Origin of the sequence: Centipeda noxia ATCC 43541 (genome assembly GCF_000160555.1) — a bacterium.
Classification (GTDB): Bacteria; Bacillota; Negativicutes; order Selenomonadales; family Selenomonadaceae; genus Centipeda; species Centipeda noxia.
Genome location: NZ_GG749281.1, coordinates 220729 through 276794, shown reverse-complemented (window position 1 = coordinate 276794; position 56066 = coordinate 220729). Strand labels below are relative to the sequence as shown.

Annotated in this window: 57 protein-coding genes and 1 tRNA gene (2 of these 58 only partly in view); 30 read left to right on the top strand and 28 right to left on the bottom strand. The window is 60.2% G+C overall.

What is annotated here, in order from left to right; genetic code table 11:
* Window positions 1-819: the start of an O-linked N-acetylglucosamine transferase, SPINDLY family protein gene (locus HMPREF7545_RS08235; RefSeq protein WP_428829625.1), read on the bottom strand. It extends 885 nt beyond the left edge of the window; 819 of the gene's 1704 nt are visible here — the first part of the coding sequence; its start codon is at window positions 817-819; its stop codon lies beyond the left edge, outside the window.
* A gap of 297 nt (window positions 820-1116) precedes the next feature.
* On the opposite strand from HMPREF7545_RS08235, the gene gyrA reads away from it, so the two are divergent.
* Window positions 1117-3564 (top strand): DNA gyrase subunit A, encoded by a 2448-nt coding sequence (gene gyrA, locus HMPREF7545_RS08230; RefSeq protein WP_006695267.1) that lies wholly within the window; start codon window positions 1117-1119, stop codon window positions 3562-3564.
* A 65-nt stretch (window positions 3565-3629) separates the two neighbouring features.
* Here gyrA and HMPREF7545_RS08225 read toward each other — a convergent pair whose 3' ends face one another.
* The 13 genes from HMPREF7545_RS08225 to dnaA all read right to left on the bottom strand — a co-directional run bounded on the left by HMPREF7545_RS08225 (window position 3630) and on the right by dnaA (window position 15430).
* Entirely contained in the window at window positions 3630-4082 is a 453-nt protein-coding gene (locus HMPREF7545_RS08225) for a NanQ anomerase/TabA/YiaL family protein (RefSeq protein WP_040571324.1), read from the bottom strand.
* Between the two features lie 225 nt (window positions 4083-4307).
* A complete protein-coding gene (locus HMPREF7545_RS08220) occupies window positions 4308-5198 on the bottom strand; it encodes an SIR2 family NAD-dependent protein deacylase (protein ID WP_006695264.1) in 891 nt (296 codons plus the stop codon).
* A complete protein-coding gene (locus HMPREF7545_RS08215; protein WP_006695263.1) occupies window positions 5195-5977 on the bottom strand; it encodes a protein-ADP-ribose hydrolase in 783 nt (260 codons plus the stop codon). The genes HMPREF7545_RS08220 and HMPREF7545_RS08215 overlap by 4 nt, the downstream gene beginning before the upstream one ends.
* A 33-nt stretch (window positions 5978-6010) precedes the next feature.
* Window positions 6011-6640, bottom strand: a complete 630-nt coding sequence (locus HMPREF7545_RS08210) for an NAD(P)-dependent oxidoreductase (RefSeq protein ID WP_040571323.1) — start codon at window positions 6638-6640, stop codon at window positions 6011-6013.
* Between the two features lie 147 nt (window positions 6641-6787).
* Window positions 6788-7480 carry a DUF6882 domain-containing protein gene (locus HMPREF7545_RS08205; RefSeq protein WP_155812220.1) on the bottom strand — a complete coding sequence of 231 codons (693 nt, stop codon included), beginning with the start codon at window positions 7478-7480 and terminating at the stop codon, window positions 6788-6790.
* A gap of 53 nt (window positions 7481-7533) precedes the next feature.
* On the bottom strand, window positions 7534-9588 hold the full coding sequence (gyrB, locus tag HMPREF7545_RS08200; protein ID WP_040571322.1) for a DNA topoisomerase (ATP-hydrolyzing) subunit B: 2055 nt from the start codon (window positions 9586-9588) through the stop codon (window positions 7534-7536).
* Complete coding sequence (locus HMPREF7545_RS08195; protein WP_050752693.1) at window positions 9588-10001, bottom strand: HepT-like ribonuclease domain-containing protein; 414 nt, start codon at window positions 9999-10001, stop codon at window positions 9588-9590. The genes gyrB and HMPREF7545_RS08195 overlap by 1 nt, the downstream gene beginning before the upstream one ends.
* Window positions 9946-10287, bottom strand: coding sequence for a nucleotidyltransferase family protein (locus HMPREF7545_RS08190; protein ID WP_006695256.1), 342 nt, complete (start codon window positions 10285-10287; stop codon window positions 9946-9948). Before HMPREF7545_RS08190 ends, HMPREF7545_RS08195 begins: the two co-directional genes overlap by 56 nt.
* A gap of 17 nt (window positions 10288-10304) precedes the next feature.
* On the bottom strand, window positions 10305-11219 hold the full coding sequence (locus HMPREF7545_RS08185) for a DciA family protein (RefSeq protein WP_006695255.1): 915 nt from the start codon (window positions 11217-11219) through the stop codon (window positions 10305-10307).
* An 11-nt stretch (window positions 11220-11230) separates the two neighbouring features.
* Window positions 11231-12352: a DNA replication/repair protein RecF gene (recF, locus tag HMPREF7545_RS08180; protein ID WP_006695254.1), complete on the bottom strand. Its 1122-nt coding sequence runs from the start codon at window positions 12350-12352 to the stop codon at window positions 11231-11233.
* A gap of 3 nt (window positions 12353-12355) precedes the next feature.
* Entirely contained in the window at window positions 12356-12571 is a 216-nt protein-coding gene (locus HMPREF7545_RS08175) for an RNA-binding S4 domain-containing protein (protein ID WP_006695253.1), read from the bottom strand.
* A 1-nt stretch (window position 12572) separates the two neighbouring features.
* Complete coding sequence (gene dnaN, locus HMPREF7545_RS08170) at window positions 12573-13715, bottom strand: DNA polymerase III subunit beta (RefSeq protein ID WP_006695252.1); 1143 nt, start codon at window positions 13713-13715, stop codon at window positions 12573-12575.
* A 278-nt stretch (window positions 13716-13993) separates the two neighbouring features.
* Complete coding sequence (gene dnaA / locus HMPREF7545_RS08165) at window positions 13994-15430, bottom strand: chromosomal replication initiator protein DnaA (protein WP_006695251.1); 1437 nt, start codon at window positions 15428-15430, stop codon at window positions 13994-13996.
* Window positions 15431-15794: 364 nt separating this feature from the next.
* On the opposite strand from dnaA, the gene rpmH reads away from it, so the two are divergent.
* From rpmH to HMPREF7545_RS08115, 10 genes are all read left to right on the top strand, one after another.
* On the top strand, window positions 15795-15929 hold the full coding sequence (gene rpmH, locus HMPREF7545_RS08160; protein ID WP_006305399.1) for a 50S ribosomal protein L34: 135 nt from the start codon (window positions 15795-15797) through the stop codon (window positions 15927-15929).
* A gap of 53 nt (window positions 15930-15982) precedes the next feature.
* Entirely contained in the window at window positions 15983-16375 is a 393-nt protein-coding gene (rnpA, locus tag HMPREF7545_RS08155; RefSeq protein WP_006695249.1) for a ribonuclease P protein component, read from the top strand.
* A complete protein-coding gene (gene yidD / locus HMPREF7545_RS08150) occupies window positions 16372-16581 on the top strand; it encodes a membrane protein insertion efficiency factor YidD (protein ID WP_006695248.1) in 210 nt (69 codons plus the stop codon). Before rnpA ends, yidD begins: the two co-directional genes overlap by 4 nt.
* A gap of 95 nt (window positions 16582-16676) precedes the next feature.
* Window positions 16677-17351: a YidC/Oxa1 family membrane protein insertase gene (locus tag HMPREF7545_RS08145; RefSeq protein WP_006695247.1), complete on the top strand. Its 675-nt coding sequence runs from the start codon at window positions 16677-16679 to the stop codon at window positions 17349-17351.
* Entirely contained in the window at window positions 17352-18332 is a 981-nt protein-coding gene (jag, locus tag HMPREF7545_RS08140; protein ID WP_006695246.1) for an RNA-binding cell elongation regulator Jag/EloR, read from the top strand.
* A gap of 74 nt (window positions 18333-18406) precedes the next feature.
* The gene (mnmE, locus tag HMPREF7545_RS08135; RefSeq protein ID WP_006695245.1) at window positions 18407-19783 is read left to right on the top strand and encodes a tRNA uridine-5-carboxymethylaminomethyl(34) synthesis GTPase MnmE; all 1377 of its coding nucleotides are present in this window, start codon (window positions 18407-18409) and stop codon (window positions 19781-19783) included.
* Between the two features lie 54 nt (window positions 19784-19837).
* A complete protein-coding gene (gene mnmG / locus HMPREF7545_RS08130) occupies window positions 19838-21718 on the top strand; it encodes a tRNA uridine-5-carboxymethylaminomethyl(34) synthesis enzyme MnmG (RefSeq protein WP_006695244.1) in 1881 nt (626 codons plus the stop codon).
* Window positions 21719-21915: 197 nt separating this feature from the next.
* The gene (locus HMPREF7545_RS08125) at window positions 21916-22908 is read left to right on the top strand and encodes an HlyD family secretion protein (RefSeq protein WP_248681303.1); all 993 of its coding nucleotides are present in this window, start codon (window positions 21916-21918) and stop codon (window positions 22906-22908) included.
* Entirely contained in the window at window positions 22898-23827 is a 930-nt protein-coding gene (locus HMPREF7545_RS08120; protein WP_006695242.1) for an ABC transporter ATP-binding protein, read from the top strand. Before HMPREF7545_RS08125 ends, HMPREF7545_RS08120 begins: the two co-directional genes overlap by 11 nt.
* Window positions 23824-24930: an ABC transporter permease gene (locus HMPREF7545_RS08115; protein ID WP_006695241.1), complete on the top strand. Its 1107-nt coding sequence runs from the start codon at window positions 23824-23826 to the stop codon at window positions 24928-24930. Before HMPREF7545_RS08120 ends, HMPREF7545_RS08115 begins: the two co-directional genes overlap by 4 nt.
* Window positions 24931-25274: 344 nt before the next feature.
* Here the strand turns inward: HMPREF7545_RS08115 and HMPREF7545_RS08110 are convergent, their stop codons facing one another.
* Window positions 25275-26318: a threonine aldolase family protein gene (locus HMPREF7545_RS08110; protein WP_006695239.1), complete on the bottom strand. Its 1044-nt coding sequence runs from the start codon at window positions 26316-26318 to the stop codon at window positions 25275-25277.
* A 158-nt stretch (window positions 26319-26476) separates the two neighbouring features.
* On the opposite strand from HMPREF7545_RS08110, the gene HMPREF7545_RS08105 reads away from it, so the two are divergent.
* Together HMPREF7545_RS08105 and HMPREF7545_RS08100 are read left to right on the top strand one after the other, a co-directional pair.
* On the top strand, window positions 26477-26884 hold the full coding sequence (locus HMPREF7545_RS08105; protein ID WP_040571321.1) for a hypothetical protein: 408 nt from the start codon (window positions 26477-26479) through the stop codon (window positions 26882-26884).
* 185 nt (window positions 26885-27069) lie between these two features.
* Window positions 27070-27477 carry a hypothetical protein gene (locus HMPREF7545_RS08100; protein WP_006695237.1) on the top strand — a complete coding sequence of 136 codons (408 nt, stop codon included), beginning with the start codon at window positions 27070-27072 and terminating at the stop codon, window positions 27475-27477.
* 124 nt (window positions 27478-27601) lie between these two features.
* Here HMPREF7545_RS08100 and HMPREF7545_RS08095 read toward each other — a convergent pair whose 3' ends face one another.
* From HMPREF7545_RS08095 to amrA, 3 genes are all read right to left on the bottom strand, one after another.
* Window positions 27602-29110: a WG repeat-containing protein gene (locus HMPREF7545_RS08095; RefSeq protein WP_006695236.1), complete on the bottom strand. Its 1509-nt coding sequence runs from the start codon at window positions 29108-29110 to the stop codon at window positions 27602-27604.
* A gap of 95 nt (window positions 29111-29205) precedes the next feature.
* Window positions 29206-30096 carry an AmmeMemoRadiSam system radical SAM enzyme gene (gene amrS, locus HMPREF7545_RS08090; protein WP_006695235.1) on the bottom strand — a complete coding sequence of 297 codons (891 nt, stop codon included), beginning with the start codon at window positions 30094-30096 and terminating at the stop codon, window positions 29206-29208.
* Between the two features lies 1 nt (window position 30097).
* Complete coding sequence (gene amrA, locus HMPREF7545_RS08085; protein WP_006695234.1) at window positions 30098-31480, bottom strand: AmmeMemoRadiSam system protein A; 1383 nt, start codon at window positions 31478-31480, stop codon at window positions 30098-30100.
* A 217-nt stretch (window positions 31481-31697) separates the two neighbouring features.
* On the opposite strand from amrA, the gene HMPREF7545_RS08080 reads away from it, so the two are divergent.
* Window positions 31698-32903: a Fic family protein gene (locus HMPREF7545_RS08080; protein ID WP_006695232.1), complete on the top strand. Its 1206-nt coding sequence runs from the start codon at window positions 31698-31700 to the stop codon at window positions 32901-32903.
* 102 nt (window positions 32904-33005) lie between these two features.
* On the opposite strand, the gene HMPREF7545_RS08075 is transcribed toward HMPREF7545_RS08080, so the two are convergent.
* Window positions 33006-33722 (bottom strand): DUF554 domain-containing protein, encoded by a 717-nt coding sequence (locus HMPREF7545_RS08075; RefSeq protein ID WP_248681301.1) that lies wholly within the window; start codon window positions 33720-33722, stop codon window positions 33006-33008.
* A 178-nt stretch (window positions 33723-33900) separates the two neighbouring features.
* On the opposite strand from HMPREF7545_RS08075, the gene HMPREF7545_RS08070 reads away from it, so the two are divergent.
* From HMPREF7545_RS08070 to HMPREF7545_RS10055, 10 genes are all read left to right on the top strand, one after another.
* A complete protein-coding gene (locus HMPREF7545_RS08070; RefSeq protein ID WP_040571320.1) occupies window positions 33901-35244 on the top strand; it encodes an alanine/glycine:cation symporter family protein in 1344 nt (447 codons plus the stop codon).
* 96 nt (window positions 35245-35340) lie between these two features.
* The gene (locus tag HMPREF7545_RS10250; protein ID WP_006695229.1) at window positions 35341-35514 is read left to right on the top strand and encodes a hypothetical protein; all 174 of its coding nucleotides are present in this window, start codon (window positions 35341-35343) and stop codon (window positions 35512-35514) included.
* On the top strand, window positions 35511-36128 hold the full coding sequence (locus HMPREF7545_RS08060) for an N-acetylmuramoyl-L-alanine amidase (RefSeq protein WP_006695228.1): 618 nt from the start codon (window positions 35511-35513) through the stop codon (window positions 36126-36128). The genes HMPREF7545_RS10250 and HMPREF7545_RS08060 overlap by 4 nt, the downstream gene beginning before the upstream one ends.
* 145 nt (window positions 36129-36273) lie before the next feature.
* Complete coding sequence (locus HMPREF7545_RS10475) at window positions 36274-36408, top strand: hypothetical protein (protein ID WP_006695227.1); 135 nt, start codon at window positions 36274-36276, stop codon at window positions 36406-36408.
* 160 nt (window positions 36409-36568) lie between these two features.
* Entirely contained in the window at window positions 36569-36937 is a 369-nt protein-coding gene (locus HMPREF7545_RS08055) for a hypothetical protein (RefSeq protein WP_006695226.1), read from the top strand.
* A gap of 188 nt (window positions 36938-37125) precedes the next feature.
* Entirely contained in the window at window positions 37126-37401 is a 276-nt protein-coding gene (locus HMPREF7545_RS08050; protein ID WP_006695225.1) for a hypothetical protein, read from the top strand.
* An 80-nt stretch (window positions 37402-37481) separates the two neighbouring features.
* Window positions 37482-38843: a glycoside hydrolase family 26 protein gene (locus HMPREF7545_RS08045; RefSeq protein WP_006695224.1), complete on the top strand. Its 1362-nt coding sequence runs from the start codon at window positions 37482-37484 to the stop codon at window positions 38841-38843.
* Window positions 38844-39165: 322 nt separating this feature from the next.
* A complete protein-coding gene (locus HMPREF7545_RS08040; protein ID WP_006695223.1) occupies window positions 39166-40482 on the top strand; it encodes an NCS2 family permease in 1317 nt (438 codons plus the stop codon).
* Window positions 40483-40491: 9 nt separating this feature from the next.
* Window positions 40492-42201 (top strand): adenine deaminase C-terminal domain-containing protein, encoded by a 1710-nt coding sequence (locus HMPREF7545_RS08035; protein WP_006695222.1) that lies wholly within the window; start codon window positions 40492-40494, stop codon window positions 42199-42201.
* A gap of 6 nt (window positions 42202-42207) precedes the next feature.
* Window positions 42208-42423: a hypothetical protein gene (locus tag HMPREF7545_RS10055; RefSeq protein WP_071585641.1), complete on the top strand. Its 216-nt coding sequence runs from the start codon at window positions 42208-42210 to the stop codon at window positions 42421-42423.
* On the opposite strand, the gene HMPREF7545_RS08030 is transcribed toward HMPREF7545_RS10055, so the two are convergent.
* The 8 genes from HMPREF7545_RS08030 to HMPREF7545_RS07990 all read right to left on the bottom strand — a co-directional run bounded on the left by HMPREF7545_RS08030 (window position 42375) and on the right by HMPREF7545_RS07990 (window position 49460).
* On the bottom strand, window positions 42375-43562 hold the full coding sequence (locus HMPREF7545_RS08030) for an MFS transporter (RefSeq protein WP_040571319.1): 1188 nt from the start codon (window positions 43560-43562) through the stop codon (window positions 42375-42377). The genes HMPREF7545_RS10055 and HMPREF7545_RS08030 overlap by 49 nt on opposite strands.
* A gap of 524 nt (window positions 43563-44086) precedes the next feature.
* Window positions 44087-44160, bottom strand: a tRNA-Gly gene (locus tag HMPREF7545_RS08020).
* Window positions 44161-44213: 53 nt separating this feature from the next.
* Window positions 44214-44645, bottom strand: coding sequence for a hypothetical protein (locus HMPREF7545_RS08015; protein ID WP_006695218.1), 432 nt, complete (start codon window positions 44643-44645; stop codon window positions 44214-44216).
* Between the two features lie 129 nt (window positions 44646-44774).
* Window positions 44775-46907, bottom strand: coding sequence for a TonB-dependent copper receptor (locus HMPREF7545_RS08010; protein WP_006695217.1), 2133 nt, complete (start codon window positions 46905-46907; stop codon window positions 44775-44777).
* A 231-nt stretch (window positions 46908-47138) separates the two neighbouring features.
* Window positions 47139-48311 (bottom strand): phosphoribosylaminoimidazolecarboxamide formyltransferase, encoded by a 1173-nt coding sequence (locus HMPREF7545_RS08005; RefSeq protein WP_006695216.1) that lies wholly within the window; start codon window positions 48309-48311, stop codon window positions 47139-47141.
* Between the two features lie 82 nt (window positions 48312-48393).
* Window positions 48394-48651 (bottom strand): DUF2442 domain-containing protein, encoded by a 258-nt coding sequence (locus HMPREF7545_RS08000; protein ID WP_006695215.1) that lies wholly within the window; start codon window positions 48649-48651, stop codon window positions 48394-48396.
* Window positions 48652-48669: 18 nt separating this feature from the next.
* A complete protein-coding gene (locus HMPREF7545_RS07995; protein ID WP_040571317.1) occupies window positions 48670-48930 on the bottom strand; it encodes a DUF4160 domain-containing protein in 261 nt (86 codons plus the stop codon).
* Window positions 48931-49040: 110 nt separating this feature from the next.
* Window positions 49041-49460 (bottom strand): pyridoxamine 5'-phosphate oxidase family protein, encoded by a 420-nt coding sequence (locus tag HMPREF7545_RS07990; RefSeq protein ID WP_040571316.1) that lies wholly within the window; start codon window positions 49458-49460, stop codon window positions 49041-49043.
* Window positions 49461-49545: 85 nt separating this feature from the next.
* On the opposite strand from HMPREF7545_RS07990, the gene HMPREF7545_RS07985 reads away from it, so the two are divergent.
* Window positions 49546-50511, top strand: coding sequence for a helix-turn-helix transcriptional regulator (locus tag HMPREF7545_RS07985; RefSeq protein ID WP_040571315.1), 966 nt, complete (start codon window positions 49546-49548; stop codon window positions 50509-50511).
* Here the strand turns inward: HMPREF7545_RS07985 and HMPREF7545_RS07980 are convergent.
* Window positions 50493-51287, bottom strand: a complete 795-nt coding sequence (locus HMPREF7545_RS07980; RefSeq protein ID WP_006695211.1) for an SDR family NAD(P)-dependent oxidoreductase — start codon at window positions 51285-51287, stop codon at window positions 50493-50495. The genes HMPREF7545_RS07985 and HMPREF7545_RS07980 overlap by 19 nt on opposite strands.
* Window positions 51288-51467: 180 nt before the next feature.
* Between HMPREF7545_RS07980 and HMPREF7545_RS07975 the strand changes: the two genes are divergently transcribed.
* From HMPREF7545_RS07975 to HMPREF7545_RS07955, 5 genes are all read left to right on the top strand, one after another.
* Window positions 51468-52298, top strand: coding sequence for a menaquinone biosynthesis protein (locus HMPREF7545_RS07975; RefSeq protein WP_040571314.1), 831 nt, complete (start codon window positions 51468-51470; stop codon window positions 52296-52298).
* Between the two features lie 67 nt (window positions 52299-52365).
* A complete protein-coding gene (locus tag HMPREF7545_RS07970; RefSeq protein WP_006695209.1) occupies window positions 52366-53067 on the top strand; it encodes a 3D domain-containing protein in 702 nt (233 codons plus the stop codon).
* Between the two features lie 12 nt (window positions 53068-53079).
* Window positions 53080-54942 (top strand): phosphoethanolamine transferase, encoded by a 1863-nt coding sequence (locus tag HMPREF7545_RS07965; RefSeq protein ID WP_006695208.1) that lies wholly within the window; start codon window positions 53080-53082, stop codon window positions 54940-54942.
* Window positions 54943-54989: 47 nt separating this feature from the next.
* A complete protein-coding gene (locus HMPREF7545_RS07960) occupies window positions 54990-55991 on the top strand; it encodes a pyridoxal-phosphate dependent enzyme (protein WP_006695207.1) in 1002 nt (333 codons plus the stop codon).
* A 4-nt stretch (window positions 55992-55995) separates the two neighbouring features.
* A protein-coding gene (locus HMPREF7545_RS07955; protein ID WP_006695206.1) for a Ppx/GppA phosphatase family protein crosses the window boundary here: on the top strand, window positions 55996-56066 show its beginning. The gene runs 844 nt beyond the window's last position; 71 of the gene's 915 nt are visible here — the first part of the coding sequence; it begins with the start codon at window positions 55996-55998; its stop codon lies beyond the right edge, outside the window.

Here is a 56066-nt window from a genome sequence, read left to right as displayed (position 1 = left end):
CTCTGCCGTCATGCCGCGGATATTCCGCCATGCATCGGCTGCTGCGCGCAGCCGCCGGGAGGTTTCGTCCGCGGCGCAGTTCGCATAGCAGTACACCGAGAATGCCGTACGGTCAAAGAACTGCAGGAGCGGCTGCAGCAGCGTCGCCACCGGATGCGTGCGCAGATCGGGCGAGATATAGCCGATGCGGATGCGGTCGTGCCCGCGCACGACGTCCTCCGGAGAGGAGAGAGGCAGCACATCGGCGTAAAGAGCGGCATATCCGCGCGCAAGCCCCGCATACGCCGCGCGCCGATGCGCCGGCAGATAGTTTGCGGCAAAGAGCGCATTGCTGTACTCGACGGCCTTTTTTTCCCGCTCCGTCTCGAGCTGGCTGGAGGAGAGGAACGCCGCGACGGCGTCCTCGACTGCGCCCGCGCGGCTCAGCGCGGCGCCGAGGAGACTGTATGCGCTCGCGAGAAAGACCGTGCAGTAGGCGCGGCTCTCTTCCTCTGCGGCGATGCGCTCCTTCAGCCGGGCGATCAGTGCATGGAGATGCGCGATCTCCGCTTGGATCTTTCCCTCCGCGCGGTCGATGTAGATCTCCTGCCGCGCTGCTCCCGCATGCGCCGGATTTATCGTGCGGATGCGGGCAATCTCTGCACGCGCCTCCGCATAGGAGCCGCATGCAGTCAGGGCGGCCGCACGGATATAGCGCATCTCCGCATCCTCGGGCAGAGCCGCGAGCAGCTCCCGTGCTACCTCCGCCGCACGCACATATTCCTTTGCCTCGTAGAGCTCGTTTGCACGCAGCAGAATCGCCTGCCGCAGCTCCTGCATATCCTCCACATCGTCCCTCCTCTTTGGCGTTCCTCCGCTGTTTATTCGACGAGCGTACGCAGAATCCCTTTTCGCATGCCCTTCCATACGGCGCTGCACGCCCCAAGATTGTCCGAAAAAGAGCGGCTGGATGCCAACGATATTGCCTGCTGTCGACAGCAAATGAAAGAGGGCCGAAAATTTACGCCAATATTTTGTGGCAGAATGAGGCAGCCCCTCTCAAAACATAGACTTTTCCCCGCGAAAATGCTATAATTATCATGTTCTATTGTGAAATAAACACGGAGAGGTGACATTTTGGATTTGGATTTTGGACAGGGGCGCGTCGTCCCGGTCAATCTCGAACACGAGATGAAGAACTCGTACATCGACTACGCGATGAGCGTCATCGTCGCACGCGCGCTGCCCGATGTGCGCGACGGCCTGAAGCCGGTGCACCGCCGCATCCTCTACGCGATGCAGGGCTCCGGCATGACGAGCAGCAAGCCGTACAAGAAGTCGGCGCGCATCGTCGGTGAAGTGCTCGGTAAATATCACCCGCACGGCGACAGCTCCGTCTACGACGCCATCGTCCGCATGGCGCAGGATTTCTCCATGCGCTACATGCTCGCGGACGGACACGGCAACTTTGGCTCCGTTGACGGCGACTCGGCCGCGGCCATGCGCTACACCGAGGTGCGCATGTCGAAGATCGCCGAGCTCATGCTGCGCGATATTGACAAGGAGACCGTCGACTTCGTCGACAACTACGACGGCTCGGAGAAGGAGCCGTCCGTGCTCCCGGCGAAGTTCCCGCAGCTCCTCGTCAACGGCACCGCGGGCATCGCCGTCGGCATGGCGACCAACATCCCGCCGCACAACATGGTCGAGGTCATCAACGGCACGCTGATGCTCATCGACAATCCCGAGACCACCATCGAGGAACTCATGGGCGTCATCAAAGGCCCCGATTTCCCAACTGCGGGCCTCATCCTCGGCACCGAGGAGATCCGCAAGGCGTATACGACCGGCCGCGGCGTCATCAAAATGCGCGCACGCGCCCACATCGAGACGATGAGCAGCGGGAAGCCGCGCATCCTCGTCACGGAGCTCCCGTATCAGGTCAACAAGGCGCGTCTCATCGAGAAGATCGCCGAGCTCGTCCGCGACAAGCAGATCGACGGCATCACGGATCTGCGCGATGAGTCCGACCGCAGCGGCATGCGCATCGTCATCGAGCTGCGCCGCGACAGCGCGCCGAACGTCATCCTCAACCAGCTGTACAAGCACACGCAGCTGCAGGACAGCTTCGGCGTCATCATGCTCGCCCTCGTCGACGGCCAGCCCGTCATCATGAACCTCAAACAGATCCTCGGTCACTACATCAGCCACCAGGAGAACGTCATCACGCGGCGCACGCAGTACGAGCTCGCAAAGGCCGAGGCGCGCGCCCATATCCTCGAGGGACTCACCATCGCCCTCGATCATCTGGACGCTGTCATCACGACCATCCGTGAGAGCCGCACGGCAGACATTGCACGCACGGCCCTCATGGACGGCTTCAAACTCACCGAGAAACAGGCACAGGCTATTCTCGATCTGCGTCTCCAGCGCCTCACGGGCCTCGAGCGCGAAAAGATCGAGGAGGAGTACCAGGAAGTGCTGCGGATGATTGAGGAGCTGAAGGGCATCCTCGCCGACCGCATGAAAGTCCTCGCCATCATCAAGGACGAGCTCATCGAGGTGCGCGACAAGTACGGCGACGAGCGCCGCACCGAGATCACCTTCGATGCGAGCGAGATGGACATCACCGACCTCATCGCCGAGGAGGACGTCGTCGTCACCCTCACCATGAGCAACTACATCAAGCGCATTCCGCTCGACACCTACCGCCGGCAGCGGCGCGGAGGTGTCGGGGTCAAGGGCATGGGGACGAAGGAGACCGACATCGTCAGCGACCTCCTCATCACCACGACGCACCATGACATCCTCTTCTTTACCAACCGCGGGCGCGTCTTCGTCCTCAAGGCGTACGAGATCCCCGAGAGCGGCCGCCAGGCGAAGGGAACAGCCATCATCAACCTCCTCGCCGTTGAGGCGGACGAGCGCATCACTGCCGTCATCCAGGTGCGCGAATTCAAACCTGACCGCTTCCTCTTCCTCGGCACGAAGCGCGGCGTTGTGAAAAAGACCCCGCTCGCCGAATTTGCAAACATCCGCAAGAGCGGCCTGAAGGCCGTCAACCTCGACGAGGAGGACGAGCTCATCGGCGTGAAGTTCACCGACGGCGAGAACCGCATCATGCTCGGCACGCGCCTGGGCAAGGCGATCGCCTTCCCCGAGAGCGGCGTGCGCTCCATGGGACGCGTCACGCGCGGCGTACGCGGCATCATGCTCGCCGACGGAGATGAAGTCGTCGCGATGGATATTCTAAAGAGCGACTCCGAAGTGCTCACCGTCACCGAGGGCGGCTACGGCAAGCGCACCGCAGCGGGGGAATACCGTACGCAGACCCGCGGCGGCAAGGGCCTCATCAACATGAAGGTCACCGAGAAGACCGGTCCCGTCGTCGGCATCCGCGTCGTACGCGAGGATCAGGAGCTCATGCTCATCACCACCGAGGGCATCGTCATCCGCACCTCCGTCAACGAAATCTCGCGCATCAGCCGCAACACGCAGGGCGTCCGGCTCATGACCATCGCCGAGAACGACCGCGTCGCATCAATGGCGACGATGAACCGCATCGTCGACACACCGAGCGAGTAAATAAATCTGCATACAAAGCGCTCTGTTTCTCATCAGGAGAAACAGAGCGCTTTTTTGTGCAAATTTTATTCCACGCGAATTTTAAAAATCCCCTTTTTCAGCGGAGCGGGCGCGTCCGTCATCACGCCGGAGCGGTGCACATCCTCCGGAAAGCAGATGAGAAAGTCGCCGGGGCGCATCACCGCAGCGGATGCTGCGTCGCCCTCGGCGGGCGTGAAATCCCTGTCCTTCTCATAGGCGCCCGTCTGCATGCGCTCAATCGGGCTGACATCGATGCGCTCCGTTCCCTCAGCGAGAACATGGATATCGATATAGGAGCGGTGCGCCTCCCAGATCTTCTCCTCAGAGGGTCCTGTTGTATAGTGCGCGATGTTCACATAGAGCGCATCCCCGTCGATCTCATTGCGCCCCGTCGGGAGCGCTGCGAGATCGTGCGTCCGCGCGAAGGAGAGCGCCTTCTGTATGGCGGGAGGCAGGAATGCATAGGTCTTTTCGTGATGGATGCTGCCGTAGATCATTGTTTTTCTCTCCATTTCGAAGTAATTTATTTATTTTATTTTCTATTTATAATAAAATATTATTTATTTTTCCCTATTGTTTTTATTTTACGGATCAATGCACATGGAATCATCGATGCTTAGAATATAACACCATCGAGGACAAATCACAATTGTTTTCGTAAGATATTTTACAAGCAAAACTGCCATACGGACGGCTCTCCGCATGGCAGTTCCTCTTTAAAATTACAGCAGCTCCCGCAAGACCTCTTCGATATGCCCGTCCAGTGCGATGTTCCGGCCGCGAATCTCATCGGGGACATATGCCCCCAGATTGATTGCCGCAAGCGTCACATCCGCGCGCGCCGCCGTCATGCGCCAGAACGGATACTTGATGATGCCGGGCGTATTCGCCCCGACCCCGAGCTCGAGGAGGAGCATCCGCCGTCCCTCACTGCGCACGAGCCAGTCCTCATAGCGCGCAGCAGCGGCATGCCAGCCTGCATCCTCCACGAAGGATGCATCCGCGCGCAGATTCGTCGTCATCTCTGTGCCGTCGTCCGGGCAGTACGGGATGAGATACGCCGGCACCTCCATCAAAGGCACACCGTCCTCCGGCAGGAGAAGTGCTCCGTTCGGCGCAAATGTGAATCCCTGCGCCCTGAGCATCGCGCGTACCTGTTCCTCGTTGTCATACGTCCTTCCTGCCGATGCGCCCGCAGGCCTGCTGCTCTGAAAGAGCCCGAAATCTCCCTGCGTATAGAAGAGACGCTCCTTGTCAAATCCCGTGCGCTGAAAGGCATGATCGACATTCGTCGTGAGGACGAAATAATCTCGCCCCGCAGCGAGGCGGAGCAGGTTCGGATAGACATCGCTCTCCGGTATCGGCGCGTAGCGGTTGATGTAGATGCTCCGGCTCCACCAGGCCCAGAACAGTCCGCGCGTCGGGAACGGGTAGAATCCGCCCGTGTAGATGTCATTGATGCCGAAGCGCTCATGAAAATCCGAAAAATATTTTAAAAACCGCGCCCCGCCGTATTCGTAGCCGGCCGCCGCCGACAATCCTGCACCCGCGCCGATGAGAATGCATTCGGCAGAGGCGAGGGCGTTTTTCAGTTTCGCAATGCCTTCTTTCATGACAGCAGTCTTTCGTAAATCATGCGGTCCTCGTCTTTGAAGACGTTGAATACCACGCGTTCCATTGATTTATTCTGCGCGAGAAACGCCCGCACCTCGCGTACGGCGATCTCAGCCGCTTCTTTGTTTGGAAAATGAAACTCTCCGGTTGAGATGCAGCAAAAGACGATGCTCCTGAGGCCATGCTCCGCCGCGAGATGCAGGCAGGAGCGATAGCAGGAGGCAAGGAGCTCCCTGTGTTCATCCGTCAGAGCTCCGCTGACGATCGGTCCGACCGTATGGATGACGTGGCGCGCAGGGAGATTGTACCCCTGCGTGATCTTCGCCGTGCCCGTCTCCTCCGGATGTCCCTGACGCTCCATGAGCGCGGCGCATTCCGCGCGCAGCTGCAGACCCGCCGCACTGTGAATCGCGTTGTCGATGCAGCGGTGGCAGGGGATGAAGCAGCCGAGGAGAGCCGCGTTCGCCGCGTTGACAATCGCATCCGCAGAGAGGCGCGTGATGTCACCCTGCCAGAGGGTAATGCGCTCATCCGATGGGGCGGTGGACAGTGCCGTCACATCGATGACGCCGCGCTCCTCCCGCTCTGCGGCGAGCAGTTCATCCTGCAGGCGCACGAACTCCTCTGTGAGCGGCAGGGGAGGACGGACATTCATGAGCGCACGCAGCAGATTCCGCTGCGCTGCCTCCGTCTCTCCGACCCCCGCCGCCTGCCCGCGATACTCCGGCATCTCAGCGAGGAGCATCGCATTCAGCCTTTGAATGAGAGCAAGGGACATCGAACCACTTCCTTCATAGATTTTTGATCACATTTACGCCTGCACGAGAGACACGCGCTCACCGATATGAGTCCCACTCTCGATCAGGTCGGCCATCCCGAGTGCATAGTCCGCATAGCTGATGATACTCTCGCCCGCCGCGCTCAGCGTCAGCTCCTCGCCGCCGAGGATATACCTGCCCGTCTTTGCCCCGCCGGCACGGAAGTCCGCTGCGGGGCTCACAAAGACCCACTTCGCATCCGTGCGGGAGCGGAGCGCCGCCAGCTCCTCCGTCTGCGCCTTCGCCAGCGCATAGAACTCCGCCGGGAATTCCGGGGTATCGAGCAGCTGCACACGGTGCTCCGGATCGACATAGAGACTGCCCGCACCGCCGACAATATAGAGACGCGTCTTCGTACCCGCGACGAGATCCGCGAGATGCTGGCTTGTCTTTGTGTGCAGCGGCAGCATCTCCGGCGTATACGCGCCGAACCCGTCCACGACCGCATCAAATCCTGCCAGATCATCCTTCGTCAGGTCCATGATGTCCTTCTGTACGAAATTCTTTGCTGCACTTTTGTTCTCGCTGCGTGCAAATGCCGTCACCTCATGTCCGCGCGCGATCAGTTCGCTGATGACTGCACGGCTTGCCTTCCCGTTCGATGCTGCAACTGCGATTTTCATATGAAATACCTCCATAAACATTTAGTAATTATCTCGATTACAAAATGAGTATAGCATATAAAAATCATAATTTCAATAGGTACAATAATTTTTTTGAAAAAAGAAAAAGGACGCTGTCCTAAGTCAACGCCCTCAAAAGAAATGAGATTACAAACTCGAAATTGACGAAATGCGCAGATCGTCGCCCGCCTGCTCAAATGTGATGACAAGATCCTGCGTGAAGTGCGCGGTCAGCGTATTGCCGTCCCAATCGTACGGCGTGCGGTTCCACAGGAGGAACGCCTCGGCAAAGATGCGATGATCGACCTCGTACTGCTCGAGGCACTGCGTCAGAAGAGAGACGAAACGCGGAAAATCGACGGGCGCAAAGACCTCCTCCGGCACGCCGCCGACCGCAACAAAAATCGCACCTCCCTCATGCGGACAACGGTAGTAGGCAAAATGATCCGCAATCCCGCAGGCTGCAATGGAGAGGTTGTGTCCATTAAATGTATCGTTCAGATCGAACTCTGCTGCTGTCAGAGCCTCCAGATGCCATTCCTCGCCGTATGCCTTTGTCTCATTGGCAAGACGGATGATCTCGTCGGGGAAATGATTGATGTTTTCCCATCCCCAGAGCCATGTGCCGCTCGACTTGGATACACTTCCAATGAACTGAATCGGATACTCCCGCATGCCGAAGAATATAACGCCGCGCCCAAGGTCAATGTTCCAATTCTCATTCTGCACCACAAGCTCGCCGCAGGCATTCTGGACGCACATCATCTTGCCGAGGCACGCAGAAAAAACATCACGCCAGTCGCTCCGATCCACCGAAAGCCGATCAAAAAATTTCTTCATATCCATTTTTCTTCAAAAAAGGGAATCTGTTTGCATGACAGATTCCCTTATCTTTAAATATCCAGATTGCGCACGAGACGTGCATTCTCCTCGATGAACTGACGGCGCGGCTCGACCTTGTCGCCCATGAGGATGGTGAAGAGCTCGTCCGCCGCTTCCGCATCCTCCGCTCCGACCTGCAGCATGGTGCGGCCCTCGGGATTCATCGTGGTCTCCCAGAGCTGCTCGGGGTTCATCTCGCCGAGACCCTTGTAGCGCTGGATGGTCACGCCGTCGCGCCCGATCTCATCGAGCTTCTTTGCCTGCTCCTCGTCGGAGTAGGTGTAGAAATGCTTCTTGTCCTTGCGGATCTGATAGAGCGGCGGCTGCGCGATATAGACGTGTCCGTGATCGACGAGCGGCTTCATGTAGCGGTAGAAGAACGTGAGGAGCAGCGTGCGGATATGCGCGCCGTCAACGTCCGCATCCGTCATGATGATGATCTTGCTGTAACGCCGCTTCGAGAGGTCGAACTCCTCGCCGATGCCCGTGCCGAACGCCGTGATCATCGTACGGATCTCAGCGTTTGCAAAGATCTTGTCAAGGCGCGCCTTCTCGACGTTGAGAATCTTGCCGCGCAGGGGCAGGATCGCCTGGAACCTGCGGTCGCGTCCCTGCTTGGCCGAGCCGCCCGCGGAGTCGCCCTCGACGATGTATATCTCGCACTGATCGGGGTCCTTCACGGAGCAGTCGGCGAGCTTGCCCGGCAGGCTCGAGACCTCGAGTGCATTCTTGCGCCGCGTGAGCTCACGCGCCTTGCGCGCTGCCTCGCGTGCGCGCGATGCCATGAGGCCCTTTTCGAGCACCTTCTTCGTAATGGCAGGGTTTTCCTCAAAGTATTCGGTGAGTCCCTCGGTGACGATGGAGTCCACGATGCCGCGCACCTCGGAGTTGCCGAGCTTCGTCTTGGTCTGGCCCTCGAACTGCGGCTCACGCACCTTCAGGCTGATGACGCAGGTGAGACCCTCGCGCACATCCTCGCCGGAGAGGTTGCCGTCCTTGTCCTTGAGCACGCTCAGACGGCGGGCAAAGTCGTTCGCTGCGCGTGTGAGGGCGATCTTGAAGCCCGCAAGATGCGTGCCGCCTTCCTCGGTATTGATGTTGTTGACAAAGCTGTATATATTTTCCTGATAGCTGTCGTTGTACTGCATCGCGATCTCGACGACCGTATCGTCCTTGACCCCGTTGAAGTAGATCGGCTCCTCGTTGATCGTCTCCTTCTTGCGGTTGAGGTGGGAAACGAAGGAGCGGATGCCGCCCTCAAAATGGAACGTCTCACGGCGTTCCTCCTCGCCTCGCTCATCCACGAGCGTGATCGTAATGCCGTGGTTGAGGAAGGCGAGTTCGCGCAGGCGGTGTTTCAGCGTCTCAAAGCTGTACGTGGTAACGGTGAAGATCTCCGGATCCGGGACAAAATGCACGCGCGTGCCCGTGGTCTCGGATATGCCGATCTCATGCAGCTTATTCACTGTCACGCCGCGCGTAAAGGAAATCTCATAGATCTTTCCGTCACGGCGCACCTCGACCTCCATCGAGGAGGAGAGGGCGTTTACGACCGAGACGCCGACGCCGTGGAGACCGCCAGAGACCTTGTAGCCGTCGCCGCCGAATTTGCCGCCCGCATGGAGAACAGTGAGCACGACCTCGACTGCAGGCATGCCGCTCTCGTGCATATCAACGGGAATGCCGCGGCCGTTGTCCGTGACGGTGATGCTGTTGTCCTTATGGATCACAACCTCGACGTTGTCGCAGTAGCCCGCAAGCGCCTCGTCAATGGAGTTGTCAACAACTTCATAAACAAGATGATGCAGTCCGCGCTCGGAGGTCGATCCGATGTACATACCCGGGCGCTTGCGAACAGCCTCAAGGCCCTCGAGCACCTGGATCTGTCCCGCGCCGTAGTCAGCATCGACTGCAGTGACCTCGTCCCCCATCTCCTCCGTGCCGATCGCAACACCCGTGAGATCGGGGATGTCCGCCATCTCAGCGGCTTCTTTTGCCTCCTCCGGCGTGAGCGGACGAATCTCCGCCTGCTCCTCGTTTGCATTCAGGTCGATCTTCTTTGCCATCATTTCCTCCTTGGAGATGTTATTTTTTTCGCTGTCGGCTCTACGCGAATGATCTCGCAGTTATTATCTTTCAACATATCAGCGCAAAATTCTCTAAGAAATGGGATATCCTCCGTTATCATATCCCATACCTTCGAAAAATCCACCGCTGTATCATATCCATGTGCAAAGATATTGCGTTGGCCTTTGATCTGTTTCCATGGAATCTCTTTCGTCTTTTTCAAAAAATCATCCGAAAGGTGACGAGAAATCTCCCCGATCGCTTCTAAATTGATTGAGACATTCCCCTGATAAATGTGGTTGTCCATGAAAAGACTTCGATTCCCGCCAAAATACGATATGGTATCCAGAATGCGATCACAGTGCTTGACGATATGTTGGAGGATCTGTACATCCTTCTCTCTTACTGTCATAGATCAGTATCTCATCCCTTTCCACATATTTCTTGAAGATTTTATACTCCTCCGGGATTCTTGTAATCATATCGACTTCTTTGCCCAGAACTTCTTCGAGGTCTGCATAAAGACCTCCAAGTTCAAGAAACCTCATTTCCTTAGCTGTCTTGACATAAAAGTCTACATCGCTGTCCTCGCGCGCCTCACCGCGTGCATACGAGCCGAAGAGCCATACCTTTTCGACCTTGTATTTCTCGCAAATGGGGCGGATTTTATCACGGATTTCATCAATACTGAGGATCATCGGAAACGCCCCTTTCGTTATGATTTCTTCTTTGCCCTGCGCTGCTTCATTTCTTCCCAGAATTCGCGCGTGGTGATGAGCTCATTGCGCAGTTCCCAAAAGGTACTCCGGATCTTCTTCGGCGTGACCTCCTCGGGGGGAAGTCCGCGGTGCAGCATGGTGAGCATGCGTGCATTCTCGCTGTCCTGCTCTGTATATGCCGTCTCGCCAGCAATCCGGCGGATGAGGTCGGCGCGCTCGCTGCCGAGCATGAGCGCGTCGCAGGAGGGAATCCGCCGGACGATGTCCGCAAGCTTGATCCACGGCTCCCGGCGCAGAATGGCGCGCACCTCGCGCCGTACGCTGCGCTCCTCGCTGCGGCGGCAATCAAGGCAGATCCCCTGGACCAGCCGTCCGCAAATGGGGCAGGGAGTAAATCCGCGCTGCTCCTTGAGCCGCCGTGCCTTGCGCATATTTTGATAGGCACGCTGAATGGAGGAGGCTAGTTTCTCATCCTCCACAGATGCCGCCAGCGCAGAGCCATGCGCGATCTCCTCGTCCGTAAGCCCCGTCTGCACGAGAGCACGGGCATAGTCCGCAGGCATCTCCTCATCACCCCTGTCCCCGGCAGGGACGATCGGCAGACGCGCCGACCGTGCAAAGGCAATTTCACGGATCATGCGCCCGCCGGCGAAGTTGTTGACGCGCTGGACGATCTCGGGCGCGCTCATGCGCATCTCATTCTTCCAGACGGCATCGGGCGCATAGAGGTAGAGCTTACTGTCCTTGACATAGACCGCACGCACGCGGCGCGCAACCATCTCACCCATGATGTCCGCCCAGTGCGCGAGCGTCAGATGCGAAATATAACCACGCTCAAAGGAGGGACCGAGCCGATGAATCGCTGCGCGCACATCATCGTCTGCAGCCGCCGTACCAAGCGTTGTGCGCATCGCTTTCCCTCCTAATCCTCCAAAACCTGTCCCGCCTGCACATGGCGGTACGTCCCCATGCGCTCAGCGGGAAAATACGCCGCATCCGTCGCGGTGATAAACGTCTGGATGCGCTCGCACCGGATGAAATCGAGAAGCGCCCTGCGCCGATCGGCATCCAGCTCGCTCATCACATCATCGAGCAGGAGAATCGGCGCCTCGCTCGTCTTCTCCCGCAGGTAGAAGAGCTCTGCGATCTTAAGCGCCAGCGCGCCTGTGCGCTGCTGTCCCTGCGAACCGTAACTGCGGAGGCTCATACCGTCAACGCGCAGAACGAGATCATCCAAATGCGGACCCGTTCCCGTCGCGGCGCGCACAATATCGCGCGCGCGATTTTCTATAAGCATCTCATTATACCACAGTTCGAGCCGCTGCGCCATGCCCTCTTTCGCCCCTGGAACATCCTCGTCCGCGCCTGCGATCTCATAGGAGAGGGTCAGCTCCTCGCCGTCCGCGAGCACCGCCTGCACGCGCGTGGAAAGCGCACCGAGATCCGCAACCGCCGCGATGCGCCGCGTCACGATCCATGCGGCACTGCGCGCAAGCTGCGCATCCCACGGAAGGAGCGCATCCACAGGCGCGAGCCGCTCGCGGATGTCCTTCAGAACAGCGCCCCTCTGGCGCAGGATGTGCGTATAGCGCAAAAGCTCGCCGTAGTAGGCAGGACTTGCCTGCGAGAGCTCCGCATCCAGATAGCGGCGGCGCAGCGCGGGCGCTCCCTTAACGAGGAAAAGATCCTCCGGGGAGAAGAGCACCATCGGCAGAATGCCGACGAGGTCGCGCTGACGGAGATTCTCTCCGGCGTACTCGATGCGCCGCCGCGCGCCGCGCTGAAAGGTAAAAGAAAGTTCCCTCGGCACATCGTGCCGCACAAAGCGCAGACCGATATGCGCCCCGTCGTCGCCCATACGAATAAGCTCCGCATCGCTGGATGTGCGATGGGAGCGTCCGAATGCGGCGTAGTAGAGCGCCTCAATGATATTCGTCTTGCCCTGCGCGTTCGCCCCGAGAAAGATCTGTGCCCCGTCGTCAAAACCGAGCGCAAGATCCTCATAATTCCGATACGAACGCAGAGAGAGCTCTGTTATCTGCATCTGTCAAATCCGTACAACGCGGTAGACCCCGATGCCGTCCACCGCAACCACATCGCCGGACACAAGCTTGCGCCGGCGCGCCGTCTCCGGCTCTCCATTGCGCAGTATCCCCCCGCCTGAGAGAAGCTCCTTTACCATGCCGCCGCTCGGCACGGCACCGGCAAGTTTGAGAAACTGATCAAGCTGAATAAAATCCGTACGAATCTCTATATCTGTCAACTCAGTGTGTCCTCACCGGCGTTACAACGTAAATATAATTTGGATCAGCTTCCTCCCGGATCGTCATCGGAGAAAGATTCACGCCCTGCTCGTTCGATCCCTGGAGGGAAAGAATGCAGGTATCGCTGTCAAGCGACTTCAACGCATCCATGAGATAGGATGCGTTGAACGCGATCGTCACATCATCGCCTGTGACCTCCGCCGGAATCGTCTCCTCGGCCTCGCCGATCTCCGGGCTGTTCGAGGAGATGCGCATCAATCCCTGCGTAAAGGAGAGCTTTACAATATTATACTGATCCGCACGCGCAATGAGCGAAGCGCGGTCGACGGCAGATGCGAACGACGCGGCGTCGAGGGTTACCTTCGTGCGGATATTCTCCTCGCGCGGGATAACGCGGCGGTAGTCGGGGAATGTTCCCTCGATCAGGCGCGCAGTCATATAGATGCTGCCTGAGGACATGCTGACCTGATTGTAGGAGCATGTGACATGAATGTCGGCGGGAACCTCGCTGCTGATGGTGCGCGTGACTTCCTCGAGGAACTTTGCCGGGATGATGACGCGGATCTGTCCGGCATCCTCTTCGAGCTGTTCGCTTTTGACTGCAAGGCGGTGGACATTCGTCGCGGCAAAGGTGATTTCCTTCCCCTCAACCTCGAGCTGGCAGCCCGTGAAGATCGGACGGCGGTCACGCTGCTCCTCACGCAGACAGGCAAATGCAGATTTTTTGACAAGACGCGCAAGAGTACGGTCTTTAATAGTAAAGTGCAGCGTTCCGTCCATATGGTGAAGTACAGGAAAATCACTGATCTCCATTGTCCGCAGGGTGAAGCGGGCAGCGCCTGATTGGATGACGGCAAGGCCGTCGGCAGAATCCGTATCGATGGAGACTTCCTCTGCCGGCAGTTTGCGCGCGAACTCAGTGAGATACTTTCCGGGCAGCACTGCTGTGCCCGTATTGTGGATCTCGGCAGGGATGGTGAGGATAAAGCCGAGCTCATAGTTGGTAGTCTGGAGTTCGAGCTGTCCTTCTTTTGCCGTCATGTAGATGCCCGAAAGGATCGGCGTCTGCGGTTTGGTGGAGAGACCTTTGCTGACGATCTGCAGTGCAGAGATGAGGTCGTTCTTGGCAAGTGAGATGTTCATGGGCGTTCCTTTCCGATGGGAGAGTTTGCTGTTTTTCTATGATTGCGTGTTGTAAATAAATATAGTAACGGTAGTAGTAGGGACTGTGGATTTGTGGAAAAGAAGGAAGAGCTCGGATGGGACGCGGCTGTTCCTGTGGATAAAACGGGTGCATTTGTCACGCGGTTATCCACAGTTTGCACAGACGAAGGAGGAAAGACTTATTATCCACAAAGCGTCCACATGAAATTCTGCGCGCTGTGCACAGCGATTTCCACAGGGAGGGGGGAAGAGAGGGCTTATATTCCTCGGATCTGGATGCTCAGCGACTTGACGAGCGCGTCGGTCGCTGCATCCTCGCTTGTGAGGCTCTGAATCTTCTTGTGTGCGTGGATGACGGTCGAGTGGTCGCGGTTGAAGAAGCCGCCGATCGTCGGCCACGATACGTCTGTGAGTTCGTGGCAGAGGTACATGGCGATCTGACGCGGATAGGCGATGTCGTTGCTGCGCTTGGTGGAGCGGATGTCTTCGCTCGTCACTTTGAAATGCGTGCAGACGATGCGCTCGATCATCTCCATCGTGATGCGCCGTCCTGTCTCTCCGCGCAGATAGTTGCCGAGCGCGGCGACGCAGGTCGTCTCGTCGATCGGCATGCGCATGGTTGAGGCGTATTTGATGAGGCGCGTGAGTGCGCCCTCGAGTTCGCGGATGTTGCTGTCGACGCGGCTCGCGATGTAGGTGACCACATCCTCGGGGATGTCGACCTCCTCGGACTGTGCTTTTTTCTGCAGGATCGCCACGCGCGTTTCGAACTCCGGCGGCTGGATGTCCACCGGTGCGCCGCCGGCAAAGCGCGAGATGAGGCGGTCCTCGAGTCCCTTGACGTCCTGCGGCTGGCGGTCCGAGGTCAGGATGATCTGGCTGCCGTTGTCGCGCAGCTTGTTGAACGTCTGGAAGAACTCGGTCTGCGTCTGCTCCTGCCCGGCGAAGAACTGGATGTCGTCGATCAGCAGGACGTCGATACTGTAATATTTCTCACGGAACGCGTCCATGTTCTTCTCGCGGATCGAGCGGATGAATTCGTTCGTAAAATCCGTGCTCGCGATGTAGAGGACGCGCCGGTCCGGATGGTCGGCGAGAATCTTGTGGCCGACCGCGTGCATGAGATGCGTCTTGCCGAGCCCCACGCCGCCGTAAATAAAGAGCGGATTGTGCGAGGGGAGGCCCGGCGCGTCGGCGACTGCCTTTGCCATCGCGTAGGGGAACTGGTTGGAGCGTCCCGTGACGAAGGCGTCGAAGGTGTACTTCGGATTGAGCGTTGTCGCGTCATCGGGCGCAGCGGCGTGTGTGTCGCTCGGCGTCGGCGTCAGCGGGAGACTGCCCTGCGCCGGCGTGTCGGCGCTCTGCTTCGGCTCTTCTTTTGTCGGTGCGGGCTCCGGCCTCAATATGGACTCCTTTGCCGGTTCCGCCTTCTTTGCATCGACCACGAGACGGATCGTGTAGTCTGCGCCGAGCGCCTGGTGCACTGCATCGCCGAGGAGGGCGAGATAGCGCGGCTCAATGTACTGCTTTGTGAACGTGTCTCGGACCGCGAGGACGAGTTCGCCGTTTTCCAGTGCGACGGGCATGATGCGGGAGATCCATTGATTTACGGCGTCCTTTGGCAGAATGCCATCCGTCTTTGCGAGGACCTTTTGCCACAGGGGTTCGAGCGGGAGATTCTTTTCTACGGCCATGGGGGTGCGTCCCTTCAAAAAAATTTTTATGTATGCAGATATTTTCCTTATCCACAGTGTTATTCACAGATGTGGATAACTTTATCGGCGAAAAAACGCAGATATTGTGTGCGGGAACAAAATTGTACACGATTTTTTCACAGGTTTTCCACAATGCACAGGGAATATTTTAGCAAAAAAAAGACGACTTATCAACAGGGGCTTTTGGTTCATCCGCCGAAAAAAACGCGGAAATAGCGCGTGCGCGCCTTGACAGTAGAGGTTTTCTTCGTCTATAATGACCCCTAGTGAAATCATATAAAAGAAGTTGCCGCTCGGCGGCACATACCGCGACTGTGCGCGGTAGAAAAGGAGGTGACGAGAGGTGAAGAGAACATTTCAGCCCAACAATCATTGGAGAAAAAAGACACATGGATTCCGTGAACGCATGAAGACGAAAGGCGGCCGCCTCGTACTCAAGAGAAGGCGTCAGCGCGGAAGAAAGAAACTTTCGGCGTAATTTCGCTGGACTTTGAGCAGGAGGTCACCGCGGGTGACCTCTTTTTTAACGATATGGAAAAAAAGAGATACACGCTGCCGCGCGCGAAGATCATTAAGCGGCGGAGCGATTTTCAGAATGTCTATCAAAACGGCGCGGTTGTGCCGGGGCGGGGAATGATCCTCTACGTTCTGCGCGATCCGCGCGTTGCGGGCAAAGTCGGCTTTGCCGCCGGGAAAAAACTCGGCTGCGCCGCCGTGCGCAGCCGCACGAAGCGTCTCCTGCGCGAGGCATATCGCCATATGCAGCATGAGCTGCGCACGGACGTCGGGATCCTCCTCATCGGGCGCGCGGGGCTCGCCGCATGCAAAATGCAGGATGCGGCCGCAGAGCTGCGCCGCCTTGCGCGCCGCGCAAAGATCTTTGGAGAGGGGAGCGCTGCACCCCGCACGGGGGAGCACCGATGAAGCGGCTGCTCCTTCTTCTGATTCATTTTTACCGCAGCGGCGTCTCCCCGCTTATGCCGCCGCACTGCCGCTATTATCCAACCTGCTCGGCCTACGCGGCGGAGGCGATCGAACGATACGGCGCTTGGCGCGGCGGGTGGATGGCGCTCAGGCGCATTCTGCGATGTCATCCGTTTCATCGGGGCGGCTACGATCCCGTACCGTAATGTTATCTTCCGATCTTGCACGAACACATAAACAAGCTGCTTTCCGCGTGGAATATTTTGTCAAATTTCCCAAACATTAGTAGGAGGAACTACCGTTGATCGAATTTTTCAGCAATCTGTTTGAACCCATCATCCATATTCTGCAGATGATCCTCGGCGCATTCTACAGCGTTACCAGCGCCGCAGGGCTCGAGAGCTACGGCTATCCGATCATCCTGCTCACCATCCTCATCAAGCTCGTGACCTATCCGCTCACTGTCAAGCAGGTCAAATCCATGAAGGCGATGCAGGAAATCCAGCCGAAGATGAAAAAGATCCAGGAAAAGTACAAGAACAACCCGCAGATGCTCCAGCAGAAGACGGGCGAGCTCTTTCGAAATGCCGGCGTCAATCCGCTCGCGGGCTGTCTGCCGCTCCTCGTGCAGATGCCGATCCTCATGGGCATGTACTACGCGCTCTTTAACTTTACCTTCCCGAGCGCGGCGGCGGCGGCGTTCTTCTGGCTGCCGAACATGTCGGAGCCCGATCCGCTCTACATCCTGCCCGTCCTCTCGGCGCTGACCACCTTCCTCCAGCAGAAGATGACCTCCACCGAGATGAATGCCCAGATGAAGATCATGATGACCGTCATGCCTCTCTTCATCGGCTGGATCAGCCTCAAGTTCCCGTCCGGCCTCGTGCTCTACTGGGTGACGATGAATGTCGTGCAGATCATCCAGCAGTGGTGGATGTACCGCAGCGAGGGACCCGTGGCAAAGGAGGCGATCTGAATGGCGGAGATCATTGAAGCCACCGGCAAAACCGTCGAGGATGCGCTTTCTTTTGCGCTCGACAAACTCGGCTGCGGCCGCGCTGAGATCACCTACGAGATCCTGCAGAAGCCCTCGAGCGGATTCCTCGGCCTCTGGGGCAAGCGCGAGGCACGTATCCGCGTCACCACGCGGCCTGTGATTCCGGCGCGGCACACGGAGATTCCGCTCCCGGCACAGCCGACCGTCATCGCGCAGCAAAAGACAGACGCGCAGGAAAATCAGGGGGATGCCGACGGATTCTCCCCGCGTCCGAAGCGGTTCCATACCGATCTGCGCTCACGTGCGCGAAAAAATAATGCGGAGCAGTATGCGCAGAGCGAAGGCCGGCCGCAGAACGCGCGTCCGGATATGCGCCGCGAACGTCCCGGACGCTATGAGAACACGGATGCAGGCGACGATCAGCAGCGCCGCCCGCGCAGCGAGACGCCGCTCGTGCCGCTGACGCCCGCAATGACCGCCGCCGCCGAGAAATTCCTCGGCGAGATCTTTGCCTCCATGCGTCTCAGCGTTGCCCTGCACCGCACGGATACGCCGGCGGGCACGGTCTTCAACATGCAGGGGGAGAACCTCGGCATCCTCATCGGCAAGCACGGTGCAACACTCGACGCACTCCAGTACCTTACGAATCTCGTCGTCAACAAGATTACGGAGAACGGCTACGCGCGTGTCATCCTTGACGTGGAGGACTACCGTGCGCGCCGCGAGGAGACACTCACGCGCCTCGCGGGACATCTCGCGGACAAGGCGTGCCGCATCGGCGAGGAGATCCGCCTCGAGCCCATGAGCCGCCACGAGCGCAAGATCATCCACACGGCGCTGCAGGACAACCGCCGCGTTACCACGTACAGCGCGGGGGAGAATCCGCGCCGCTACGTCGTCATCGTCCCCAAGCGCAGGCGCTATGGGCGGGACTATGAGGAGAGCATCGGCGAGCGCTGAGCGTGTGGCAGAGATATCGAAAAAGGCAGCGAAGCGCTGCCTTTTTTAAACGGTACACAAGGAAAGGGAGCGCCATGACCGAGGACACCATCAGTCAGACCGCAACGGCACCCGGAGCGGGCGGTATCGGCATTATCCGCATGAGCGGCGTACAGGCGCTCCCCATTGCGCGGCGCGTGTTCCGTCCTGCGGCAGGCGGCGTGCTCGGCGACATGGCGCCCTATACCGCGCGCTATGGTCATATCACGGCGGCGGACGGCAGCGTGATCGACGAGTGCATCCTTCTCTATATGCGTGCGCCGCATTCCTATACGGGGGAGGATACGGTCGAGCTGCAGTGCCACGGCGGGCGCGTTGTCCTGCGTGCGGTGCTCCTCAGGACATGGGAGGCCGGTGCGCGGCCCGCGGAGGCGGGGGAGTTCACGAAGCGCGCCTTTTTGAACGGCCGGCTCGATCTTGCGCGCGCCGAGGGGGTCATGGAGCTCATCACGGCAAAGAGCGCACGTGCCGCCCATGCTGCGCGTGCGCGTATAGAGGGGGCTTTCTCGGCGGAGATCACGGCGGTCCGGCAGCGTCTTCTCGGCGCGATCGCACGCATCGAGGCGGGCATCGATTTTCCTGAGGACGATCTCCCGGAGGTGCACACGGCGGCGCTCTCCGCGGATGTGGAGGAGGCATCTGCAGCCGTGCGGCGCCTGCTTGCGGGCGCGGATGCGGGGCGCGTTCTGCGCGAGGGCGTCAAGACCGTTATCGTCGGGCGGCCCAACGTCGGGAAATCGAGTCTCCTCAACGCGCTCCTCGGCATGGAGCGCGCCATCGTCACCGACGTGCCCGGCACGACGCGCGATGTCATCGAGGAGGAGATCATTGTCGAGGGGATTCCCCTGCGCCTTCTCGATACCGCGGGGCTGCGCGCGGCGGAGGATGCGGTCGAGCAGATCGGGGTGCGGCGTACGGAGGAGCATCTCGCCGATGCCGAGCTCATCCTCGCTGTCTTTGACGCATCGGCAGCGCTGACGGATGAGGACAGAGATCTCCTTGCGCGGCTGCAGAATACGGCGGCGGATATTCTCGTGCTCTGCAACAAGGAGGATCGCAGCGCCGTTCTCACAGCCGCGGATTTTGCCTTGGATGCGCCCGTTCTCACGATCTCCGCGCGGGAGGGGACAGGCCTGGATGCGCTCCGTGCGGCCATCGCTGCGCGCGTTGCCACTAGGGAGGGCGAACTCAGCGACGGGGCTCTGCCGAACAAGGAGCGCGAGGTCGATGCGCTGCGCCGCGCCGCCGGACATCTCGATGAGGCAGCTGCGGCGCTTGCGGCGGATATGGGCACGGACTTCGTCTCCATTGATCTGCGTGCTGCCTATGACATCCTCGGCGAAATCCTCGGCGAGACGGCGGACACGGATCTCATCGACCGCATTTTCAGCGAGTTCTGCATCGGAAAGTAAACATAACACAAATAAAATCAGATTTATGTTATAAAAATAGGGGAAAGTATATTCGTGAGCAGCAATACAAACTATGATATCATCGTGATCGGCGCGGGCCATGCGGGCGTCGAGGCAGCGCTTGCCGCGGCACGCATGGGGAGGCGTACGCTCATCCTCACGCTCTCGCTCGACAACATCGCGATGATGCCGTGCAACCCGTCCATCGGCGGCCCGGGCAAGAGCCATCTCGTGCGCGAGATTGACGCGCTCGGCGGCGAGATGGGGATTGCGGCGGACCGGGCGAGCATCCAGCGCCGTCTGCTGAACACGGGCAAGGGACCCGCTGTTCACGCTCTGCGCATGCAGGCGGATAAATTCCTCTACCAGCGTATCATGAAGGAGACGCTCGAGAACACGGAGAACCTCCATGTGCGCCAGCTGCTCGTAACGGAGCTCCTCTCAGAGGAACATGCGGGAGAAAAGCGCGTCACGGGCATTGTCTGCGAGACGGGGGAGCGTCTGACGGCACGCGCGGTCATTCTGGCGACGGGGACCTATCTGCGCGGGCGCATCATCCTCGGCGAGACCATCTACGACAGCGGTCCGAACGGACAGCGCCCGTCGATGTCGCTCTCGGACTCTCTGCGTGCTGTCGGACTGAAGCTGATGCGGTTCAAGACGGGGACGCCCGCGCGCATCGATCGGCGGAGCATCGACTTTGCAAAGACCTCCATGCAGGAGGGCGACCCCGCTGCGCCCGCATTCTCCTTTCTGACCAATGAGATGCCCGCGGAGCAGACGCCCTGCTGGCTCACCTATACGAACGAGGAAACGCACGCGGTCATTCGGGCGAATCTGCACCGTGCGCCGATGGCAAACGGCGTGATCGAGGGCATCGGCCCGCGCTACTGCCCGTCAGTCGAGACGAAGATCGCGCGCTTCCCGGATAAGGAGCGGCATCAGCTCTTCCTCGAGCCGGAGGGCCTGCATACAAACGAAATGTATGTACAGGGTATGTCCACAAGCCTGCCGACAGATGTGCAGGAGGCGTTTCTCACGACGATCCCGGGCCTCGAGCATGCACGCATCATGCGCCCCGGCTACGCGATCGAGTACGACTGCCTCGACCCGCTGCAGCTGGAGGCAACGCTTGCGGTCAAGGGCATTGCGGGACTCTACTCCGCCGGGCAGTCAAACGGGACGAGCGGCTACGAGGAGGCGGCGGCACAGGGTCTGATCGCGGGCATCAATGCCGCACGCAGCATTGGCGGGGAGGAGCCGCTCGTCCTGCGGCGCAGTGACGGCTACATCGGCGTCCTCATCGATGACCTCGTGACGAAGGGGACGGAGGAGCCCTACCGCATGATGACGAGCCGCGCGGAGTACCGGCTCGTCCTCCGGCAGGACAATGCCGATCTGCGGCTGACGCCGCGGGGGCGCGCGGTCGGGCTCGTGACCGACGAGCGCTGGGTGCGCTTTACGGCAAAGCGGGACGCCATCGATGCGGCGCTCGCTCTCCTGCGGGAGCGGCGGCTCAGCCCGAGCGCCGAGACAGAGGCGCTGCTCGCAGACGCGGGCATCTCTCCGCTGCGCGTGCCGATGAGTCTCTTTGCCCTGCTTTCGCGCGAGGGAGACTATCGCGTGCTGGCCGCGCTCTTTGACCTCCCCGCGCTCGCAGACGACGTGCGCGAGGAGGTTGAGATCACGGCGCGCTACGACGGCTACATCCGAAAGCAAGAGGAGCAGATCGCGCGCATGGAGCGCCTTGAGAGCCGGCGCATCCCCGCGGAGTTCGACTATGCGGCGGTCACGAGCCTGCGCCTTGAGGCGGCAGAGAAACTCGCAGCCGTTCGCCCGCGCTCCATCGGACAGGCGTCGCGCATCAGCGGCGTTTCGCCGGCCGACATCTCCGTCCTGCTCGTGTACCTCGAGAGGGCGCGGCGTACATCGTAATTCAGATAAAAAGAAAGAGCCTATCTGCAGCGGATAGGCTCTTTTTGAGCGAAACTATGTTTGTATTCGAATCGCAGGAAAAAATTTGAAGACCCTGAGGAGCACCAGACCATTTTAATCACATATCAATTCCTCTGAGCGCACTCCAATGATATACTGTATAAGATTATATGATTTTGCGGAAAGGAGAGCGCTGCATGAAGATGAAGATGGCACGGATCGTTCTGCTCCTTGGCGCGCTTATCCTGCTCGCTGTATTTGCCTACCGTGAATACGCAGCGCAGGAGCTGCGCGCGCAGCTCCTCACGGGGACGGTCGAGGCGACGCGGGTGGAGGTCAGCACGAAGGAGAGCGGCTACATCGAGGAGCTCTTTCTTCAGGAGGGGATGACGGTGCGTGCCGGCGACGCAGCGGCACGCATCGGCCGGCGTGATCTGGATGCCGCGGTTCTGCGCGATGAGGCGGCGCTTGCTCATGCCGAGACGAGCCTCCAGCGGACGCAGAGCGGCAACCGTGCGGAGGAGATTCGCGCGGCCGCGGAGCGGACGAATGCCGCACGCGCTGCCGCAGAGAAAGCAGATGCCGACTATGCGCGCGGCGCGGAGCTCATTGCGGGCGGAGCAATCTCCCAACAGGCATTTGACGGACTGCGCGAGGCGCGCGACACGGCGAATGCGAACCTGCGCGCGGCACAGCAGGAACAGGCGCTCATGGAGAGCGGCAGCCGTCCCGAGGATATCCGCATGGCGGAGGAGGATGTGCGGCGCCAGCAGGCAATCCTCGAAATCGACGCCTCTGCGGTCAGCGATCTCACGGTCCGCGTGCCGAAGGACGGCATCGTTCTGTCAAAGAACTATGAACGGGGCGAGTTCGTCCGCGCGGGCACGCCGATTGCAACGCTCATCGACCCGCAGGACGTTTGGGTCAAGGTCTACGTGACGACCGACGTACTCGGCGATCTGCGCATCGGGAATCCGGCGAAGGTCTACATCGACGGACAGATGGAGCCTTTGGACGGCACGATCAAGGAGATCAGCGATGCGGCGGAGTTTACCCTGCGCCAGAGCATCACAAAGAACGAGCGCGCGAACCTCGTCTTTGGCGTAAAGGTCGCGGTGGATAATGCCGCGGGCATTCTAAAGCCCGGCATGCCCGCGGATGTGGACTTGGAGCCCCGAAATGGAACGTGAGCCGCGCACGGACGACGCGCCCGTGATCGAGACGCACGACCTCACGCGCGTATTCGGCAGCTACACCGCGGTAGACCGGCTGAATCTCTCCGTGCCGCGCGGGGCGATCTACGGCTTCATCGGCTCGAACGGATCGGGGAAGTCCACGGCCATCCGCATGATCTGCGGTCTCCTCCCGCCGACGAGCGGCACGGCATTTGTGCTCGGCTGCAATACCGCCGTGCATCCGGAGCGCGCGCGGCAGGCGCTCGGCTACATGTCGCAGCGGTTCAGCCTCTATACGAATATGACCGTTCGTGAAAACATGATGTTCTACGGCGGTCTCTATGGTCTGCCGCGGGAGGAGCGGCGCGCGCGCACCGCGGAGGTGATCGCACGGATGCAGCTCATGGACCGCGCCGACGTGCTCGCGGGCGGCCTCTCGGGCGGGCAGAAGCAGCGCCTCGCGCTCGGCTGCGCCATTCTCCACCGTCCCGCGCTCCTCGTGCTCGACGAGCCGACCTCCGCCGTTGACCCGACCTCGCGGCGGCTCTTTTGGAACCTGCTCTCGGAGATGGCGGGCACGGAGCGGACGACGATCTTTGTCACGACGCATTTTATGGATGAGGCGGAGCACTGCGATGAGATTGCCTTCCTGCAGCGCGGGAAGAAGATCGCCTCCGGTTCGCCGTCTGCGCTCAAGGAGGAGCTGCCCGCGCGGCTCTACGTCCTGCCGCAGGACAGTGCGGAGGAGGGGGAGGCGGCGCTGCGGGCGGCGGGTGTGCCCTGCGACGAAGTCTATGTGTTCGGACGGCAGGTGCGTGCGCTCGTTCCGCGGGAGACTGTGCTGCCGGAGCAGCTGCACGCGGCACCGTGGGAGCTCACGATGGAGGATGTCTTCATCTACTACGACCGGCGGCAGAGGGGGGCGCAGGGATGATGCGCATTCTCGCACTGCTCGCAAAGGAGCTCATTCAGATGCGGCGCGACCCGATGACGATCGGCGTGACTTTCCTCCTGCCCGTCATCTATCTCGTCGTGTTCGGCTTTGCCATCCGTACGGACGTGCGGCACCAGTCCACGGTCGTATTCGATCAGTCGCGGAGCGAAGAGAGCCGCAGCTTCCTTGCTGCGATGACGGCGAGCGGCTATTTCGACCTGCGCTATATCGCATGGAGCTACGATGAGCTGAACGAGCGGATCGAGCGCGGCGATGCAAAGATCGGCGTCGTCTTCCCGCCCGATCTCGTGCAGGAGGCGAATGCCGGACGCACCGTGCCGATCCAGATGATCGTCGACGCCTCGGACTCCATCGCCTCGACCTCCGCCATCGCGGCGGCAACAGGGCTCGGAATGCAGGTCCGTCCCACGGCCGCACACGGCGCATCTGCCGCGGCGCCGGCCTATGACGTGCGCATCCGCGCGTGGTACAACCCCGACGCCGTCACCTCATACTACATGCTGCCCGCGCTCATGGGCATCATTCTCTCGATCACCATGGTGGTCATGGTCTCCATGTCCATCGTGCGCGAGCGCGAGGCGGGCACACTCGAGCAGCTTCTTGTAACGCCGCTGCATGTATGGGAACTGCTCATCGGCAAGATCCTGCCCTACATCATCCTCGGCTACATTCAGACGACGATCTGCGTCCTCATCGCCCTTGCGGTCTTCGGCGTGCCCCTGCGCGGGAGCATCCTGCTCCTCTACGGACTCACGACCCTCTTCCTCCTCGCCTCGCTCACGATGGGGCTTATGATCGCATCGCTCGCACAGAACCAGCTGCAGGCGGGGCTCATGAGCATCGCGACCCTCCTGCCGGGCTTCCTCCTCTCGGGCTTCATGTTCCCGCGCGAGGCCATGCCCGTGTTCTTTCAATACCTCAGCCTTGCCATCCCCATGACGCACTACATCGAGATCCTGCGCATGATCTTCCTCAAGGGCGGCGGCATCATGGCGCTCTATCAGCAGACCGCCTTTCTCGCCCTCTTTATCCTCGTCTTCTTCGGCACCGCCGTGCGGAAATTCAAGCGGTCGGTGATATAAAAAGACCCTTGAACACGATGTGCTCAAAGGCGAAAATATGTTTGTATTTTGGTGAAATAAAAGATATATATAGAGATGAAAAGTCCTGGGCAGGAGAGATTCTGCGGCGGTATCTTTCCCCCGAAAGGGGGTGCGTGAGTATGAGTGAAATTGTCACGATTGTGTTATTCATCGTGGCAACAGGCTGCTTGCCTGCAATACAAAAAAAGTAACCGCCCAGCTTTTGACGGAGTGAGCGGTTATTCGAAAGAATATTAAGTAACCTTGGAAAGATGCCGTCAAAGACGCTTCTTTCTGCATCTAGTAGAACCGTCCGCCTGCCCTGATGCAAGCGGATTTTTTCTTTACAGCACCGCGATCAGCCGCTCGACATCCGCCTCCTGCGTTGCCCAGCTGGTCGCGATGCGCATGACGGTCTCATCCTCGCCGCGCTTTTCCCAAAACCCCATGACGACGTGCTCGGAGAGGCGGGCGAGCTGCGCCGCGTTGAGCGTGAGGAAGATCTGATTCGTCGGTGCGTCGGCGGCGAGGCGGTAATCCTTCGCCGTGAGCGCCGCGCGGATGCGGTCTGCCATGGCGACGCCGTGTGCACCGCCGCGCTCATAGAGTCCGTCCGTGAAGAGAGTATCAAACTGGAGGCCGAGCACGCGTCCTTTTGCGAGCAGCGCGCCGTTCTGCTTGATGATGGTGAAGAAATGCGGCACCGTGTCCGGCCGCGGGAAGACCACGGCCTCGCCGAAGAGTGCGCCGCATTTCGTTCCGCCGATGGAGAACACATCGCAGAGATGTGCGATGACGGGGAGGGTCACGTCATTTGCCGGGCAGCCGAGTGCATAGGCGAGGCGTGCGCCGTCGAGGAAGAGCGGGATCTTGTTTGCGCGGCAGACGGCGCTGATGATCTCCAGTTCATTGCGCGTGTAGAGCGTCCCGTACTCCGTCGGCTGCGAGAGGTAGACCATCCCGGGGCGCACCATATGATCGCGGTTCGCATCCTCGTGAAAGGTGCGCAGGCATCTCTCGACGGCACGCGCTGTGAGTTTGCCGTCTGCGTGCGGCAGGGCGAGCACCTTGTGCCCGCCCGCCTCGACCGCACCCGCCTCGTGCACGGTGATATGGCCGGAGTCTGCCGCGATGACGCCCTCATAGGGGTGCAGGAGCGCCGAGATCACCGTCCGGTTCGTCTGTGTGCCGCCCGTGAGGAAGTGTACCTCCGCATGCGGTGCCCGGCATGCCGCACGGATCTTTTCCCGCGCTGCATCGGAGTATATGTCGAGGCCGTAGCCCGCCGTCTGCTCCAGATTCGTCTGTGCGAGCCGCTGCAGAATCTCCGGATGCGCGCCCTCCATATAGTCCGAGGCAAAGGACAGCCGTTCGTTCATGAATCCCATCTCTCTTTCCTTATATTCTTTTCATTTCTTACATTGTAATGGTAAGTTGTTAGAATTCAACTAAAATTACAGAATTTTGTTAAGTGCTTGGATTTTTCTCCGATAGTATGAGTAAGGACAGCGATACGAAGCAGGATGCGCGAAAGGAGGAACAACGAATGGATCTGGAAAAAATCTACGGCAGCCGCGGCGTTACGGCAGCGCTGCGTGCACAGCATGCATCCTCGGAGAAAGAGGAGACCTCTGATGCGTTCGCGCGGATCCTGCAGAATCTGCGTGAGTCGAAACCGGCGAACAGCCGCGACCGTTCCGATGCAGAGGGAGATACCATCGTCACGCGCGTACTTGCGGACGGATCGGTCATCGTGCGGGTCTACAAAGGAACGAAGATCATCTCCGAGACGATGACGCGCGGCGCGAATCCCGAGGCGGGCAAGGAGATCATCATCGAGCGGACAGAGAAGCTGAAGCTCGATTCCATAGGCGAGACACAGAACCCGCTGCTCGCGTCGAAGGCGGCGCAGAGCTCGATCGGCACGGCGGCGCTCGTGAGCACTATGCTGTAACGATGAAATAGAGTCGGCAGCCAAAAAGACCTCTCACACTGTGGATGGAGTGAGAGGTCTTTTTGTATGTGCAGGGAAGCACGGATCAAGCGATCCTTTAAGAAAAGTTAAGGGCGGGCATATTCCTCCGATAGTAAAGGTAAGGACAGCAATCCCATGCAGGAGGCGCGAAGGGAGGGAATGAAATGGAACTCGAGAAAATCTTTGGCGCGTCGATTCAACGTACAGATGCGTCTGTGCGGCGCACCGTCCCCGCGAAGGAGGATACCGCCGACACATTCGCGCGCGTGCTGCAGAACTTCAAAGAGATGAAGGCGGCAGAGGCACGTGACTGGGCGGAGAAGGTAGGCGACACCGTCATCACGCGCATCCTCGCGGACGGTACGGTCATCACGCAGATCTACCAGGGGACGAAGCTCGTCTCCCAGATCGTGACGCGCGGCTCGCACCCTGAGCAGGGCAAGGAGCTCGTCTCCGAAACCATCGAGAAGATGAAGCGGCAGGCACATGAGCAGAGCGCGGATCCGCTGCTCGCGGCACGCGCGGCGCAGAGTTCTGCTGCGACTGCCGCAGCCGCATCTGCGATGCTGTGACGGATTCATCACGGCAAAAACCCTCCGAGGTCGGCAGAAATGCCGTTCTCGGAGGGTTATTTGTGTGCAATGCAATGGATCCGATTGCGTGATCAGGATGAAATTCGGAACGCTGCTTTCTTGATCAGCGCCTATTCAGATTGTCCGTGTCGTACTGGTGCGTGCGCACCTCGGCGTAGGCGGGCGCGATGACAATGGTGCCGGTCTTGTCGATAAAGCCCCACTTGTCGTCGATCTTCACGGGGGCAAGTCCCGAGATGAACATGCCGATATCCGTGATCGTGCTTGGGAGGAGGAAGGGGACGCGCCCCGTCTTGTCGATGAAGAAGCTCTTTGAGCCCTGCCGCACGGCGGCGATTCCATCGGTAAAGTCGTGCACATCATCGTACTTCGGTGCAATCACCATTGCGCCATCACGACCGACAAAGCCCCACTTGTCACCGTCCTGCACTGCCGCGAGGTCGTCATAGAAGAAGTGAATGCCCTTGTACTTCGGTTCGATGACGTAGGCGCCCTTCCGATCGACGATGCCCCATTTGTTCTTCACGCGGACGAGCGCGACACCGTTCATGAAGGTGGAGTTGTAATCGTTTTTGGCCGAGACAACCTCCGCGCCCGTGCGGTCGATGTAGCCGCGCTTGATCTTTTCATCGTCCAGCATTACCGGATCATACATAATATGGCCCGCAGTCGCCGCCGCGATACTGAGAACCGCGCCGATGAAGTTCGTCGACTTCACCTCACGGCGCACTTCGGCAAGCCCGTCCTTAAACGGATCGACATCCTCATAGCGCGTCTCGATCACCTTCTTGCCGGTCTTGTCGATGAACGCCCAGTACTTCTTTTCCTTTACCATCGCGAGCCCTTCGGAAAAGCCGCGGATGGATTTGGCACGGATCTGCAGCGGGATGACCACACTGCCCGTCTTGTCGATAAAGCCCCATTTGCCGCCCGACATAACGGGAGCAAGCCCCTCCTGAAAGTTTTGCGCAAGCTCATAGGCAGAGGGAATGACCTCTGCGCCTGTTGTGTCAATGTAGCCGAACTGCTTCTTTTCCGCTGCTGCTGCCGCAAGCCCCTCGGAGAAGGGCTGCGCAAAGGGGTATGTATCGCCCGTCAGCAAGCTGCCGTCCTGCCGATAAAAAACGTATTTCTTATCCTTTCGCTGCACACAGGAAATATCATCGTTGAAGGGACTGATGCTGAGGTATTCGGCCGGCAGGATCAGTTTGCCTGCCGTGTTGTATGCGCCGTAATTGTTCTTTGCATCCTGCACGACGATCATATCATTGCTGAGCGGCTGTATGGTCTTGTAGGCGACGGGTACGACGAGCGAGCCGTCGAGGCGGACGATGCCCCAGCTCTTTCCCTGGCGGACGGCGACCGCGTCGGCGGAGTAGGATGCAATCTCATCGTATTCCGCCGGGATGACGAGGGCACCCGAGGGGTTGACTGCGCCCCACTTCTTGCCCTGCCGCACAATGGCAAACGGTGCGGAGGCGTTGGCCCCGGCGACCTGCGCCTCTGCGACGGGCAGCGAGATTCCCTGTCCCGTATTTCCCAAAAGCAGGAAGACAGCGGATAATACAGCGGCGACAGCACCGCGCAGCCAGAGATTTTTACCTGTGTTCATTCCGACAACATCTCCTTTGACGATCTGCAGAGCAGAAAGGTGAAACTCTATTCAGTATAGATATTCGCGAAAAAAAGCCATATTCCTGTTTGCCCTCAGCAATTCCCGCGGTGTACATGGCGCAGATGGCGGCGGGCGATTTCCGCAAGGCGGTCGATCGACGCGATGGGCGTCGGTGGAGTGCTTACGCGGTGGCGCGGGAAATAGCGGCTGATGTGCAGAGGAATCTCGGGGGAGAGGGAGGCGAGCCAGCGCGCCTCGGCATCCATGTCAGCCGCGCTGTCGTTCCTGCCGGGGATGATGAGGGTCGTCACCTCGACGTGTACGCCGTGCGTGACGGCATGTTCGATCGTCTCCCGGACCGTCCCGAGATCGCCGCCGACCCAGCGGTAGAAATCCTCCTGCCAGCCCTTGAGGTCAATATTCATCGCATCGACGTGCGGCAGGAGACGCGCGCGCGGCGCGGCGCAGATCGTGCCGTTCGTGACGAGGACGACCGCAAGATTCGCCGCGTGCAGGAGGGGGGCTGCGTCCATGATGTACTCGAAGCTCAGCAGCGGCTCGTTGTAGGTGAATGCGACGCCGATGTTGCCGGGGGCGCGGCGGCTGAGTTCCCCCGCGAGCGCGGAAAGGCGCGCAGGTGTGATGTCCTCCGTTGCAGCCGATGTGTCTGCCGTTGCGATGGAGGCGTTCTGGCAGAAGGGGCAGGCGAGATTGCAGCCGAAACTGCCGACGGAGAGGATGAAGCTGCCGGGGTGAAAATGGTACAGCGGCTTCTTCTCGATCGGGTCGAGCGCGAGCGAGGTAAAGCGGCCGTAGTTCAGCGGGCGGATCGTACCCGCGCGGTTCGCGCGCGTGCGGCAGAATCCCATCTCGCCCGGGCTCAGGCGGCAGGCATGGGGGCAGAGACCGCAGACGGCGCGGTCATCTCCGCTGCGCAGGGAGATCTGCGCGGAATCATCTCGATATGCGGCTGCGGTGCTCATCTCAGCAGTGCCGCTCGACGGTAAAGCGCCAGATGCGGATCGGCGCATCGGCGGGGATTCCTCCCTTTTGACGTGCAATGCGCAGCTGCTCCTCGACTGTATTCACCCCGTCGAGGTCGGGCAGGAGCAGACCCTTGCGCGCGCGGTACTCGACGATGACGCCGTAGCGCTTTGCGTCGAGATCGTCTGCGCCGCTGACCAGCTCCGGCTCCGTGAGCACATCGACGCTGTACACGAGGGCGGGCAGCTCCTCCTCCTGTACGGGCGGGAACCGCGGGTCGCGCAGGGCGGCGCTTGCGGCATTCTGCAGAATCTCCGCAGCGATGTTCTTTGCCGTCGGATCGAATGTTCCGATGCAGCCGCGCAGCGCGCCGTCCTTTTTCAGCGAGACGAAAACGCCGGCGCGCTCCGTCATCTCAGGTGGGAGTTCGGATGGGAGCGGGGCGGGCTCTCCTGCGGTGACAATCGCCTCGACGGCACTGCGCGCGAGCCGCACAAAGTCGTCCTCGGCGGCGCGCCGCTCCTCCATCGAACGCTGCTCGAGCATCTCGTAGCGTTCGGCAAAGCTGCGGCGCGGGTCCTCGCGCGTCACCCGCAGCGAGACGACACCGTAGCCGACGCCGAACGGTCCCTGGTAGGAGAGCTTCTTGATCTTCAGCGTCTTCGCATCGAGCGCGCCCGCCATCATCCAGAACGTGCGCAGACCGCATTCCGCCGCCGGCTGATAGAGCGCGGGGTCCATGCGCAGGAGCTTCAGGAAGTCGCCCTCCTCGAGGTGCTTCATGCATGCCTTGTCAAAGCGCGGCCCCTCTGGTGCAAAGCCGTAGGGACCCTCGGGCGTGAGCTTGTGCGAGAGGTCGCCGCTCGCGATGAAGACGGCGCGCCGTCCGAGCGTTTCCGCGGCGCGCGCGATGCATTTGCCGAAATTGTAGTGTGCGAGCGGGGAGAGCCCGGAGATGCCGACGCGCACGAGGCGGAACTCCCGCGTATGCGCGTGCAGGAAGCGGAGCGGAATCATGACGCCGTGATCGAGCGCGGCGTTGCGTCCCCCGACGGGCCCCGCTGCGATGCCTTCGGCTCCTGCCTCCATCTCGATCTCCTTGGCGAGCACTGCGTCATAGTGCGCCTCGACCGTGACCTCAGGCGCGCCGAACTGCGCAAAGCTGCCCGATGCCTCCTCGCCCGGCGCGATGTGAAAGTAGTCGGCGTACATGACCGTGTGCGGACTCGCGACGATCACCGTATCTGGCTGCAGCGCGGCGGCCTCCTTCATTGCGCGCTCATAGGCATTCACGGTCAGCTGTATTTTTTTCTCCTCGCCTTTCCCGATCTCCGGCAGGATCAGCGGCGGATGGGGAACGGCGTAGGCTGCCAATATGGACATGAGACTCCTCCTCTCGATATATCTCTATTATGTATTCGCTGTGCGGCGCGAAGCTCCTGCAAAAATGGATTGATTCTGCGGCGGCAAAAGGCTATACTATGAAATATAAAAAAACGCTGTTTTTTATATTTCATATGATTTACGTATAAAAAAATGAAGTTTTTTATAACTCGATTTTTCCATCTATAAAAAACACAATTTTTGGGGGTACACCGCGATGGCATATGAAAGTCTCGTTCTTCTTTACCGCAAGAATGCTGCGCGATGGGCAGAGGAACACCGGCAGCGCCGCAATAGTCCGATGACGCGGCACCTTCCCATCGCGCTGCAGGAGTATGGACGAGCACAGTCCTATCCGGCCTTCTACTGCTATACGGAGGAGCTTGCTCTCCTGCAGGAGGCGATCGGACGGGATTTTACGACGCTTCTTGGGATGATCGGACATATTCCGAAAGCGGGCATTGAGCAGTTCCTGCACACCTGTATGGTGGAGGAGATTCTGGCGACGAATGCGATCGAGGGCGTGCACAGCACGAAGCGCGAGATACGCGCGGCGATGGAGACGGCACCGGCAGATCGCGTGCGCATGCGGCTCGGCGGCGTGGTCAATAAATACGCACGGATTTTGCAGGGCGAGGAGATTCCCCTGGACACAGCGGCAGATGTGCGCGCTCTCTTTGACAGCTTTATCGCCGATGAGATCCGCCGCGATGACCCGGCGAATCTCCCGGATGGACAGCTGTTCCGCAAGGGCTCCGTTGACATTGTATCGCCGTCGCAAAAGGTCATTCACCGCGGCAGCTATCCCGAGAAAAAGATCATGCACGAGATGGGATATGCGCTTGCACTCCTGCACGAGGAGAGCATGCCGCTCCTGTTCCGCATTGCTGTGTTTCACTATCTCTTTGGCTATATTCATCCGTTCTATGACGGCAACGGGCGCATGTCGCGCTTCATCACAACATATTTTCTCGCGCGTGAACTTCATCCGACCATCGCATTCCAGCTGTCGCTGCTCATCAAGAAGCGCCGCAAGGGCTACTATAAGCTGTTCGCCGATACCACATCCGAGTTTAACAGGGGCGATCTGACGCCGTTTATCATCGGAACGCTCCGCTTTATCTATGAGGCGGTCCGCTTTACGGGGGATGCGCTGGATGACCGCCTTCGGCGCTATCGGGCGTACCATGGCCGTGTGATGAACGCGGTGCATGATAAGAAGCTGCGCAATGTGTATGATATCCTGCTCCAGGCGGCGGTGTTCTCGGATGTCGGGGCGACGGTTGCCGAGATTGCGGAGGCCCTTGATCAGACAGAGACAACGGTCTATGCAAAGCTGAAATCGATTCCCGAAGAGCATATGATTCAGCATCGGAGCAGCCGTCCGTATCACTACATGCTGTGTTTGGACGCATTTGCTTGATGCACAGACGAAACGTGTATGAACTTCATAGAAAAATGGGGCGAATGCTTTGCGCATCCGCCCCATTTCTATGGTACAGCAGAGTTCTGGGTCTATGAGAAGCTACGCCGCACCCCAGAGGACAGCGATTACAAGGGTGGGGAGAAAATTTGCGACGCGGATGTACGGCAGGCCGAAGAGGTTCGTGCCGACGCAGAAGATGAGGATACTGCCGACGTAGCTGAGGTTCTGGAGCGCGGCGGGGGTCATGATCGGCTCGATCGCGCCGGCGGCGAGGAAGATCGCCCCCTCGAAGATGCCGACCGAGAGCGCGGAGAAAATGCAGCCCCGCCCGAGTGCCGCGGTGAGCAGCATGACGACGATGCCGTCGAGGACGCTCTTGGCGAAGAGGATGGACGGGTCGGCAAGCAGGCGGTCGCTCACCGCGCCGATGACGGCCATCGCGCCGACGCAGAGGGTCAGCGACGCGCTGACAAACCCGTCGATGAAATGCGCATCGCCGCTGCTGCCCGAGACGCGTTTCAGCCATGCGCCGAACGCCGTCATGCGGTCCTCGATGTTGAGGATTTCGCCGATGATTGCACCGCCGATGAGACTGGCGAGCATCATGTTGACGCCGACGAAGACGAGCTGCCCGTCCGCCCCGATCCGGAGCATCTCGCGGAGCGCTCCGCCGAGACCGAGGAAGATCACGCAGAGACCGCAGGCGCTCATGATCGTCTTTTGAAAGCGCTCGGTGATGAGGCGGCCGCAGCCGAGCCCCAAGATTCCTCCGAGCATGACGGCGGCTGCGTTCGCAAGAATTCCGATGCCCGGCATGACCTTCACAACCTCTCTCTGTCCGTTTTGATCCGATGGCTCATTGTACTGCATTTTGACGCGCGTGTAAAATAAAATGCGGATCCTTCATGTATACATGGACTTTTCATGCTTTATCATGGTAAAATACCCGCATATTTTCATTTTTGAAAATTTTATCTTAATTGGAGGTATGGATATGGAATCATTTCTCCCCATGCTGAACGCGGTCGACTCGTTCCTCTGGGGCGTGCCGCTCATCACGCTGCTCGTCGGGACGGGCATCCTGCTGACCATCCGGCTCTCGCTCATCCAGGTCGTGCATCTGCCGCGTGCACTCGCGCTGATCCTGCGCGCAAAGAATCACGGCGAAGGCGACATCTCGAGCTTTAAAGCGCTGTGCGTCGCACTTGCCGCGACGATCGGCACGGGCAACATCGTCGGCGTTGCGACCGCGGTCAAGGTCGGCGGCCCCGGCGCGATCTTCTGGATGTGGATGGCGGCGTTCTTCGGCATGGCGACGAAGTATGCCGAGGGTCTGCTCGCGGTGAAATACCGCACGACGGACGAGCGCGGCGAGATCGCGGGCGGCCCGATGTACTACATCCGGCACGGCATGGGGGAGAAATACCGTCCGCTTGCGACGTTCTTCGCAGCGGCGACGGTACTCGTTGCGTTCTTCGGCATCGGCACGTTCCCGCAGGTCAATGCCATCGTCGACTCGGTGGAGCTGTCCTTCGGCGTTCCGCGCATCGCAACCGACCTCGTGCTCACGGCGCTCATCGCGGCGATCACGATCGGCGGGCTGAGGAGCATCGCTCACGTTTCCGCGCGCATCATTCCCTTTATGGCCGTACTCTACATTGTCATCTGTGCAGGGATCATCCTCATGCACCTCTCCGAGATCCCCGCGGCGATCGCGCTCATCCTGGACAGTGCATTCACGGGCACAGCGGCGGCGGGCGGATTTGCCGGCTCGACCGTGATGATGGCGATGAAGAACGGCATTGCGCGCGGCGTGTTCTCGAACGAGTCGGGTCTCGGCTCTGCGCCGATCGCGGCGGCGGCGGCAAAGACGAAGGAGCCGGCCGAGCAGGGACTCATCTCCATGACGGGGACATTCATCGACACGATCATCATCTGCTCCATGACAGGGCTGGTGCTCGTCCTCACGGGTGCATGGCACGGCGATGCGGCGGGCGCGGCGATGACGGGCGCGGCGTTTACGAGCCTTTACGGCTCGATCGGCGGAGCATTGCTCACCGTCTCGCTCGCGCTGTTTGCCTTTACGACCATCCTCGGCTGGAATTACTACGGCGAGCGCGCCGTGCTGTATCTGGCGGGCATGCGCGCGATCCTGCCGTACCGGCTCGTGTTCATTGCGCTCATCGCATGCGGCGCGTTCCTGAAGCTCGAGGCGATCTGGGTACTCGCGGATATCGTCAACGGCCTCATGGCCATCCCGAACCTCATCGCCCTCATCGCGCTCTCGGGCATCGTAGTGCGTGAGACGCGGACATATCTGGAGAAGATGAAAAAGTAGGGCACTTCCAACGGTCAAACAAACCTCTCCTTTTCGATCTTTGCAGCAGTTACTTCTATGGAAGGAACATCTGTAAGATCGGAAAGGAGAATTTTTATGCGAAACTATCTGCCGCGCGTGGACTGGATGGTCGGGACAGGGCTCGTCGTCGTTGCGATCCTGTCCGTCTTCTATGGGAGCGCGGAGCTGACGAGCAACATCGCCTCGGGGCTGATCGGCTTTCTCGGGCGCACGGTCATGATGCGGGGCGAGAAGGAGGCGCCGCGATGAGCGCGGTGCTGCCCGCATCGGCCATGCGGCGCGTGACCTGCGCGGAACTAAAAAACCTTGCCGCGGCATACCGCCCCGCCCTCTATTATGCCGCTGCGCAGTGCGCGCGTGAGACGAAGATATACCTCCACTGGACGGCGGGGCACTACGGGCAGTTCTTCGCGGACTATCATGTCCAGATCGACGCGGACGGTACGCTCTATGTGATCGGCGATGGTGCGCTTGATGTGCTGCTCGCCGCGACCTATCGGCGCAACAGCGGGAGTGTGAGCGTTGCCGTTCTCGGAGCCTGTGGTGCAACGACGGAACATCTCGGCGCGGAGCCACCGACGGCCGCGCAGATCGAGGCCATGGCGATGGCGGTGACGGCGCTTGCGGACGGCCTCTGGCTGACGATCGACAAGGCGCGCATCCTGACGCACGGCGAGGCGGCCGACAACGAGGACGGTGTGCGCGCCCATGCCCCCTACGGCCCGCGCTCGACATGCGAGCGATGGGACCTTGAGTACCTCGGCACGCACGAGAGCCCCGCCTTTCGCCCCTGGGCAGAGGACGGCACGCGCGGCGGCGATGTGCTCCGAGGAAAGGCACAGTGGTATCGGGAGCACAAATAGACTGTCCCGCCAGGGCAGAGAGGATCCTCATATACGATCACGGTATCCCACAAATTCCTATCGATTCGATAAAAATGACCGTCAGTCATATAATGTCAGCAAATATGACCGGCGGTCATTTTATTGGAGAAATCAAGGGATTATCATGGAACAAACAAAACACAGGCATTCCTTCCTCGTCATACTGAACGCATTTATGGCGTTCGCCTCACGCTCAACGGACCTCTGCCTGCACGCTCTGCTCGATCCCTTTCTGGCTGCGAGTGACGCGATGAACTGACGCCGTGTCCTCCCGTCATTTTATGCAGCCATAAAAATTAGCAGTAAGTCCTAACGGAACTTAAATTCATCTTATATCCATTTCCCATATGCGCATCGTATTCTGTCCCCAGAAACAGCGACAAGTTGACGGCAGCGCCGTCTGAAAGGATGCGATCCGCATGATGACAACAAAGATGATGAAGAGGACTGCGATGGCAGCGCTGGTCGGCGTCATGAGCTACGGCGCTGCAGGTGTGGCTGAGGTCTCTGCGAGTGCGCTCAGCGTGCCGGAGCAGCGCGCATCGTACACGAGCTTTGACGGACGCGATGATGTCCAGCAGCTCGCGTGGAAGAGCCGCCGTGATCGCGACCGCGACCGCTGGGAACGTGATCGTGACCGGCGCGATCGGGAGCGTTGGGAACGCGACCGTGACCGCGATCACCGCAATGACCGCCGCCGGAGCGGCAAGCGCTACTCGCAGGGCAGCATCAACACCGCTGTGATCGCCGGCGCCGTGATCGGTGCGATCATTGCGAGGAGCATATGAGCTGTCCCGTTCGGCAGAGCACCCAATCCCACGGGAACGGGTGCTTTTTCATACAGTGATAAAATTTAGGAGCAACTCCTAACGAAAATTAAATTCCGTTCGAATGTATTTCCCATGCGCGCGTCGTATGCTCTACTTGTACCAAAGAAGTGCACAGCGGCAAAGCCGTTTGAAAGGATGTGGTTCACATGATGACAACAAAGATGATGAAGCGGACTGCAATCGCCGCGATTGTCGGCGCCATGAGCTACGGTGCCGCAGGCGTGGCCGAGGTATCCGCGCACGCGCTCAGCGTGCCGGCAGAGCGCGCATCGTACACGAGCTTTGACGGACGCAATGATGTTCAGCAGCTCGCATGGGGCGGACGGCGCAAGAGCGGCGGCAAGCGCTACTCGCAGGGCAGCATGACTACGGCCGCCATCGCAGGCGCTGTCGTTGGCGCGATCATTGCGAAGAACACCTGATATTCGGAGATCATAGGGCACCCACTCCCACGGGAGCGGGTGTTTTTTTGTGCTATAATATCTGCAAAGGAGGAAATCGAATGATATATTCAACTTTTGCCGGGGCAATGCGCGCATGTGCCCTGATCGGCGCTCTGCTCGGACTCATGCCGCTCTCTGCCGCTGCACATCCCGTGGATGATCCGGCGGATCCTGTCTACCGGGCGCGGACGGTTCTGCCCGACGCGGCAAAGGCGCGCCGCGACGCACCGGCACTCGAGACGCTCCGCGCCGCTGCTCCGCGGACGGTGCATCTCGCCGATGCGGCGGCGACGGCGGAGACGCGGCAGCTCTATGCGTATCTTACAGCGCTCGGGCAGCTGCAGTACACGATCTACGGACATCAGAACGATGCGCATCATAAATTTTTTCGCATCGACAGCGGTACGAACTCCGATACGAAGGACATGACGGGCGCACTCGCAGGGATTGTCGGGCTCGACGCACTCTCGCTGACGGGTGAGGAGCTGGAGCTGACCGATGCGGAGCGCGCGGCGGGCATGAGCTGCGCGGACAAACTCGAGCGCATCGCGGCGGAGGCGTCGAATGAGGGCGCGATCCTGACGCTCTCCATGCACATCCCCAACCTCGCGCGCGCGGCAAAGCGTCCGCAGGCGGCCGGCGGTTATGACTTTTCGGGCTATTCGCCGGACGATCTCTCGGGGCATGTTCTGCACCGCGCCGTTCCGGGCGGCGATCTGCATCCGGTCTATACGGCCTACCTCGATATGGTCGCGGATTTTCTGCTGCGCATGCAGAGGCGCGGCATCCCCATACTCTTTCGCCCGCTCCATGAGCACAACGGAGACTGGTTCTGGTGGGGCGTAAAGGGGACGGACGGCGCGGACTACACTGCGCTCTGGCAGTACACGGTCCACTATCTGCGCGATGTGCGCGGCGTGCACAATGCGCTCTACGTCTATGCGCCGAACGCGCCGTTCTCATCGGCGGAGGACTATCTCGACCGCTATCCGGGCGATGCGTATGTGGACGTATTCGGCTTTGACTTCTACGACGATGACGACGATACGCCCGCCTTTTTGAAGCGGCTCGAGCATGCGGCGGCGCTGGTTGTGTCCGCAGCGGATGCGCACGGCAAACTCCCCGCGCTCACCGAGGTCGGCGTTCATAAAAACGGCGGCGGGCTCGCGCTCACGGGCAATGACGATCCGCATTGGACGAGTGCGGCGGCAGCCGTCGCGCGGCGTCATCATATCCCGTATCTCATGACGTGGGCGAACTTTGAGCAGGAGGAGAAGAACTTCTACCAGCCCTTCATGGTCAGCGATACGCGCGGCCACGAGCTCGTCGACGGATTCATCGACTACTATAATGAGGAGACCTCGCTCTTTGCGGGCGGCCTCGGAGATTGGCGCGGATTGCCTGTGCCGGTGCAGGAATAAAGATTGGGGGCTGGGAAATCGCCGCATATCCCGGCCGCACGCACTCCCCCATAGACCTTCCTTGCGATAGAAATGATACCTTACCTTTCGTTCTCTCTGTAGTCGAAAATCCTTAATACGGCGGAACCATTTCTCTGCATTGCCGTCCGGCGCTCGCTCGGCGTTGGCTGCGCGCGTGCCATAATCCTCCTCATATTGGCAGGGGTGCGGGATTTTAGAGACACAGAAATATTTTCGCCTTTATTGTTGGAAAAGTTTGATAATGGGTTTATAATAAAAACGTCTTCAAATTTTTTATGATTGCCTTTGGGAGGCGTGTCCAATGAATTCATTCTTTGAACGACAGTTCCGGCTGCAGGAGTATCACTCCTCTGTCAGTACGGAGATCCTCGCGGGTCTCACGACGTTCGCGACGATGGGCTATGTGCTCGCCGTTGTGCCGCATATGATGGGGGAGGCAGGGGTTCCAACGGGGGCGATGCTCACGGGCATGGTGCTCATGATCTTCGCTACGTCGATGGCGATGGGGCTCTATACGAACCGCCCGTTTGCCCTCGCGCCCGGCATGGGCAGCGTCGCGATCTTCTCGATCACGATGGTACAGCTCCAAAATGTGCCGATCAGCGTTGCGAGCGCGATTGTCTTTCTGAGCGGCGTGCTGTTCATCCTCGTTACGGTGCTTGGCATTCGTCAATTCATTGTCATGACAATACCGCGCGGCATCAAGATCTCAATCAGTGCAGGCGTAGGTATCTTCCTCGCCGTGATCGGCATGCGCAATGCAAAGCTGATCGCGGTCAATGCGAAAAAGGTCGCGCTCTCGTTCGGCGATCTCACGCAGCCCGTCGTTATCCTCGCGGCGATCACCTTCGTCATTCTCCTCATGCTCACGGCGCGCAAGGTACGCGGCGCCGCGCTCATCAGCATCCTTGCGGGGACGGTCATCGGCATCCCGATGGGCATTACGAAGATTCCGGAGAGCATCCTGCGCATGCCGGACAACATCGCGCCGATCTTCTTCAACTTTGATCTTGTGGGGGCGCTCGATCTTCAATATCTGCCGTTCCTCTTCGCGTTCTTCCTGCCGGATTTCTTCTCGAGCTTCGGCACGGCGATCGGCATCGGCGGCAAGGCAGGTTTCCTCGACAAAAACGGCGATCTGCCGGGGCTCGACAAGGTCTTTCATGTCGACTCCATCGCCGCGACGGTGGGCTCCTTCTTCACGATTCCGGTGCTCATCACCTATCTCGAGTCCGGTGCAGGTGTTGAGGCAGGCGGGCGCACAGGGCTGACGGCGTGCACGACGGCGGTCGCCTTCCTGCTCACTCTCGCGGTGACGCCGCTCGCGCTGATGATCCCCGCGGCGGCGACGGCGCCCGTCCTTATCTACGTCGGCGTCAGCATGATGGCGGGGATGCGCAACCTTGACTATACGGATATTGCCGAGTACATTCCCGCGTTCCTCTGCATCGCTTTTACCGCGTATACGTTCAACATTGCCAACGGCATCTCTGTGGCCTTCATCGCATTTGTCCTCATGAAGCTCGCCGCAGGGCGCATGAGCGAGCTGCACAAGGGACACTATCTGCTTGCTCTCCTGCTCGCGTACTACTTCTACGCCATTGCGGGCGTGAAATAGGAGGCCGCTATGCACATCGACACACTGTTGACGGGAGGACAGGTCTACAACAGCTATCTCAAAAAATTCATCCCGGGCAATATTGCCGTCAGCGGCGATCGCTTCGCCTATGTCGGCATGGACGAACTGCCGCTCACACCGCGGTGCACGGTCGATCTCGCGGGGCAGTACGTCATCCCCGGGCTGATCGACTGCCACATGCACATTGAAAGTACGATGTGCGCGCCGCGTACGTTTATGAAAGGCGCGGTACGCAGCGGTGTGACGACGCTCATCGCGGAGCCGCATGAGATCGCAAATGTATTCGGTCTCGCGGGCATCCGCGCGCTGATGCAGAGTGCGCAGGACGGCCCCTGTGACGTCCGCATCGCCATCCCCTCGTCCGTTCCGTCGACGAATGACGCGCTCGAGACGGCAGGTGCCGCGATCGAGAACGATGATGTCGAGGCGCTCATGCACATGGATCAGGTGGTCTGCCTCGGCGAGGTGATGAACTGCCGCGAGGTCATTGCGGACGCGCACTCCAAGACGAATCGTCTGATCCGCCAGATTCAGCACGGCCGGCCGGATTTCTCCATCGAGGGGCACTGCCCGCGCTTCGTCGGATGGGAGCTGGCACAGCTCCTCTACCGCGGCATTCGCTCCGATCATACGGATCAGTCGCTTGAGGGGCTCGCACAGCGCGCCGCAAATGGAATGTTCATCCAGCTGCAGGAAAAGACCCTGAAGAAAGAGTTCCTCGACTATCTCATGGAGAACCGTCTGTCGGGGCGTTTTGCCTTCGTCACGGACGACACGATGCCCGATGACTTCATGCGGCGCGGGCAGCTGGACCACCTCGTCCGGCGGAGCATGGAGCTCGGCCTTGCGCCCGAGGAGGCGGTCTATGCGGCGACCTATGCACCCGCGCAGCATATGGGACTGCGGGATAAGGGCGTGATTGCCCCCGGCCGCATCGCCGACTTCGTCGTGCTCTCGGATCTGCGGGCCTTTGAGATCGAGCGTGTCTGGCGCGCGGGACGGCAGGTCTTTGCGCGCGGCGAGGCGTGGGAGGAGCCGGAACGGGACACGTCGTTCCCCGCGCATTTTTACCGCAGCGTGCATCTGGCGCCGCGCAGTGCCGAGGACTTCGTCCTGCGTGCGCCGATCGCGGAGGGGACGGTGCTCTGCCGCATCCTCGAGGTGCAGGAGCATACGACCTTTGTCGCGAAGGGGCGGGCAGAGCTGCCCGTGCGCGGCGGCGTGATCGACTGGGAGAGCAGCCCCTACAACCTTGCCTGTGTCTTTGAGCGACACGGCAAAAATGGCGGCTGCGGCATGGCGCTCGTCGGCGGGACAGCGCTCACGCGCGGCGCAGCGGCGACCACCTATGCGCACGACAGCCACAACCTGCTCGTCCTCGGACAGACCGCAGCGGATATGCAGGCGGCGGCGAACGCCGTCATTGAGGCGCAGGGCGGGTTTGCTGCGGTGCGGGACAGCAGTGTGCAGGCCTTTGCGCCGCTGCCGATCGCGGGCATCCTCTCTGACCGCCCGCTCCCCGTTCTCGGCGAGCAGATCGCGCGTGTTCGCCGCGTCCTTGCGGACTGTGGCTATCGCCACGACAATGTCATCATGTCCCTGAGCACCATTCCGCTGCCTGTGAGCCCGTATTTCAAACTGACCGATAAGGGCATCATCGACGTGAAAAAAGGCGCCGCAGTGCCTTTGATTGTGTAACGAAAAGTGCTGCTGTACGAAGCCGGAAAACTTCGTGCAGCAGCACTTTTTTGGAGGAGTCCATCATTTCAGCCGCGCACTTCAGTAAACGCGGCGGACATGGTGCCGCATGCTGCGACCAGTGGCGCGCCCGGCCTCATGGGCCGCATCGTCGGCTCCATGTTCGCGGGCGTCTACATGGGCTTCGTCGTCGACCACTTCGGCTGCACGGCACTCACATAGACACAGCGGCAGAGCAGGGCGGCGGCACCGGCAATCGCCGCTCCGATGTAGCCGATGTGGGCGAGGTGGCCGTCCCCCGCCGCAATCCCGCCGATGTACGTTCCACTGCCGATGCCGAGGTTGAAGATGCCCGAGTAGATCGCCGTCGCAACGGTCGATGCGTCGCGCGGGACCGTTGCGAGAACCTCCGCCTGGAACATCGTGTTGTAGAGCGTTGCGAGTATCCCGAGCAGCATCGTGAGCACGATCATCGTGCCGACGGAGATGGATGCCGCCTGCCAGAGGAAGAGCATAACCGCGACTCCCACGAGACACCAGCGCAGCAGGAAAAAGCGGCGCTTTCCATACATCCTGGAGAAAACGAGGCTCGCGAGGATGCCGCTGACCCCGAGCAGCATGAGTGCCGCCGTAATCAGATCGGGCGAGAACGCCGCGACATTGTGCAGGAACGGTTCGATGTAGCTGTACATCGTGAAGTACGCCGTCGCAAAGAGTGCCGTCATGATGTAAATACATGCAAGCACAGGCTGGCGGACGAGCGACGGCAGTTCGCCGATGGTGAACCCCTCTCCCGGTGCCCGTTTCGGCAGAAGAAGCGCGAGATAAACAAACGCGATGGCGGCAACCACGGCGAGCAGCAGGAACGTCATGCGCCACCCCGCCGCGAGACCGATCACACGCCCGAGCGGGAGCCCGACAATCGTCGCGACGGAGCTGCCCGTCACGATCATGCTCAGCGCCATCGGCCGATGCTCGCGCGTCACGAGACGCGTCGCAAGCGGTGCGGCAATCGACCAGAAAATCGAGTGCGCGCAGGCGACGATGATGCGTGCGCCGAGCAGCATATCATAGCTCGACGCGAGTCCCGAGACGAGCTGTCCGATGCCAAAGAGCGCAACCATCAGGAGCAGGAGCCTTTTCAGCTCCATGCGGCAGGTCAGCAGCATGAGCGGCAGCGAGAGCAGCGCAACCACCCATGCATAGATCGTGATCATCTGCCCCGCCGCCGCCTCCGTCATGGAGAACGACTCCGAGATATCGATGAGCAGGGCGATCGGTATGAACTCGGATGTGTTAAAGATAAATGCGGCAATCGTAATGCCGAGCAGCGCCATATATTGACGCATTGGAACTCTCATAGAAAAACCTCCGCGTCTGCAGATACTTACCTGCATTATAGAAACAGGGAGGGGAGAATACAAGAAGAAAGTGTAATCGAAAAGTTTGCTCTACGACGTGCGTGGATTATGCGGCTTCATTCTCCTCGGCCAAGTCCACCTCGCGCAGCAGGGAGGACTCCATCCGATTCGTGATGCGGTCGGGGCGCTTGTACTGGATGCTGCTGCGGCGGCAAGACCCGCGATAAACTCATCTGTCGGCGGCGCGAAGCTGCAGGGCATCTGCCGGCAGCATGGCGTGCGAAAATGCGCAAAAGATCAGCGGCGAATTTGTCCTCTGCCATCGCGATCACATCATCCGGCGTGTACGGATCGCTGCCCTCTGTCGCCAGCGTCGACGTGCAGCCGGAGAGGAGGGCGCCGCAGAGGAGGGCGAGGGCGGCCCAGATCCGCAGCGGTTTCCTTTGCTTTATCATCGCGGTCCCCTTTCCGAGCATCCCTGATTTAAAAAAGAGCTGTCATTTCTGACAGCTCTGCATTCTCTATGGAGCGGGCAATGGGAATCGAACCCACCTCTAAAGCTTGGGAAGCTTTCATTCTACCGATGAACTATGCCCGCAATCTTGAGTATAATAGCAGATTCGGCGCGGTTTGTCAAACGCGCGGAGGCGCTCACTCCTCCGGGAGGAGCATGGCAAGATCGGGCATGAGCTTCGTGATGTCGCGGATGAAAACGCGCAGGACGCTCGTCATGACATCAGGATCGAATGCCTCGGGGTTGTGCGGGACGACGACGTCGGCGAGGATGGTCGTGTCGGAGGTGAGGTAGAACTTGATGAGGCGGCTGTCCTGGTTCTGCCGCATGAGCCAGCCGGTGAGGAGCATGGCATTCGTATCATCGACGGCATTCTGCGCGAGGCGGATGCGGATGGTGGCGTAGGCGGTTGCGTCAATGAGGACGACGATGGGCAGACGGCGCCCCTCGATCTCAACCTCGCTCTCAAAGATCGCCGTATCGCGGTCGTCGCCTGCCTCGCGGACCTGAAAGCCCGAGATGTTTTCCTTCTTGAGATACTCCTCGAATGTCTTGGCCGCTTCGATCACGACCAATCACCTCCTCGTCTTTGCACGCATCGTTCTAATAATGTTTTATTATAGCATAGCAGAGTGAAAAGGGGAAGAAAAAAGAAGCTGTCGCGTTGGGGGCGGCAGCTCCGTGGGGAATGATGTTATTTAGAACCGGTAATTGCTCCGAAACCAGAGGGTGCGCCCCGGCTCGGAGATATGACCGCCGGCGGGGATGCCGAGACCGGCGATGGCAGCCTCGCTGTAATTGACGAACTCGGCATAGGTCTTGTTGAACAGATTGTCGACGCCGAGGGAGAATGTCAGATTCTCATCGGGACGGTAGGCAATGCTGAGCCCGAGTGTGCCGAATCCGCCCGTGGGACCGTAGTCCGTGCCCGTGACGCTGCCGTAGCCCCTATGATAGCGGTTTTGACGGCTGACGAGGCGCCAGACAGCGTTTGCCTCGACTTTTTTGTGGCTGTATTTCGCCGTGAGATTTGCCTCGAGCGGTGCGATCTGCGGGAGGGGCGCATTGTTTGTGCGGTCCTCGCCGCGCGTGTAGGCGAGCGAGGCGCCAAGTGTCCAGCGCGGCGAGAGTTTGCGCGTGATCTCCGCCTCGAACCCGTAGAGGCGGGCATTTACATTTCCGTAGGGCGTGCGCGCGTTCATGCCCATCCCGATCTGCGGCAGGCGCAGGATGTAGTCGTGGATGTGCGCGTAATAAAGCGAGAGGTTTGCGCTCGTCTTCTTGCCCTTGTAGACCCATCCGAGGTCGAGCTGTGTGTTCTTCTCACGGCGCGGACGGTGGGCGGCGGGGTCGGCGTGCATGCCGAGACGGCGATTGCTGTAAGCGAGCCAGGTATGATAGGCCTCCCAGTAGTCCGCGGGACGCTCCGCATGCCCGACGCCGACGTAGAACGTGAGCGGCTGCTTCTTTGCCGTGCGTTCCCAGCGAACGAAGCCGCTGACGGCACGGTCGCTCGTACTGCCGGGGACGAGATCGCGCGTGAGCATCCCCATCGGATTCCGGAAGCGTGCGTTATGATAGTCCGTGTCGATCTTGTCGTAGCGCAGACCCGTGAGGAGACGGCTGCACGCGGCGAGATCACGGTTGTACTCGAGGAATATGCCGAAATTCTTGATGTCCATGTCGTTGCTGAACGATCCCTTGAGCATCCGATGTGCCTCGGCGAAGAAATGCGCGTCATGCCGCATCTCGATGTCGACGGCACCGGTGCTCTTTGGCGAGAAACGCAGATCAAGGGCGGCGCGCGCACCGTACTGCACGCGTTTCACATCTGTGCCCATCGCCATCCCTCCTGCGGGGCGCAGGGTGTAGTTGTCCATGATGTGATCAATCGTGTTGTGGTTGAGCTGAACTGTGAGCCTCTCGACCACAGGCGAGAGGTGTGCGTGCTCGAATTTCACACCGTAGCTGTCGCGGTCGAACTGCGGACCGTCCATCATGCCGTGTGCGTATTTTGCCCAGCCGCGGCTGCGGTCGTAGGAGAGCTCGAAGAGGGTATCGGGATCGGGCGTCAGACCGACGATGCCCGTGAGGCTGTGGCGGCCGTAGCCCGAGTGGATGCGGTGCCCGCCGCCGTCCTTGTAGTCCTGCGCATAATTGCGCGTCTGAATGAGGCGCAGGTAGCCCTCTTTGCCGCCCGCCGTGATGTCGATGAGATCATCGAACCGGTGACTGCTCGCGCCGAGCACGGAGATATTTCCGCGCACGCCGGGGGCTTCAAAACGCTCTGTTATGCGCTCAAAGACGACATTGCCCGCAATGCTTGCACCGTAGCGGACGCTCTGCGGTCCCTTGTTCACGATGATGCGGCTGAACGTCTCAGGGAAGGCATAGGTGGCTGTGGGATCCATGCGGTTCGGGCAGCTGCCTGCCATCCCGCCGCCGTTCATGTCCATCACCATGCGTGACCCGCCCATGCCGCGCATCATCGGGTCGCCGCCGAGGCCTCCCTTGCGCACGACGGAGAAACCGGGGATCGTCTTCAGGTAGCCCGCGCCGTCGGCTGCAGGGATGGGCTGGCGCGGTCTGCGCGGATCGGTTGCGAGCGTGAGCGGCGTGCGCGTGCGGTAGCCGGTGACGATGACCTCGCCAAGCGTAAATTCGTAGGGCGCATCCTCTGGGGCGGCAGAGCTCGCCACGGCGGGCATATCCATCGTCGTGCCGCCCGTATCGGCCTGCATCGTCTCCGCCGCGTAGGCGTGTGCGCTGAGGGATACGGTGCCGAGCGCTATGCTGAGGAGCGCGAGGCGGCGGCTGAGTTGTCGGGTCATTCAGTGTACCTCCTGTAAAGTGCAAAAATGAGACTCATTATCTCAAAGATAACGGAATGATAACATAATTCAGATAAAGAAAGCAAATAGAAAACCTTAATGAAAGAGCAATATATGAGAATAAAACAGGCGAAGATTCAGCGCTGTGCACTTGCCGCATCTGTGCACACAAAAAAGCCCCGCATGGTGTGCTTGCGGGGCTGCGCTGCGGGCGATGTCCGCGCGGCGGGCTCAGTGATGGAACAGGCGAATGTGGGTCATCGCCATTGCGATGCCGTATTTGTCGCAGGTCTCGATGACGTTGTCGTCGCGGATGGAACCGCCGCTCTGCGCGATGTAGGAGACGCCGCTCTGATGCGCGCGCTCGACGTTGTCGCCGAACGGGAAGAAGGCATCTGAGCCGAGGGCGACCCCTTTGATCGTGCTCAGATAGGCGCGTTTTTCCGTGCGCGTAAAGGGGGCGGGCTTCTCTGTGAAGAGGCGCTGCCAGTCCGCGGCGAGCAGAGCGTAGTCGTCCTCGTCGCCCGCGGTGTAGACGTCGATGGCGTTGTCGCGGTCGGGACGCCGGATGTCGTCACGGAACGGGAGCGCGCGCACCTGCGGGCTCTGGCGCAGGTGCCAGATGTCCGCCTTGTTCCCCGCGAGGCGCGTGCAGTGGACGCGCGACTGCTGTCCCGCGCCGACGCCGATCGCCTGTCCGTCGACGGCGTAGCAGACGGAGTTGGACTGGGTGTATTTCAGCGTGATGAGGGCGAGCAGGAGGTCGCGGCGGGCCTCGGCGGGGATGTCTTTGTTCGCCGTCGGACGCTCGGTGAGGCAGTCCTCTGTGATCTGCACGTTGTTGCGCTGCTGTTCGAAGGTGACGCCGTACACGTCCTTGCGCTCGAGGGCGGGCGGCGTGTAGCGCTCATCCATCTGGAGGATGAGGTAGCTGCCTTTGCGCTTGCTCTTTAGAATCTCAAGAGCCTTTTCCGTATAGCCCGGCGCGATGATGCCGTCGGAGACCTCGCCGCGCAGGAACTCTGCAAGGCCCTCGTCACAGATGTCGGAGACGGCGGCAAAGTCGCCGTAGGAGCTCATGCGGTCGGCGCCGCGTGCGCGGACATAGGCGCAGGCGACGGGCGAGAGGTCGCGCCCCTCCGCCGCACAGGCGCGGGCAAGCATCTCGGAGAGCGGCAGGCCGAGTGCGGCGCCTGCGGGGCTGACGTGTTTGAAGGAGGCCGCGGCGGGCAGCCCCGACATCTCCCGCAGCTCGCGGACGAGCTGCCAGCTGTTCAGCGCATCGAGCAGGTTGATGTAGCCGGGGCGTCCGTTGAGGACGGTGAAGGGGAGGCCGCCGTCCGCATAGACGCGCGCGGGTGTCTGGTTCGGGTTGCAGCCGTATTTCAGTGCGATTTCGTTCATCGTGAGCGCTCCTTTTCTCTCGCATCGGTTGTTCTGTATTTATTTAGCAGCGGGGGGGGGGGATCTGCGGGCAGTGCGGTTCCTACGCCGATTTTTCGACACGGCGGCTGCATTCATACAGATGCTCGGGGGCGATGTCCACATCGTCGCTCCAGACGACGGTACCGTATTCCGCACGCGCACGCAGGAAAAAAGCAGGATTTTTGAGCATGGCATAGAGTTCCTTTTCGAGCAGAGGGCGCGCGTCGTAGAGACGCCGACTGCCGTCTGCAAAGGTAATCAGCAGGGTATAGTCACGCTGTGGCTTGACATCCTCGACGAGCCAGACAGGACGTTTCATAACAGAGGCCTCCTTTCCTCAGCGCAGTGGGGCGATCTTATAGAGCGGCTGCTCGTTTATGGCGAGCTCCCAGTTTGCGAGCAGCTCGTCATGGTGCAGCTCTGCCCATGCGGCGATCAGCTTTTGCTGTTTTCGCGGCATATCCCCATCTGTGAGGTCGCCGTTCATATCAAACACCGCATGGCAGCCCTGATACGAGGCGTGGAAATGCGGCGGATTGTGTTCGCCGTTGTTATACATGCGAATGATGATCCCGAAGAACATGGAAATCGTTGGCATAGACGCTGCCTCCTTCGATCCGGTTGTTGATTCTATTATACAATGTATGAACAGCCAGGACAAGAAAGAGGCATAAAAAAGCAAGGATAGGCCTCCGTGTTTGGCAAAGTCTAGAGGCAAACTGTCCCGCTGTGCTCCATGTCCACGGTGACGGCCGCCGTATCGAATGTGATCTCGTAGAGGAGCAGTTCACTGCCGACGGCGGCGATGGTCTCGTCGTAGCCCGGAATCTTCGCCGCAAAGGCATCGGCGAGGTCGAAGATGCTGTGCGTGCTCGGCGCCGCTGTGCCGACTGCGCGGACGTGCGCCGTGCTCCCGTCATGCGGGATGGTCGTAAAGGAGACGGTGTTGTTTGCAGCCATCTCGCTGACCTTTGCATTGTCGGCAAAGGTGGCAAAGTAAATGCGCCGCTCCTCCGGGGCATAGATAAAGTTCACGATGCGCACATGGGGCGTATTGTCCGCGGAGGTCGCGAGAGCAATCTCCCTCTGCGTGCGCATCAAGCGAAGAAATTCATCCGTCATGTTCATTGTCATTCTCCTTTTCTTTCCGGAATACTTGGAGTATAGTATAAAAAGGTGTCAATTTGCGGCACCTTTTATGGAGATGGTGACGATGCATAAATCTGAGCGGCTGAATGACATGATGCGTTATCTCGCGGGGAAAGACCACTTTAACCTGCGCGATCTGATGGAGAAATACGGCATTTCCCGCAGCTCTGCCCTGCGCGATGTCCGCGCGCTTGAGGAGCTGGGCATGCCGATCTTTTCGCGTCCCGGGCGCGGCGGGTCATACGGCATCCTGCCGAACCGGCTGCTTGCGCCGGTTGTTTTCACGGCAGACGAGATGTATGCACTCTACGTTGCGATGCGCACACTGGATGCCTATCAGACAACGCCGTTCCATCTGGATATTGCGCGTCTGCGGGAGAAGTTCGAGGGCTGTCTTGCGCCCGTGCACATCGAGCGCCTGCACCGCATGGCGGAGATCCTGCGCCTGGATGCGGTGTGGCACCCGAACGAGAGTGCCTGCCTCAAGGATCTCCTGCGGTTTGCCATGGAGGAGCAGCCCTGCACGATTGCATATCGCAAGGGAACGCTGCGCACCTATACGCTGCAGTTCTTCCGGATCAGCGCGGCATATGGGCAGTGGTACGGGACGGCGTACAATTTTGAGACGGGGCGGGTGCAGGTCTTTCGCTGCGATCGGATTGTCTCGGTGCGCCCGTCTGCGGAGGAGGGCAGAGCCCTGCCCGCGTTTGCACGCTCCGCCGAGGAACTCTATCGCTCTGCGGATGCGGTCTCCTTTGCCGTGCGGGTCACGGAGCGCGGCCGTGATCTATTTCATAAAGAACACTACCCGTCCATGCACCTTACAGAGCAGGACAGGCAGTGCTGTATTTGCGGGTTTTACAACCCAGGCGAGGAGACGTTCATTGCGGACTATTTTATCCGCTGTGGGGATGCGGTGCTGGAGATTCGGCCTCAGGTGCTGCGGGACGTGATCCGCGTGCGGCTGCGCGCGCTGACGGCGCATTATGAGAGGGTGGGGGCAGACATGCCTCAATCGGAGATTTTCTGATTGCGCGCAGAGCCGCCTGCGTACGGCAGCTGCGGGGCGGTGAGGCGGAAGGCCAGCGTCTCGCGGTCGACGATGCCGAGGACGGCGTCGCTGTCGTAGAGGGCGAGCAGGAATTCTGCCATCTGGGCGCTCGTGTGGTAGGTGCCGAATGCCTTGTCGTAGTCGTAGGCAGGGTTGTCGTTGGCGACGGCGCCGAACTCGGTCTGCGTTGCGGCGGGAGCGAGGAGCTTTGCGCGGAGTTTCGCCCCGCGCGCTGCGAGTTCCTGTGCGAGCCCTTCGGTAAAGGCGCTGACGTAGAATTTCGTCGCGCAGTAGGTGACGACGGACGGGACGATCAGGTAGCCGCCGACGGAGGAGATGTTGATCAGCTGCGTGCCGTCCGTGTCGGCGAAGTCGCGGACGAAGAGCGAGGAGAACATGGTCAGTGCCTCGATGTTCAGGTGAATCATCTGCCGGATCTTGCCGAGGTCCTGCGCGCCGATCGCGCCGTAGCTGCCGAAGCCCGCATTGTTGATCCATGTCCGGAGGGGCAGGCCCTTCACCTCGTGATAGACCTGCATGACGCTGTCGGGGTCCGACAGGTCGGCCGTTTTGATGATGATGTCGAGTGTCGGATGCGCCGCGAGGAGTTCCTCCCTCAGCGCATTCAGCCGCGCGGTGCGGCGCGCGATGAGGACGAGATTGTGCCCGCGCGCGGCGAACGCCCGCGCTGCGGCGGCGCCGATGCCTGCGCTCGCGCCGGTGATGACGGTGTAGTTTGCTGTGTCCTGGCTCATATGGGGACCTCCTGATCGTGTCCAAATATTTGATATGCTCTAAGCGCAGTATATCACATTCCGCCAGCTGGGACGGTCTTTTTTATGCGCGGGGAATCCGTTGCGTGATTGTGAAAATACGGTGCTTTTTTGTCTGCGAAAGAGTATAATGAATACATGAGAAAGAAAGGGGGCCTTTGCATGGTGCCGCGGTTAGGGCATATCGCGTTCTTGAATGTGCTGCCGCTGACGTATGCGCTCGCGCACGGGGCGGCGGAGGGGCTGGACATCCTGCGCGCCTCGCCGGCGCAGCTGAACGGGCGCCTGGAGGCAAAGGGGCTCGATGTGTCGGGCGTGTCGTCGATCACGTACGCGCAGCATGCGGATGACCTGCTCATCCTGCCCGATGTGTGCATCGCCTCGGACGGCGATGTGCGGAGCGTGCTGCTCGTCTCGCGTGTGCCTGCCGAGGAGATCGGAACGCAGCGCGTCCTGCTCTCGGATAAGTCGGCATCGTCCCATGCACTGCTGAAGATCATCCTGCGCCGCAGCTACGGGGCGGCACCCGCCTACGAGACGCGTGCGCTCACGCCGGAGGATCCGGTGCCGGACGGGGCGGCGGCGTCGCTCTTCATCGGAGACGATGCGCTGGAACTCTATCATCACCCGCCGGACGGCATCCGTATCTACGATCTCGCGTACGAGTGGAAACGCCTGACGGGCGCACGCATGGTGTTCGGGATCTGGGCGGCGGCGCGTTCGTTCGCCGCGGCGCATCCGGCGGAGCTCGCCATGGTGCATGGGCGGATTGCCGAGGCGTTCCGCCGCTGGGACGAGGCAAAGGATGCGGCGATTGCTGCGGTGCTCGCGGACGGGCGCTTTACGCGCGCGCAGCTGACGGCGTATCTCGGCAGCGCGGTTGTGTGGCATCTGGACGCGGAGACGCTCGCGGGTCTGCGCCTCTTTTACCGGTATGCAGCGGAGGACGGGCTGATCGCCCGCGCGCCCGCGATCGAGCTGGCGGCAGTTTGACGCGGATTCCGCTTTATAGTAAAATATTCTCATAACGCAGCGACGAAACGAAGGGAGCGCGATCATAATGCAGATGTGGAAAATCCTTTTAGCGGCACGCGGTATTCTCTGGGCGGCACGTAAACTGAGGCAGCGGCAGCATTTCCGCCGCTGCCTCACGGCGGGGATTGCGCTCGCGGCGGTTGCTCCCCTCGCTGTCCATGCGCCCGCGGAGGCGGCACAGATCCTTGTGAAGGAGGGGATGCGCGGCGGCGCGGTGCGTCATGTGCAGGAGCTCCTCATCCAGGCCGGTTATCTGGACGGCGGGGCGGACGGCATTGCGGGGCCTCTGACGCGTGCGGCGATTGAACGCTGCCAGGCGGATCACATGCTCGTCGTGGACGGCATCTGCGGCGAGGCGACCTATCGGGTGCTCTCGGGCGGCGCAGAGTACGATCCTGTCGCGCTCGGCATCACGGATGACCGCGGGTCGCAGGTGAGCCGCGGAAGCGGACGGTCGATCTACGTGTCGGCGACGGCGTACAGCGCATACGACCCGGGCAACAGCAACCGCACGGCAACGGGGACGCTCGTGCGTCATGGTGTGATTGCCGTTGATCCCTCGGTCATCCCGCTCGGCACGCGGGTCTTTATTCCCGGGTACGGCGAGGCCGTGGCAGAGGATGTCGGCTATGCAATCAAAGGCTATCGTATCGACGTTGCGTTTGATTCGCATGCAGAAGCATTGATGTTCGGACGGCAGGATCTCGAAATTTTTATCATGGAGTAGTGCAAAGCAGTTATGAATCTCTCTACGGAGCGGGCGAATGAATGGATTCGCCATGCGGCGGCGGCAGGCGTGTATTTCCTGACGCTTATCGCGTGTTATATCAATATGGGGCAGGACATGGGCGCGGAGTATTTTCTCCCCGCGTTTGTCCCGTTCCTCGCGGTCCTCATGCTCGTGCAGTACGGCACGGGCGTTTCTCTCTTCTCGCGCGGCATGATCGGGGCGATGGTTCCCGGCGTACTCTGGTGCGTGACGTTCCCGCTCCTCTATGCTTGGACGTATCAGCAGCCGTGGTACAGTTCTCTGATCTACTATGACTTCCTCATCGGGACGGCCAATATGCTCGTGCTCGCCGCGCTCGGCGGCGTCCTCTTTCATCTCGGACACCGGCGGCTGACAGCGGCGCTGCTCGCCGTGCTCGGCTTCCTCATGGCCCTTATTCCGCTGACGCAGATCGCCTACTATATGACGGTCTGGCATGCCCTGAGTCCGGCCTCGCTGATGGCGCTCTATCTGACGAACTGGCACGAGGCGGGGGACTACATCGAGTCGACTGTGGGCATCGGGCCCGCAGCGGCCATTGTGCTCGGCCTTCTCGTGCTCGTTTATCTCTCGTACCGCAGCTATCTCGTGCTCAGCCGGCGCATCTATCCGAGCGCCGAGGGCTCGCGCATGGGCGCGCTTCTTGTCGTCATGCTCATCGCGGCGGCCGTGCACATTGCGCTCATTCCGGAGTGCTCGATCGCGGCGATTTACAAAGACGTGACAACGTATGTTGAAGAAACGCAGTCGTACAGTCTGAATCAGGGCGAGAGATATGCATCACTCATCATCGACATGGAGAATACGCTCGCTGCACGCGCGCCGGGCACCGTGATCTTCGTCATCGGCGAGTCTGCTTCGCGCGACTACATGCACTACTATACGCCGGGCTTCCCGTATGAGAATACGCCGTGGCTCGAGAGCATGGCGGAGCGCGACGGCTTCCTCATCTATCAGAACACCTACTCCGCATGGACGCAGACGGTCCCCGTCCTCGAGCGTGCGCTGACGGAGAAGAGCCAGTACAACGACAAGGAGTTCTTCGAGTCGGCGTCGCTGATCGACGTGGCGAAGAAGATCGGTTATCATACGTACTGGTTCAGCAACCAGGGGCGCTACGGGCAGTTCGACAGCGCGATTACGATGGTCGCAAAGACGGCGGACACGGCGGAGTGGACGGACGATTCCTATACCTTTACGACGAAGTTTGATGAGAGTCTGCTCCCGTACCTCACACGGATCGACCCGCATGCCAACAACTTCATCGTGCTGCATCTGATGGGCAGCCATATCTACTACAACAACCGCTATCCGGACGAATGGGCGAAGTTCGCCTCGGCCGACGGCGACTCGGTGATGACGAGCGCGCCGTCGTACGCGAACAGCATTCTCTACACGGATCACATTCTCGCGGAGATCTTTCATTATGCGGAGAAAAATCTGAACCTCCGCGCGATGGTCTATTTCTCCGATCACGGCGAGAATCTGAAGATCTCGCACAACCCCGATGTGTTCCGCTTTGACATGGTGCGCATCCCGTTTTTCATCTATCTCTCGCCGGAGTACCGCGCCGCGTTCCCGCGCCGGACGGAGACGCTCGCCGCGCGCCGGGAGGCGTATTTCACGAACGATATGATGTACGATACGGTCTGTGGCCTCCTCGGAGCGCCGTCGAACCGCTATGATCCGCGGCAGGATTTCTCCAGTCCCTCGTACGGCTTTACGCGCGAGACGCTGACGACGATGCTCGGCACACACGCGCTCACCGAGGATGTCGAGCCGCCCGTGTACGCGGCGGGCGTGCCTGCGGAATCCGATGCGCAGACCAAATAGAGAGCTCCTTATCGGCCAACTTCATATGCTTCGAAGGAGGATCGGTCATGCATTTCTACTGCGAGCGATGCAAAAAGGAATACCCCGTCGCGACGCACGCCTATGCGTGTGAATGCGGCGGGCTTTTTCGCCTGTATCAGACTGCGATGGACGCGGAGGACTGCCATGAGGCGGTGACCCTCGGCGAGACGGAGACGCCGCTCCTGCCGCTCAAGGTGGACGGGCATCAATTCTTTTTCAAAATGGAGGATCGTCAGCCGACGGGCTCGTTCAAGGACCGCGGGGCGAAGCGCCTCATCGGCGAACTCGCGCATCTCGGCATCGACCACGTCGCCGTTGACTCTGCGGGCAACGCGGGCGCGGCGGTTGCGGCCTATGCGGCGGCAGCGGGAATCGCGTGCAGGGTCTATGTGCCCGACGATATCTCCGCCGAGCGCGCCAAACAGATCGCGGCGTACGGCGCTGCGGTCATTCGCGTGCCGAACGGGCGTATGAACGCCGGCAGCACGGCGCGCGCGGAACTCGGCAGCGACTACTACGCCTCGCATATCTACAACCCGCTCTTTGCCGACGGCATCAAGAGTATGGCGCACGAGATCTATCGCCAGCTCGGCGATGCGGTGCCCGACTACATCTTTGTCCCCATTGGTAACGGATCGCTGCTGCTCGGGCTCTATCAGGGCTTTGTCGAGATCGGTCGGCTGCCGCATCTCGTCGGCGTGCAGAGCACGAAATGTGCGCCTGTCGTCGAGGCCTTCCACGGTCTGCCCGAGACCCCGCGCAAAAGTACAATCGCCGAGACCATCCGCGTGGGCGCGCCGCCGCGGATGGACGATATTTTGACAGCGCTGCGCCGCAGCGGCGGCGATGCCGTTGCCGTCGAGGACAGCGAGATCCTAAAGGGGGCAAAGACGCTCAACCACCGCGGCATCTATGCGGAGCTCACCGCCGCGGCAGGGCTTGCCGGGGCGCGTGCCTTCTTTGCGGACGGCATGCCCGACAATTACCGCGTCGTCATCCCCGTGCCCGGCAGCGGGCTGAAGCGGTAGTGCCATGCTGCACGCGATCATCGACATCGGCTCGAACACCATCCGCATGGCAGTCTACCAGATCGAGGGCCGACA

Bases quoted from the DNA above. Each gene is read 5' to 3' on its own strand.
- HMPREF7545_RS08225 (WP_040571324.1), bottom strand. From the start codon at position 4,082: ATGATCTACGGCAGCATCCATCACGAAAAGACCTATGCATTCCTGCCT.
- HMPREF7545_RS08220 (WP_006695264.1), bottom strand. From the start codon at position 5,198: ATGAAAGAAGGCATTGCGAAACTGAAAAACGCCCTCGCCTCTGCCGAA.
- HMPREF7545_RS08215 (WP_006695263.1), bottom strand. From the start codon at position 5,977: ATGTCCCTTGCTCTCATTCAAAGGCTGAATGCGATGCTCCTCGCTGAG.
- HMPREF7545_RS08210 (WP_040571323.1), bottom strand. From the start codon at position 6,640: ATGAAAATCGCAGTTGCAGCATCGAACGGGAAGGCAAGCCGTGCAGTC.
- HMPREF7545_RS08205 (WP_155812220.1), bottom strand. From the start codon at position 7,480: ATGAAGAAATTTTTTGATCGGCTTTCGGTGGATCGGAGCGACTGGCGT.
- gyrB (WP_040571322.1), bottom strand. From the start codon at position 9,588: ATGGCAAAGAAGATCGACCTGAATGCAAACGAGGAGCAGGCGGAGATT.
- HMPREF7545_RS08195 (WP_050752693.1), bottom strand. From the start codon at position 10,001: ATGACAGTAAGAGAGAAGGATGTACAGATCCTCCAACATATCGTCAAG.
- HMPREF7545_RS08190 (WP_006695256.1), bottom strand. From the start codon at position 10,287: ATGATCCTCAGTATTGATGAAATCCGTGATAAAATCCGCCCCATTTGC.
- HMPREF7545_RS08185 (WP_006695255.1), bottom strand. From the start codon at position 11,219: ATGCGCACAACGCTTGGTACGGCGGCTGCAGACGATGATGTGCGCGCA.
- recF (WP_006695254.1), bottom strand. From the start codon at position 12,352: ATGCAGATAACAGAGCTCTCTCTGCGTTCGTATCGGAATTATGAGGAT.
- dnaN (WP_006695252.1), bottom strand. From the start codon at position 13,715: ATGAACATCTCACTTGCCAAGAACGACCTCATCTCTGCACTGCAGATC.
- dnaA (WP_006695251.1), bottom strand. From the start codon at position 15,430: ATGGCCGTAGAAAAGAATCTCCCGCTCGAACCCCTGTGGCAAAAGGTC.
- rnpA (WP_006695249.1), top strand. From the start codon at position 15,983: ATGGAAAAAAAGAGATACACGCTGCCGCGCGCGAAGATCATTAAGCGG.
- yidD (WP_006695248.1), top strand. From the start codon at position 16,372: ATGAAGCGGCTGCTCCTTCTTCTGATTCATTTTTACCGCAGCGGCGTC.
- jag (WP_006695246.1), top strand. From the start codon at position 17,352: ATGGCGGAGATCATTGAAGCCACCGGCAAAACCGTCGAGGATGCGCTT.
- mnmE (WP_006695245.1), top strand. From the start codon at position 18,407: ATGACCGAGGACACCATCAGTCAGACCGCAACGGCACCCGGAGCGGGC.
- HMPREF7545_RS08125 (WP_248681303.1), top strand. From the start codon at position 21,916: ATGAAGATGAAGATGGCACGGATCGTTCTGCTCCTTGGCGCGCTTATC.
- HMPREF7545_RS08120 (WP_006695242.1), top strand. From the start codon at position 22,898: ATGGAACGTGAGCCGCGCACGGACGACGCGCCCGTGATCGAGACGCAC.
- HMPREF7545_RS08115 (WP_006695241.1), top strand. From the start codon at position 23,824: ATGATGCGCATTCTCGCACTGCTCGCAAAGGAGCTCATTCAGATGCGG.
- HMPREF7545_RS08110 (WP_006695239.1), bottom strand. From the start codon at position 26,318: ATGGGATTCATGAACGAACGGCTGTCCTTTGCCTCGGACTATATGGAG.
- HMPREF7545_RS08105 (WP_040571321.1), top strand. From the start codon at position 26,477: ATGGATCTGGAAAAAATCTACGGCAGCCGCGGCGTTACGGCAGCGCTG.
- HMPREF7545_RS08100 (WP_006695237.1), top strand. From the start codon at position 27,070: ATGGAACTCGAGAAAATCTTTGGCGCGTCGATTCAACGTACAGATGCG.
- HMPREF7545_RS08095 (WP_006695236.1), bottom strand. From the start codon at position 29,110: ATGAACACAGGTAAAAATCTCTGGCTGCGCGGTGCTGTCGCCGCTGTA.
- amrS (WP_006695235.1), bottom strand. From the start codon at position 30,096: ATGAGCACCGCAGCCGCATATCGAGATGATTCCGCGCAGATCTCCCTG.
- amrA (WP_006695234.1), bottom strand. From the start codon at position 31,480: ATGTCCATATTGGCAGCCTACGCCGTTCCCCATCCGCCGCTGATCCTG.
- HMPREF7545_RS08080 (WP_006695232.1), top strand. From the start codon at position 31,698: ATGGCATATGAAAGTCTCGTTCTTCTTTACCGCAAGAATGCTGCGCGA.
- HMPREF7545_RS08075 (WP_248681301.1), bottom strand. From the start codon at position 33,722: ATGCCGGGCATCGGAATTCTTGCGAACGCAGCCGCCGTCATGCTCGGA.
- HMPREF7545_RS08070 (WP_040571320.1), top strand. From the start codon at position 33,901: ATGGAATCATTTCTCCCCATGCTGAACGCGGTCGACTCGTTCCTCTGG.
- HMPREF7545_RS10250 (WP_006695229.1), top strand. From the start codon at position 35,341: ATGCGAAACTATCTGCCGCGCGTGGACTGGATGGTCGGGACAGGGCTC.
- HMPREF7545_RS08060 (WP_006695228.1), top strand. From the start codon at position 35,511: ATGAGCGCGGTGCTGCCCGCATCGGCCATGCGGCGCGTGACCTGCGCG.
- HMPREF7545_RS10475 (WP_006695227.1), top strand. From the start codon at position 36,274: ATGGAACAAACAAAACACAGGCATTCCTTCCTCGTCATACTGAACGCA.
- HMPREF7545_RS08055 (WP_006695226.1), top strand. From the start codon at position 36,569: ATGATGACAACAAAGATGATGAAGAGGACTGCGATGGCAGCGCTGGTC.
- HMPREF7545_RS08050 (WP_006695225.1), top strand. From the start codon at position 37,126: ATGATGACAACAAAGATGATGAAGCGGACTGCAATCGCCGCGATTGTC.
- HMPREF7545_RS08045 (WP_006695224.1), top strand. From the start codon at position 37,482: ATGATATATTCAACTTTTGCCGGGGCAATGCGCGCATGTGCCCTGATC.
- HMPREF7545_RS08040 (WP_006695223.1), top strand. From the start codon at position 39,166: ATGAATTCATTCTTTGAACGACAGTTCCGGCTGCAGGAGTATCACTCC.
- HMPREF7545_RS08035 (WP_006695222.1), top strand. From the start codon at position 40,492: ATGCACATCGACACACTGTTGACGGGAGGACAGGTCTACAACAGCTAT.
- HMPREF7545_RS08030 (WP_040571319.1), bottom strand. From the start codon at position 43,562: ATGAGAGTTCCAATGCGTCAATATATGGCGCTGCTCGGCATTACGATT.
- HMPREF7545_RS08010 (WP_006695217.1), bottom strand. From the start codon at position 46,907: ATGACCCGACAACTCAGCCGCCGCCTCGCGCTCCTCAGCATAGCGCTC.
- HMPREF7545_RS08005 (WP_006695216.1), bottom strand. From the start codon at position 48,311: ATGAACGAAATCGCACTGAAATACGGCTGCAACCCGAACCAGACACCC.
- HMPREF7545_RS08000 (WP_006695215.1), bottom strand. From the start codon at position 48,651: ATGAAACGTCCTGTCTGGCTCGTCGAGGATGTCAAGCCACAGCGTGAC.
- HMPREF7545_RS07995 (WP_040571317.1), bottom strand. From the start codon at position 48,930: ATGCCAACGATTTCCATGTTCTTCGGGATCATCATTCGCATGTATAAC.
- HMPREF7545_RS07990 (WP_040571316.1), bottom strand. From the start codon at position 49,460: ATGAACATGACGGATGAATTTCTTCGCTTGATGCGCACGCAGAGGGAG.
- HMPREF7545_RS07985 (WP_040571315.1), top strand. From the start codon at position 49,546: ATGCATAAATCTGAGCGGCTGAATGACATGATGCGTTATCTCGCGGGG.
- HMPREF7545_RS07980 (WP_006695211.1), bottom strand. From the start codon at position 51,287: ATGAGCCAGGACACAGCAAACTACACCGTCATCACCGGCGCGAGCGCA.
- HMPREF7545_RS07975 (WP_040571314.1), top strand. From the start codon at position 51,468: ATGGTGCCGCGGTTAGGGCATATCGCGTTCTTGAATGTGCTGCCGCTG.
- HMPREF7545_RS07970 (WP_006695209.1), top strand. From the start codon at position 52,366: ATGCAGATGTGGAAAATCCTTTTAGCGGCACGCGGTATTCTCTGGGCG.
- HMPREF7545_RS07965 (WP_006695208.1), top strand. From the start codon at position 53,080: ATGAATCTCTCTACGGAGCGGGCGAATGAATGGATTCGCCATGCGGCG.
- HMPREF7545_RS07960 (WP_006695207.1), top strand. From the start codon at position 54,990: ATGCATTTCTACTGCGAGCGATGCAAAAAGGAATACCCCGTCGCGACG.